Annotated in this window: 58 protein-coding genes and 1 pseudogene (1 of these 59 cut by a window edge); 26 read left to right on the plus strand and 33 right to left on the minus strand. The window is 40.8% G+C overall.

Features of this window, described 5'->3' with window-relative positions; translation table 11 throughout:
- Window positions 1-467: 467 nt before the first annotated feature.
- Window positions 468-815 (minus strand): hypothetical protein, encoded by a 348-nt coding sequence (locus V7K15_RS25820; RefSeq protein WP_292802484.1) that lies wholly within the window; start codon window positions 813-815, stop codon window positions 468-470.
- A 203-nt stretch (window positions 816-1,018) separates the two neighbouring features.
- On the opposite strand from V7K15_RS25820, the gene thyD reads away from it, so the two are divergent.
- The gene (thyD, locus tag V7K15_RS25825) at window positions 1,019-1,987 is read left to right on the plus strand and encodes a thylakoid membrane protein ThyD (RefSeq protein WP_334910180.1); all 969 of its coding nucleotides are present in this window, start codon (window positions 1,019-1,021) and stop codon (window positions 1,985-1,987) included.
- A 76-nt stretch (window positions 1,988-2,063) separates the two neighbouring features.
- On the opposite strand, the gene V7K15_RS25830 is transcribed toward thyD, so the two are convergent.
- From V7K15_RS25830 to V7K15_RS25840, 3 genes are all read right to left on the minus strand, one after another.
- Window positions 2,064-2,309, minus strand: coding sequence for a hypothetical protein (locus tag V7K15_RS25830; RefSeq protein ID WP_334910182.1), 246 nt, complete (start codon window positions 2,307-2,309; stop codon window positions 2,064-2,066).
- A 120-nt stretch (window positions 2,310-2,429) separates the two neighbouring features.
- The gene (locus V7K15_RS25835) at window positions 2,430-2,852 is read right to left on the minus strand and encodes a tetratricopeptide repeat protein (protein WP_334791304.1); all 423 of its coding nucleotides are present in this window, start codon (window positions 2,850-2,852) and stop codon (window positions 2,430-2,432) included.
- 79 nt (window positions 2,853-2,931) lie between these two features.
- Window positions 2,932-3,288 carry an iron-sulfur cluster assembly accessory protein gene (locus V7K15_RS25840; protein WP_292802497.1) on the minus strand — a complete coding sequence of 119 codons (357 nt, stop codon included), beginning with the start codon at window positions 3,286-3,288 and terminating at the stop codon, window positions 2,932-2,934.
- A gap of 330 nt (window positions 3,289-3,618) precedes the next feature.
- Here V7K15_RS25840 and V7K15_RS25845 point away from each other — a divergent pair.
- From V7K15_RS25845 to V7K15_RS25860, 4 genes and pseudogenes are all read left to right on the plus strand, one after another.
- Window positions 3,619-5,304, plus strand: a pseudogene (locus V7K15_RS25845) (DUF6930 domain-containing protein).
- Between the two features lie 1,589 nt (window positions 5,305-6,893).
- Window positions 6,894-7,070, plus strand: a complete 177-nt coding sequence (locus V7K15_RS25850) for a CopG family transcriptional regulator (RefSeq protein ID WP_292802505.1) — start codon at window positions 6,894-6,896, stop codon at window positions 7,068-7,070.
- 276 nt (window positions 7,071-7,346) lie between these two features.
- A complete protein-coding gene (gene zds / locus V7K15_RS25855; protein WP_334910184.1) occupies window positions 7,347-8,786 on the plus strand; it encodes a 9,9'-di-cis-zeta-carotene desaturase in 1,440 nt (479 codons plus the stop codon).
- A 70-nt stretch (window positions 8,787-8,856) separates the two neighbouring features.
- Entirely contained in the window at window positions 8,857-9,300 is a 444-nt protein-coding gene (locus tag V7K15_RS25860) for an SRPBCC family protein (protein ID WP_334910186.1), read from the plus strand.
- Window positions 9,301-9,431: 131 nt separating this feature from the next.
- On the opposite strand, the gene V7K15_RS25865 is transcribed toward V7K15_RS25860, so the two are convergent.
- From V7K15_RS25865 to V7K15_RS25885, 5 genes are all read right to left on the minus strand, one after another.
- The gene (locus tag V7K15_RS25865; RefSeq protein WP_334910188.1) at window positions 9,432-10,352 is read right to left on the minus strand and encodes a hypothetical protein; all 921 of its coding nucleotides are present in this window, start codon (window positions 10,350-10,352) and stop codon (window positions 9,432-9,434) included.
- A gap of 192 nt (window positions 10,353-10,544) precedes the next feature.
- Window positions 10,545-10,763, minus strand: coding sequence for a type II toxin-antitoxin system HicB family antitoxin (locus tag V7K15_RS25870; protein ID WP_334910190.1), 219 nt, complete (start codon window positions 10,761-10,763; stop codon window positions 10,545-10,547).
- Window positions 10,764-10,818: 55 nt separating this feature from the next.
- Window positions 10,819-11,055, minus strand: coding sequence for a 2Fe-2S iron-sulfur cluster-binding protein (locus V7K15_RS25875; protein WP_334910192.1), 237 nt, complete (start codon window positions 11,053-11,055; stop codon window positions 10,819-10,821).
- Between the two features lie 116 nt (window positions 11,056-11,171).
- The gene (gene cobQ, locus V7K15_RS25880) at window positions 11,172-12,656 is read right to left on the minus strand and encodes a cobyric acid synthase CobQ (RefSeq protein ID WP_334910194.1); all 1,485 of its coding nucleotides are present in this window, start codon (window positions 12,654-12,656) and stop codon (window positions 11,172-11,174) included.
- Between the two features lie 243 nt (window positions 12,657-12,899).
- Window positions 12,900-13,304, minus strand: a complete 405-nt coding sequence (locus tag V7K15_RS25885; protein WP_334910196.1) for an Npun_F0494 family protein — start codon at window positions 13,302-13,304, stop codon at window positions 12,900-12,902.
- A gap of 187 nt (window positions 13,305-13,491) precedes the next feature.
- On the opposite strand from V7K15_RS25885, the gene V7K15_RS25890 reads away from it, so the two are divergent.
- Entirely contained in the window at window positions 13,492-13,914 is a 423-nt protein-coding gene (locus tag V7K15_RS25890; protein WP_334910198.1) for a peroxiredoxin, read from the plus strand.
- Between the two features lie 78 nt (window positions 13,915-13,992).
- On the opposite strand, the gene V7K15_RS25895 is transcribed toward V7K15_RS25890, so the two are convergent.
- From V7K15_RS25895 to V7K15_RS25910, 4 genes are all read right to left on the minus strand, one after another.
- The gene (locus V7K15_RS25895) at window positions 13,993-14,391 is read right to left on the minus strand and encodes a hypothetical protein (RefSeq protein WP_334910200.1); all 399 of its coding nucleotides are present in this window, start codon (window positions 14,389-14,391) and stop codon (window positions 13,993-13,995) included.
- 33 nt (window positions 14,392-14,424) lie between these two features.
- Window positions 14,425-15,312: an ABC transporter permease gene (locus V7K15_RS25900; protein ID WP_334910202.1), complete on the minus strand. Its 888-nt coding sequence runs from the start codon at window positions 15,310-15,312 to the stop codon at window positions 14,425-14,427.
- A 98-nt stretch (window positions 15,313-15,410) separates the two neighbouring features.
- Window positions 15,411-16,430: an ABC transporter ATP-binding protein gene (locus V7K15_RS25905; protein ID WP_334910204.1), complete on the minus strand. Its 1,020-nt coding sequence runs from the start codon at window positions 16,428-16,430 to the stop codon at window positions 15,411-15,413.
- A 153-nt stretch (window positions 16,431-16,583) separates the two neighbouring features.
- Window positions 16,584-18,059 carry an aminotransferase class I/II-fold pyridoxal phosphate-dependent enzyme gene (locus tag V7K15_RS25910; protein ID WP_334910206.1) on the minus strand — a complete coding sequence of 492 codons (1,476 nt, stop codon included), beginning with the start codon at window positions 18,057-18,059 and terminating at the stop codon, window positions 16,584-16,586.
- A gap of 147 nt (window positions 18,060-18,206) precedes the next feature.
- Between V7K15_RS25910 and V7K15_RS25915 the strand changes: the two genes are divergently transcribed.
- On the plus strand, window positions 18,207-18,449 hold the full coding sequence (locus tag V7K15_RS25915; RefSeq protein ID WP_334910208.1) for a DUF4926 domain-containing protein: 243 nt from the start codon (window positions 18,207-18,209) through the stop codon (window positions 18,447-18,449).
- Between the two features lie 4 nt (window positions 18,450-18,453).
- Here V7K15_RS25915 and V7K15_RS25920 read toward each other — a convergent pair whose 3' ends face one another.
- From V7K15_RS25920 to V7K15_RS30100, 4 genes are all read right to left on the minus strand, one after another.
- The gene (locus V7K15_RS25920; protein WP_334910210.1) at window positions 18,454-20,898 is read right to left on the minus strand and encodes an AAA family ATPase; all 2,445 of its coding nucleotides are present in this window, start codon (window positions 20,896-20,898) and stop codon (window positions 18,454-18,456) included.
- A gap of 37 nt (window positions 20,899-20,935) precedes the next feature.
- Complete coding sequence (locus tag V7K15_RS25925) at window positions 20,936-22,516, minus strand: serine protease (RefSeq protein ID WP_334910212.1); 1,581 nt, start codon at window positions 22,514-22,516, stop codon at window positions 20,936-20,938.
- Between the two features lie 60 nt (window positions 22,517-22,576).
- Window positions 22,577-22,888, minus strand: coding sequence for a CU044_2847 family protein (locus V7K15_RS25930; RefSeq protein ID WP_334910214.1), 312 nt, complete (start codon window positions 22,886-22,888; stop codon window positions 22,577-22,579).
- Between the two features lie 339 nt (window positions 22,889-23,227).
- Window positions 23,228-23,509, minus strand: a complete 282-nt coding sequence (locus tag V7K15_RS30100; RefSeq protein WP_442949718.1) for a hypothetical protein — start codon at window positions 23,507-23,509, stop codon at window positions 23,228-23,230.
- A 433-nt stretch (window positions 23,510-23,942) separates the two neighbouring features.
- Here V7K15_RS30100 and V7K15_RS25935 point away from each other — a divergent pair, with 433 nt between their 5' ends.
- Entirely contained in the window at window positions 23,943-24,650 is a 708-nt protein-coding gene (locus V7K15_RS25935; RefSeq protein WP_334910216.1) for a M15 family metallopeptidase, read from the plus strand.
- Between the two features lie 5 nt (window positions 24,651-24,655).
- On the opposite strand, the gene V7K15_RS25940 is transcribed toward V7K15_RS25935, so the two are convergent.
- Window positions 24,656-25,129, minus strand: coding sequence for a TspO/MBR family protein (locus V7K15_RS25940; protein WP_334910290.1), 474 nt, complete (start codon window positions 25,127-25,129; stop codon window positions 24,656-24,658).
- A gap of 218 nt (window positions 25,130-25,347) precedes the next feature.
- A complete protein-coding gene (locus V7K15_RS25945; RefSeq protein WP_334910218.1) occupies window positions 25,348-25,821 on the minus strand; it encodes a TspO/MBR family protein in 474 nt (157 codons plus the stop codon).
- Window positions 25,822-26,314: 493 nt separating this feature from the next.
- Here V7K15_RS25945 and V7K15_RS25950 point away from each other — a divergent pair, with 493 nt between their 5' ends.
- Window positions 26,315-26,509: a hypothetical protein gene (locus V7K15_RS25950; RefSeq protein WP_334910220.1), complete on the plus strand. Its 195-nt coding sequence runs from the start codon at window positions 26,315-26,317 to the stop codon at window positions 26,507-26,509.
- Here V7K15_RS25950 and V7K15_RS25955 read toward each other — a convergent pair.
- From V7K15_RS25955 to era, 4 genes are all read right to left on the minus strand, one after another.
- Complete coding sequence (locus tag V7K15_RS25955) at window positions 26,493-26,933, minus strand: hypothetical protein (protein WP_334910222.1); 441 nt, start codon at window positions 26,931-26,933, stop codon at window positions 26,493-26,495. The two genes, V7K15_RS25950 and V7K15_RS25955, sit on opposite strands and share 17 nt — an antisense overlap.
- A 758-nt stretch (window positions 26,934-27,691) precedes the next feature.
- A complete protein-coding gene (locus V7K15_RS25960; RefSeq protein WP_334910224.1) occupies window positions 27,692-28,321 on the minus strand; it encodes a YdeI/OmpD-associated family protein in 630 nt (209 codons plus the stop codon).
- Between the two features lie 7 nt (window positions 28,322-28,328).
- Window positions 28,329-29,006, minus strand: coding sequence for a response regulator transcription factor (locus tag V7K15_RS25965; protein WP_334747285.1), 678 nt, complete (start codon window positions 29,004-29,006; stop codon window positions 28,329-28,331).
- 79 nt (window positions 29,007-29,085) lie between these two features.
- Window positions 29,086-30,060, minus strand: a complete 975-nt coding sequence (era, locus tag V7K15_RS25970) for a GTPase Era (protein WP_334910226.1) — start codon at window positions 30,058-30,060, stop codon at window positions 29,086-29,088.
- Window positions 30,061-30,367: 307 nt separating this feature from the next.
- Between era and hsdR the strand changes: the two genes are divergently transcribed.
- The 3 genes from hsdR (at window position 30,368) to V7K15_RS25985 (ending at window position 35,967) form a co-directional block, all read left to right on the plus strand.
- Window positions 30,368-32,776, plus strand: a complete 2,409-nt coding sequence (hsdR, locus tag V7K15_RS25975) for an EcoAI/FtnUII family type I restriction enzme subunit R (protein ID WP_334910228.1) — start codon at window positions 30,368-30,370, stop codon at window positions 32,774-32,776.
- Between the two features lie 338 nt (window positions 32,777-33,114).
- A complete protein-coding gene (locus V7K15_RS25980) occupies window positions 33,115-34,566 on the plus strand; it encodes a class I SAM-dependent DNA methyltransferase (RefSeq protein ID WP_334910230.1) in 1,452 nt (483 codons plus the stop codon).
- Between the two features lie 54 nt (window positions 34,567-34,620).
- Window positions 34,621-35,967 (plus strand): restriction endonuclease subunit S, encoded by a 1,347-nt coding sequence (locus V7K15_RS25985; protein ID WP_334910232.1) that lies wholly within the window; start codon window positions 34,621-34,623, stop codon window positions 35,965-35,967.
- Between the two features lie 67 nt (window positions 35,968-36,034).
- Here the strand turns inward: V7K15_RS25985 and V7K15_RS25990 are convergent, their stop codons facing one another.
- The 3 genes from V7K15_RS25990 to V7K15_RS26000 all read right to left on the minus strand — a co-directional run bounded on the left by V7K15_RS25990 (window position 36,035) and on the right by V7K15_RS26000 (window position 37,927).
- The gene (locus tag V7K15_RS25990; RefSeq protein ID WP_334910292.1) at window positions 36,035-36,298 is read right to left on the minus strand and encodes a type II toxin-antitoxin system PemK/MazF family toxin; all 264 of its coding nucleotides are present in this window, start codon (window positions 36,296-36,298) and stop codon (window positions 36,035-36,037) included.
- Between the two features lie 172 nt (window positions 36,299-36,470).
- Window positions 36,471-36,734, minus strand: coding sequence for a ribbon-helix-helix domain-containing protein (locus tag V7K15_RS25995; RefSeq protein ID WP_334910234.1), 264 nt, complete (start codon window positions 36,732-36,734; stop codon window positions 36,471-36,473).
- Window positions 36,735-36,799: 65 nt separating this feature from the next.
- The gene (locus V7K15_RS26000; RefSeq protein WP_334910236.1) at window positions 36,800-37,927 is read right to left on the minus strand and encodes a succinylglutamate desuccinylase/aspartoacylase domain-containing protein; all 1,128 of its coding nucleotides are present in this window, start codon (window positions 37,925-37,927) and stop codon (window positions 36,800-36,802) included.
- A 138-nt stretch (window positions 37,928-38,065) separates the two neighbouring features.
- Between V7K15_RS26000 and V7K15_RS26005 the strand changes: the two genes are divergently transcribed.
- From V7K15_RS26005 to V7K15_RS26015, 3 genes are read left to right on the plus strand one after another with little or no spacing between them, the layout of a single operon-like run.
- Window positions 38,066-38,257 (plus strand): hypothetical protein, encoded by a 192-nt coding sequence (locus tag V7K15_RS26005; RefSeq protein ID WP_334910238.1) that lies wholly within the window; start codon window positions 38,066-38,068, stop codon window positions 38,255-38,257.
- Between the two features lie 19 nt (window positions 38,258-38,276).
- Window positions 38,277-38,561, plus strand: a complete 285-nt coding sequence (locus tag V7K15_RS26010) for a hypothetical protein (protein ID WP_334910240.1) — start codon at window positions 38,277-38,279, stop codon at window positions 38,559-38,561.
- Window positions 38,558-38,977 (plus strand): type II toxin-antitoxin system VapC family toxin, encoded by a 420-nt coding sequence (locus V7K15_RS26015; protein WP_334910242.1) that lies wholly within the window; start codon window positions 38,558-38,560, stop codon window positions 38,975-38,977. Before V7K15_RS26010 ends, V7K15_RS26015 begins: the two co-directional genes overlap by 4 nt.
- 217 nt (window positions 38,978-39,194) lie before the next feature.
- On the opposite strand, the gene V7K15_RS26020 is transcribed toward V7K15_RS26015, so the two are convergent.
- From V7K15_RS26020 to V7K15_RS26030, 3 genes are all read right to left on the minus strand, one after another.
- Window positions 39,195-39,833, minus strand: coding sequence for a histidine phosphatase family protein (locus V7K15_RS26020; RefSeq protein ID WP_334910244.1), 639 nt, complete (start codon window positions 39,831-39,833; stop codon window positions 39,195-39,197).
- A gap of 533 nt (window positions 39,834-40,366) precedes the next feature.
- Window positions 40,367-40,549 carry a CsbD family protein gene (locus V7K15_RS26025; RefSeq protein WP_334910246.1) on the minus strand — a complete coding sequence of 61 codons (183 nt, stop codon included), beginning with the start codon at window positions 40,547-40,549 and terminating at the stop codon, window positions 40,367-40,369.
- A 351-nt stretch (window positions 40,550-40,900) separates the two neighbouring features.
- Entirely contained in the window at window positions 40,901-41,368 is a 468-nt protein-coding gene (locus V7K15_RS26030) for a hypothetical protein (RefSeq protein WP_334910248.1), read from the minus strand.
- 253 nt (window positions 41,369-41,621) lie between these two features.
- On the opposite strand from V7K15_RS26030, the gene uvrB reads away from it, so the two are divergent.
- Complete coding sequence (gene uvrB / locus V7K15_RS26035) at window positions 41,622-43,619, plus strand: excinuclease ABC subunit UvrB (RefSeq protein ID WP_334910250.1); 1,998 nt, start codon at window positions 41,622-41,624, stop codon at window positions 43,617-43,619.
- A gap of 58 nt (window positions 43,620-43,677) precedes the next feature.
- Here the strand turns inward: uvrB and V7K15_RS26040 are convergent, their stop codons facing one another.
- On the minus strand, window positions 43,678-43,938 hold the full coding sequence (locus tag V7K15_RS26040) for a type II toxin-antitoxin system RelE family toxin (RefSeq protein WP_334910252.1): 261 nt from the start codon (window positions 43,936-43,938) through the stop codon (window positions 43,678-43,680).
- Window positions 43,938-44,138, minus strand: coding sequence for a hypothetical protein (locus V7K15_RS26045; protein ID WP_334910254.1), 201 nt, complete (start codon window positions 44,136-44,138; stop codon window positions 43,938-43,940). The genes V7K15_RS26040 and V7K15_RS26045 overlap by 1 nt, the downstream gene beginning before the upstream one ends.
- Before the next feature lie 185 nt (window positions 44,139-44,323).
- Between V7K15_RS26045 and V7K15_RS26050 the strand changes: the two genes are divergently transcribed.
- The 7 genes from V7K15_RS26050 (at window position 44,324) to V7K15_RS26080 (ending at window position 52,469) form a co-directional block, all read left to right on the plus strand.
- Window positions 44,324-44,671 carry a hypothetical protein gene (locus tag V7K15_RS26050; protein ID WP_334910256.1) on the plus strand — a complete coding sequence of 116 codons (348 nt, stop codon included), beginning with the start codon at window positions 44,324-44,326 and terminating at the stop codon, window positions 44,669-44,671.
- A 133-nt stretch (window positions 44,672-44,804) separates the two neighbouring features.
- The gene (gene vapB / locus V7K15_RS26055) at window positions 44,805-45,035 is read left to right on the plus strand and encodes a type II toxin-antitoxin system VapB family antitoxin (protein ID WP_334910258.1); all 231 of its coding nucleotides are present in this window, start codon (window positions 44,805-44,807) and stop codon (window positions 45,033-45,035) included.
- Window positions 45,032-45,154, plus strand: coding sequence for a hypothetical protein (locus V7K15_RS26060; RefSeq protein WP_334910260.1), 123 nt, complete (start codon window positions 45,032-45,034; stop codon window positions 45,152-45,154). Before vapB ends, V7K15_RS26060 begins: the two co-directional genes overlap by 4 nt.
- Window positions 45,155-45,275: 121 nt before the next feature.
- Window positions 45,276-45,857 (plus strand): Uma2 family endonuclease, encoded by a 582-nt coding sequence (locus V7K15_RS26065; RefSeq protein ID WP_334910262.1) that lies wholly within the window; start codon window positions 45,276-45,278, stop codon window positions 45,855-45,857.
- Between the two features lie 265 nt (window positions 45,858-46,122).
- Window positions 46,123-46,449 (plus strand): DUF1330 domain-containing protein, encoded by a 327-nt coding sequence (locus V7K15_RS26070; protein WP_334910264.1) that lies wholly within the window; start codon window positions 46,123-46,125, stop codon window positions 46,447-46,449.
- Between the two features lie 167 nt (window positions 46,450-46,616).
- Window positions 46,617-47,783: an 8-amino-7-oxononanoate synthase gene (bioF, locus tag V7K15_RS26075; protein ID WP_334910266.1), complete on the plus strand. Its 1,167-nt coding sequence runs from the start codon at window positions 46,617-46,619 to the stop codon at window positions 47,781-47,783.
- A gap of 441 nt (window positions 47,784-48,224) precedes the next feature.
- Window positions 48,225-52,469 carry a PAS domain S-box protein gene (locus V7K15_RS26080; protein WP_334910268.1) on the plus strand — a complete coding sequence of 1,415 codons (4,245 nt, stop codon included), beginning with the start codon at window positions 48,225-48,227 and terminating at the stop codon, window positions 52,467-52,469.
- A 350-nt stretch (window positions 52,470-52,819) separates the two neighbouring features.
- On the opposite strand, the gene V7K15_RS26085 is transcribed toward V7K15_RS26080, so the two are convergent.
- Together V7K15_RS26085 and V7K15_RS26090 are read right to left on the minus strand one after the other, a co-directional pair.
- A complete protein-coding gene (locus V7K15_RS26085; protein ID WP_334910270.1) occupies window positions 52,820-53,428 on the minus strand; it encodes a hypothetical protein in 609 nt (202 codons plus the stop codon).
- 183 nt (window positions 53,429-53,611) lie between these two features.
- On the minus strand, window positions 53,612-54,199 hold the full coding sequence (locus V7K15_RS26090; RefSeq protein WP_334910272.1) for a thylakoid membrane photosystem I accumulation factor: 588 nt from the start codon (window positions 54,197-54,199) through the stop codon (window positions 53,612-53,614).
- A 308-nt stretch (window positions 54,200-54,507) separates the two neighbouring features.
- Between V7K15_RS26090 and V7K15_RS26095 the strand changes: the two genes are divergently transcribed.
- The 3 genes from V7K15_RS26095 to V7K15_RS26105 all read left to right on the plus strand — a co-directional run.
- A complete protein-coding gene (locus V7K15_RS26095; RefSeq protein ID WP_334910274.1) occupies window positions 54,508-55,845 on the plus strand; it encodes a Mur ligase family protein in 1,338 nt (445 codons plus the stop codon).
- A 124-nt stretch (window positions 55,846-55,969) separates the two neighbouring features.
- Window positions 55,970-56,461, plus strand: coding sequence for a DinB family protein (locus V7K15_RS26100; protein ID WP_334910276.1), 492 nt, complete (start codon window positions 55,970-55,972; stop codon window positions 56,459-56,461).
- A gap of 15 nt (window positions 56,462-56,476) precedes the next feature.
- A protein-coding gene (locus V7K15_RS26105) for a type 1 glutamine amidotransferase (RefSeq protein WP_334910278.1) crosses the window boundary here: on the plus strand, window positions 56,477-57,223 show its 5' portion. The gene runs 72 nt beyond the window's last position; 747 of the gene's 819 nt are visible here — the first part of the coding sequence; its start codon is at window positions 56,477-56,479; the stop codon falls past the right edge of the window.

A 57,223-nucleotide genomic window follows, 5' to 3' on the forward strand; every position in this document is an offset into this window, starting at 1 on the left:
TACATGAATTGCCCCTACTTGAAAATAAGGGTTTCGATTATTGTTTGCGTAAGTCCTAAAATTATCCAATCTTGTGGGGTGGGCATCTTGCCCGCCCATAGTTAAAGGCGGGCAAGATGCCCACCCCACAATAAGTAGTTGAGTATTTTTTTATTTGTCAGTCTTTTAGCAGATAGCGCCACAAAGAGCGAGTCATCTCCCATGCGCTAAAGCCTCTCCAAGAGTTGGGGAGACGATGCCGCGCAACGAGCGTCTGGAGGTTTCCCTGATAGAACACCTTTTCAAGACAGAGAAGTGCTTGGCGCTCTTAAATAGCCTTGTGGCAATTTTTCTTGATTTAAACCCCGACTAGAAACTGATGCTAGGTGTAAACGTAGGGTTCTTAAACCCTTTAATTTACGACAACAGTCTGAGAATCCCACCACATGAAACTGTGGGAGTGTGAATTAAATCACTCATTAAAGCTATTATCCTGCAAGACTTTCAATCAAATGCCAATGACGGCTACTTTCAATAGCCTGCTTGATGAATTCAAACATTTGTCGGCAGTAATTATCTAGTTTAAGTGGTAGTTCTTCATTTTTAATCACAATACTCATCCGGGTTTCTGTTTCAGTAGATTTTGATTTATCAATCAGTACTTCTATTGTTACCAACTTAGGAAAAGGAACATTTCCAGGAACCTCACGAGCGATAATATACTCACCCGTATGGTATTGAATATCCAACTGAGAGTCCTGTAGAAGTTCTACAAGTAACGGCTGGAGATGGTCACTAGGAACAGAAACAATAAATGAACAGGTATAGCGAGCCATAATAGCCCCACGCCTTGCAACACTCCGTCCATCCTATAATACCGAAGTATATAAATGTAAAGTCATTAAAAAAGCAAAGTTTTGACTTTTGAGATCAAGCATTACCAAAATATACAGTCACATCTGTTCTATCCACAAGGAAATTGCCGTAAGCTGAAAGTTTGATCAAAAACTTTACAATAAAGCTTTGGCTGAGGTAGGAAATGAAAGTCGCAATTACTGGAGCAACAGGATTTGTCGGTAGTATTTTAGTACAACGACTCCACAGGGAAGGTCATAAAATAGTAGTATTAACTCGGAACACCGCCTTTGCTCAAAAGGTTTTTCCATCTGAGGCTTTCTCTAATCTAGAAATTGTTGCTTATACACCAAATACATCTGGTTCTTGGCAAAGTGTCATTGCTAGTTGTGATGGCGTAGTTAATTTGGCAGGAGAACCAATTGGTGAAGGACGCTGGACACCAGAACGCAAACAAGAAATCCTCAATAGCCGGAAGCTAGGTACACAAAAAATAGTTGAAGCAATAGCCAACGCTAACCCCAAAACGGCAGTCGCTACAACTCTTGGAACCCCCGCAACGCGCTGCCTCCCAACTGTGTTAATTAACGCTTCGGCTATTGGCTACTACGGCACCAGTGAAACGGCTAGCTTTGATGAAGCAAGTCTATCTGGTAATGATTTTCTCGCTCAAGTCTGCCAAGCCTGGGAAGCAGAAGCGAAAAAGGTAAAAGATGCTGGTGTCCGGCTGGTAATTCTGCGTTTTGGGATTGTTCTAGGTAATGGTGGTGCTTTAGGTAAAATGATTCCGGCTTTCAAACTCTTCGCTGGTGGCCCTATTGGCAGTGGCCGGCAGTGGTTCTCATGGATTCACGTAGACGATTTAGTTAACTTGATTCTGCAAGCTTTAACTAAACCGGAAATAGAAGGTGTATATAATGCCACTGCCCCTAACCCAGTCCGAATGGCAGATTTAAGCCAAACTTTGGGAGGAGTGATGAATCGCCCTTCTTGGTTGCCCGTCCCTGGTTTTGCGATCGAAGCTCTTTTAGGAGACGGGGCTATAGTAGTTTTAGAAGGTCAGCAAGTCATCCCAAAACGCACCGTCGAAACAGGCTTTGAGTACAAATATCCTAATTTAAAATCAGCGTTAACACAAATTCTTACAAGTTAAAAGGGAGTGGGGAGTGGGGAGATGAGGGAGATATAAGCAATGCCCAATGCCCCATGCCCCATGCCCAATTCTTTGACTATTGACTAGAGGGAAATTTTCTGGAAACCCAACTGATAATACCACTCAGAATGGCACCGCCCATGAGGATGCCAATTGCTGGGTTAAACAAGGGTTGCCACAGTTTATGCCATAAATCCAAACCCAGGTTTACTCCCGCAGCATCTCCGATCGCTGCGATCGCTAACCAGCCAAAGCCAAAGAAAACTAAAAAAACATCTGCGACTAAAACCATGTTTAGCCAATTCAACAATTTATCTTTCATCTATCGTTTGATCTAATCGCACAAAATTTTAGGAATAGTAACTTAGGACTATTAACTAAGTGATGGGTAAGTGAGAAGTCAGGATTGCAGGCTTGAATTTAACTTCTAACTCCTCACTCCTCATTCTTCAAACAGCCAATTTTTGACTTTTGTCAAACTTTGCCAATCTGGTTTTCTACTTAAACCGTCTTCAATACTATTTTTTATTTCATCACTCCATTCTTCATTCACATAAATTAACTGTTGTGCTATGTCAATGTGTTCCCGCAAACCTTTTTGACCTGTTTCCAGCATTGCTAAGGCGAGATTGACTCTCGCCTGGGGATCTTGTGGGTTTAACTTGACTGCCTTCTGTGCAGCTTTGTAAGCCAAGTTGGGTTTGTTATCGAGTAGATATAACCACGCTAAACAAACCCAAGCAGCACTAGTTTTCGGAGAGCGATCGCATACTTCTTTAAACACAGGTATTAAAGAATCTACTGCTTCTCCTGCTTTATAGCGTTCTAAACCTGTATCAAATAGGGAGTCAACTGTATTAGTCATTGGTCATTGGTCATTAGTCATTGGTCATTAGTCATTTGTCTTTCGTCCAATGACAAGGGACAAATGACAAAAGACTATATTACACCCCAAATGACTTGCCGCAACCGCAAGTTTGGTTGGCATTGGGGTTGGTGAATTGGAAGCCACCGCCAATCATGGCATCGCTATAATCGAGCATTAAACCGTAGAGATATAATAGACTCTTGCGATCGCTGACAATTTTGAAGCCATCATAGTCAAAAACTTCATCCTGCGGGGTAATCTTGCTACTGTCTTCAAAGTCCATCATGTAAGACATCCCAGAACAGCCACCCTGACGCACTCCTACCCGTAAGCAGAAGTCTGTGCCTTGCCTGTCCCGGAGAGATTTTACTTGGTGCAATGCGGCTTCGCTCAACAGAATTCCGCGTTCTTGAGCCTGAATTGCTTGTGTCATCTGCTTTTTCAACTCCTTAATTAATCTAAGTGTTACTTTATATCGGCTTATTAATGCCTCTAGGTTGTCGTTGAGTGTTTTTATATTCATTCTAGCGGCTTAGATATCGCTAGATGCCATAATTCTAAACACTCCCTCAAAAGCAGCCAAAGATTTTTATTCTAGAATTGAGAGACTTAGTGTGTTTATACATTCGGTATTTTTTGAAGTTTAAGCCTTGCGGCAGCCTGAGAAGCAACTACCCTTCAGGTGCAGCCATCAAAACTTAATCCGAGGCTAGCTATCTCCCAAAGTTTACTTCCAAATTGCTTCTTTTGATTAACTTACTCTATGACAAGTTTTAATCGCTCTACCAGTCGTCGGTTGAAGAAATTAACTCAAATTCCTTCTGTATGGGAGGGCGATCGCCGTCCGTTGTCATCACCAAACCAGCACTCAGACTCAGAGGCAAAGGGAGAATGCATTCTTTGGGTAGATTACTCTCAAGGTGTTGTCCGAGGAATGGATGTCGTAGCTTCAGATATCGGGCCAGAAGCAATAGTTCGCACCTTAATGCAAGCAATGGAGCATCCCCAGAGTCCGGCAAGACCCGCTAGGCCGCAAAGAATTGTAGTCAAAGACCGCGAGATCCAATTTTACCTGCGGGGAGTGCTGCAAGATTTGGATATTGCCATTGACTACGCACCAGAACTACCTTTGATTGACGAACTCTTTCGGGGATTTGCCGACCTCCTCGATAGTGAAACCCCCGACTTACCCCCACAATATGCCCAAATCTTGCCAGAGAAAGCATTTGCAATTTGGCAAGCAGCACCTTGGGAATTTTTGGAAGAACAGCAAATTTTGTCAATTGAGATTAATCAGTGGGATGTTGGCACACTCTACGCCTCAGTTATGGGAATGCTGGGAATGGAGTATGGGATTTTGTTTTATCGCTCAGAAGAGTCTTTAAAACAGTTTCGCGCCGCAGTTTTAACAGATGAAGAATCAACGGAGCATTTAGAAGAAGCGTTCCTCAAGCAAGATTGCCTATTTCTCACTTTTGAGAGTGCTGATCAAACCGATGAAGATGAGGATGAAGCAGATGATTTGGCGGATCTGCCATTATCAGAAATTGACCCCACCTTCGGCAATATCCACCCCTTAGAAGGACTACGGTCTGTTTTGTATGAGGAAGAAGCACTGGTAATGTTCGTTGCGATCGAAAGCTTGAGCCGCTTTATTCGCGATCACCGTCGCCAGTTTCATGAAGACATCCTCCCTACCCTCAGCCGTCGCTATCGCATTTCTCTGCCGCAGTCGGAAGAATCAACTAAATCTTTGGCTGTGACAGTCTCTACCATGCCGCAGTTAGCAGCAGAATTAGAGGAAATGGCAGGCTTTGATGTCGATGATCAGGAGATTGAGAACGCTGATTCACCGTCTTTCCAAGCATTGCAAGATGACTTGATACCAGAAGATTCCTTCCTCAGCTTAGGTGTGGTGTCCTGGGAAATGTTGGAATACCTGCCGAAGGGGGCCAGTAACCATCAGGCTGGTGAAATCAAGCAAGTGGGTGACGGTTTGCCGGTGATTTTAATTCAAACTTCCCGGCCCAAGGCTAAGATTGTAATTGAAAGAATTGAAGCAGCAGGCGGACTTAGAGCAATTTGCTTTAATCCAGGTGCCGACCCCTTGGATGGCGATCGCTACGACCTGGGTTTCTTACAAACTCAAAATGGCGAATTGTTCCTATTCGGTGAATTTTTAGATGAAGATCCGATTCATGTAGAAGCCCGAAAAAAATGGAATCAGCGATGTAAAAATACTAAGGGCTACTGTGGCTTAATCATTGCCAAAGGACTAACGGGAGCCTCCCGTGGCAATCCTCAGTTACGAGATATGATGGCTTTGTTTGAAGGGCGTAGGCAAAGTCCGCACTTCGACAAAGCTCAGTGACCACCCTAGGCATTGCTTTCACCTAAAGATTTAGGTATTGGCACTCTCCAACTGATGCCCCAACTTAAATTGGAATAGTTACACGAATTCTGGCGATCGCTTATTTGATTCGCATATTGACTGGATTCATTACTGTTAGCGGATAGCGAGGGTTTAGCCCGTGCTGAGTGAAGTAAAAAGTACTCAGGATTTTTATTTATTGCATTTGTATATGCCCCACCCCTTCTAGGCGGTCTTTCAACTCAGGACTCTTCATCTGCGTACCTTTCAGGGCGTGGTACTTTGTAATGCATATTCATGTATCAATACGCTTGGCTTTGTGAAAAATAGCTTTGTTGGGTAGAGCAATAGCGAAACCCAACAAATGGTTGATAATGTTGGGTTAGCCTGCGGGAGGAAAGCTACGTTTCTCAAACGCAACAGCTTACTAATAGGCGAAGACTGATTAGAAGTTAACTTTACCTCAATTTCATGAAGTACCTGTAATCTTATATTTTTCCAGCTATTTCCTTTGGATATTTATCAGTATAAATAATTACAATTCGCTAAAAATTTATCTGCAAGGTTCGGTTTAATCAAACCTAGCTGATCAATTAGATATTGGAATCTTTTTTTTAACAAGTTTTTGAGTTCAGCATCTTGTTATGTATCGATATCATTAAGCAAAAGCTTAGGTGATATCTTTTTCTCTGTAATTTTTTTATAAAGAATCAAAATGAGCTTATTTAGTGTCTAAATGAAGATTATTTAAAGTCCGTAAATAATGGCTATAATGAACAGACTACCGAAAAAGATTGAAACCTACAATTATTTTTAGGGGTATATTTAACAAATAATAAATAGTTGTAACTCAGAAGTTTATTGCCAGTAATTTATCTCTGAGTTTAAATCTGACCATCAGGTTTGCTGTCCAATTTTTAGCACCATAAATGGCTAAAAATGATTTATATAGCCTCAAAATAGATGAATACGAACAAAGGCGAAAAAACCCTGAGTTAAAAGCAAACTATATCGCTAGAGTGAGGATCAAAAAACATGTAAAATTTCGTCGTATCTTTACGGAAAGTTCATGTAAAAGCATCAAAAAAAATTAAGATATGATCATCGGCAACAGCCAACTAACATCATATCTCTAATGGATGCAGATGAGTGTTTGTTCTAGAGCGATCGCTTATTTACCTACTTTTTAAGTGATTATTCACGAGCTATACACACCACTCTAACCCGCCTGTAAGTCAGCATTTCAGCATGATCATGATTCGGAAGCTTTCTTCTCTGGTATTGTCCCAGATGTTGTCTCCAAGAGGGTTTGGCGAACTTCGTTAAGAGAGAAGGTCAAATGCTTTCAATGGAGAATAATTTTAGAAATCTTGATTGAGTCAACAGTAGGTGTCTAAAATTAATTTATCAAATTTCATTGTCAGCCTTGACTCATGCTGTTAGCGGGGTTGTTAGCTTCATTAGCAAGTATGTACTATTTTGGCTGTCACAATAGCAACAAATAAAGTATAATCTTTTGATTTTTTTAGAAAATGATGAATCCTTAGACCAAACGAACATTTTTAATATTAATAATATTACTTGTTTCCTGAGACAAACTCTGATAATCTTATCGGTCTCCTCTTTAATTAGATTCTTTCAATGATCTAAAATATACAGCAAATAGCATGACAATGACCAATAAAAAATGGGCGGTTAAACGTATAACAGTGAATCTTGCAACACAGGAAGCGGAAAAACTAGAAAAATATTGCGAACTAACAGGTAGACCTGCAACCGACGTGATTCGTGAATTGATAAGAAGTTTGCCTGTCTCCGACGACAGCAAAGATGTAAATAGGTAAGAAGATGCTTTTAGAACTTATCCAGATAACTGCTTTACGACCAAAAAAATAGCTATGAGACTTTTTTCAGTCCGCCGCAATGGACAAGAGTTTGTCTAGCTGATACAGACGCGTTTTTCTCGCGTCTGATCATTTGCCGGGACTAAAAAAGTGATCAAAGAAGTTTTAGTATCGATATTGCCTGGACTGAATATGCAGGTGGAGTTGATATTTAAGTAGCAAATTCCGACACCAACCCAGTTACAATCTGTAAAGAAGCTGAAAAGGAACGACGGAATGCGCGTTGCAATCGTAGGTGCGGGACTAGCTGGGCTAGCAACGGCAGTATATCTAGCTGATGCTGGTTGTGAAGTAGAGATTTTTGAGTCTCGTCCATTTGTGGGTGGTAAAGTTAGTAGTTGGGTTGATGGCGATGGCAACCATCTAGAAATGGGGTTGCATGTATTTTTCGGGTGCTACTACGAACTATTTGACTTGATGAAGAAAGTGGGGGTGTTAGGAAACTTACGCCTCAAGGAACATACCCACACTTTTATTAACAAAGGAGGGCGCACTGGTGCTTTAGATTTTCGCTTCCTTACAGGTGCGCCTTTCAATGGCTTAAAGGCATTTTTCACTACTTCCCAACTATCGTTGCAGGATAAATTGCAAAATGCGATCGCTTTGGGTACTAGTCCCATAGTTCGCGGATTGGTAGACTTTAAGGGGGCGATGAAAACCATCCGCAAATTAGATAAAATTAGCTTTGCCGACTGGTTCCGCAGTCACGGTGGGAGTAATGGCAGCATCAAGCGCCTGTGGAACCCCATCGCCTACGCATTAGGATTTATTGATTGCGAAAATATGTCTGCCCGTTGTATGTTAACAATATTCCAGTTATTTGCAGTCAGAACTGAAGCTTCAGTTTTGCGAATGCTGGAAGGTTCTCCCTCTGAGTATTTACACAAGCCCATTCTGGAATATCTGGAAGTTAGAGGCACAAAAGTTTACACGCGTCGGCAAGTGCGAGAAATTCAGTTTACTGAGTCAGAGGAACAAACCCACGTCACTGGTATAGTAGTTGCCCAAGGTGATAGCGTAGAAACTATTACTGCTGATGCTTACGTCTTTGCCTGTGATGTTCCAGGAATTCAACGCATCCTCCCCCATGAGTGGCGTAAGTGGTCAGAATTTGACAATATTTACAAACTGGATACAGTGCCAGTGGCTACAGTGCAGTTACGCTTCGATGGTTGGGTAACGGAACTGAATGATGAAGATCAACGTAAACAGCTAAATCATGCGGCTGGAATCGATAATTTACTTTACACAGCCGATGCTGACTTTTCTTGTTTTGCCGATTTGGCGTTGACTAGCCCTGCTGATTATTATCGCCCAGGACAGGGATCTTTGTTACAGCTAGTGCTGACACCGGGAGATCCGTTTATTGCCCAAACTAATGAAGCGATCGCCCAGCATGTCCTCAAGCAAGTCCATGAACTGTTTCCCTCGTCGCGGGAGCTAAATATGACTTGGTACAGTGTGGTAAAACTTGCTCAGTCTCTCTACCGAGAAGCGCCAGGAATGGATGCCTACCGTCCCAACCAAAAAACACCAGTAGATAATTTCTTCCTTGCAGGGAGTTATACTCAGCAAGATTACATCGACAGCATGGAAGGTGCTACTATTTCTGGACGGCTTGCGGCTAAAGTGATTTTGGAGAGTTTGAAGAATTGAGGTAGATACGCAGTGGCTTGCCGCAGGCTACCGCCAAGGGCGCAAAGAAAGCGATGAGAAGGAAGAGAGAATGTCAGATTGGTTAGAGCATACTGTGCAGGTAGAAGTAGACGCTCCCATAGATTTAGTATGGAGCCTCTGGTCGGATTTGGAGCAAATGCCCCGGTGGATGAAGTGGATTGATTCGGTGAAAGTTCCGCCAGATAATCCAGATATATCTATTTGGAAACTGAAGACGGGCAGTTTAGAATTTACTTGGAAATCCCGAATTCTCAAAGTTATTCCCAACCAAATTATCCAATGGGAATCGATTGATGGTTTGCCGAATCAGGGAGCGATTCGCTTTTACGATCGCAACGGTAGTAGCATTGTTAAAATGACCATTTCCTACGCTATTCCCGGCATTATTGGCAAAATTATGGATAACTTATTTTTGGGACGGGTAGTTAAATCAACGATTCAAGCTGATTTGGAAAGGTTTAAAGAATATGCGCTGAGTGTTAAAGCTAATTGATATAGATATCAAAAATAGGCAGTAGGAAACAATGTGTATAAGTTTCTTGCTGTCTGATGGGAAAATATGGATTTTTTTAAGGGTTGGAGAAGGTGCGATCGGGCACTATTATTTTGCTAGCAAGACTAAATTTATTTTCTTATTTTTATAAGATGTTCTCCATCTGCTTTCAGAGTTATTTCATGACATCTAACTTTAGGAACTGTCATTAACCTTTGGATAAATCCTAGAGTATCTAATCCTGTTGCTCGTCTAAGTAAAAATAACAATCCTCCTATTCCTGTACGAACATAATTTAAACTATTTGCAACTTCATAAATTTGATGCCCATAATAAGGCTCTACAGCATGTGTGAGCATATTTCTCTCTTGTTTTAAAAGTACGAAATGATTCCACTCCTTTGTTTGATTGATAGCTGATATGTTCTTCCTAGTCATAGTATAAGTTTTTAACCATAAATCAATTTTGTTCTCAATTTTAAATTCTTTTTCTAAATCTTGGAATTCTGGAGAACTGCATCCCTGATGTCTAAGTAATAATATATGACGATTTATAAATGCATCAATTAGTGAAATACAAGCTAATATATAAGCCCTATAGTATCTGCAAGTTAAACAAAAATCATTAGAATTGCTATTAGTACATACTTGTTGCCTATAAAAAATAATATCTTCTGTCAGTTCATCTTCACAAGGAGCTACACGACAAGGTCCTCTAAATTCTTTTGAATTACCTGCGTATAAAGTATTAATACTTAATTCATGATTTGGAGTTGCAAGACTAAAGTATTTTCCAAATGTCTCATCTCTAAGGTCTTTATCTTTTTGTAAACTCTCAATAGCAATACCAGTTAATCTTGCTTGCTTTACTAGTTGGTAAAATTTAAACTTACTAGAATAACCGTTATGATTAATAGTGATGTCCATATCACCCCAATTATTATTTGGTAGTTTGTGACAATGAAGTTCTTTTAAGGCATCTGTCACTAATTCTTCAGCTTCTTTTTTAGATAAGTGGTATTCATCCATTGTTAAAAAATGTGGTACGGTCATAAAATAATCTTATAGTACTTAATGTAGTATAAGATAATTTTGTCTAAGTTGATTATTTATGAAGTAACTTTGCTACAAAGTTTTTTTAAGTACTTAAAATTATTAGGAACTTGAAGTTAAGCCCCGAATTGTACCAAAATAAGCTGCGATCGCGCAAATTGTGCAGTATTAGTTACCACCTAGTAAATTGCGTTAACACACCCTACTTACTGTTGGTTCTGGAAGTGGATCACCGACAGCTTCGTAAGCAATAATTAGAGACTCTAAGGCTTCAATTGCATTTGCTACAGCCAACTCGTAAGTATCCCCATGAGTCCGCCAGCATTGTCCTGGAAAATCAGGGAATCCTACTAAGAAGCAATCATCTTCCTCAGACCATTGAATTACCATTTGGTATTTAAGCTTACTCATCTTGTTCTTTTCCTCTACTTCTTTATCTGACCTTCTGAACTTAGAGGGTTAAAAATTACCAAGTAGGATCGCTAAACAAATTAATCGTCAATTCCTCGCGTGGCGGTACTGGGGTGATACAAGCGCGGATGATTTCTCCATCCTCTAATTCGACGGTGCAAGCGTGACAAGACCCCATGAGACAACCGGTGGGAATAAATACCCCAGCCCGGTCTGCTACATCTAAGAGGGCTTCTCCCACTTCGGCATTTACTGTGACATCATCTGGTAAAAAGCGGACACGAACAATCATCAGAAAATAATTCGTAATTCGTAATACTTCTCTACGAGAGGCTGCGCCAACGGCTGCGCTCAGTACAAGTTCGTAATTCGTAATTAAGACAGACTCAAAGTGGTTTTGAGCCTAGCTTAAGATAAAAACAGACTTAAGTCTAAATGGCTTTCAACTTCAGTGGCTAGAGAGTCCAAAATCTGCTCTCGCTGTTCCCGGTAGTTAGCAACACCAGTAGGCAAAGATTTTAAACCGCGCTGTTGACGGAGGCGATTTAACCAAGCCCGTCGCCAAGGGCCATTGTCAAAAAGTCCGTGCAGGTAACTACCCCAGACTGATTGACAACTATCCACTAAGCCTAAATTAATATCGTCAAATAGGGCATGGTAGGATTGGGGATCTATGCCTTGCTGTTCGATGCGCGATCGCCCTTGGTGGATTTCAAAGCCATTGACTGGCAAGCCCTGTTGCGGATAATTTGAGCTAACTTGACGCTGACGGGCGATTTTTTGTCCTGTAATTACAGTTCTGATTGGTAAAAGATTTAACGCCTGAAATCTGCCAGCTTGTCCCTCTATCCCTTCTGGATCAGCGATCATTTGACCGAGCATTTGATACCCACCACAGATACCTAAAACTGTTCCCCCAGAAGCAGCATAGTTTTGGATAGCTTCTGCCATACCACTTTTTTGCAGCAGTAGCAAATCAGCAATTGTGGTCTTTGTACCTGGGATAATCACGGCATCAGGATGTCCTAAATCTTGTTTAGGACTGAGGTATTTTACTGAAACTGTGCTTTCTGATTCGAGTGGGTCAAAGTCAGTGAAGTTGGCAATTCTGGGTAAGCGGATGACGGCAATATTGAGGTCAGCTTGGGCTTTATTCGACGACGATTGACGTTCTAGCAGATCAAGGGAGTCTTCGGCTGGAAAGACATCTTGTAAGTAAGGTATAACACCGATAACGGGGATACCTGTACGTTCTTCTAACCATTTTATTCCCGAATCTAGGAGCGATCGCTGTCCTCGAAACTTATTAATCACTACACCCTTAATTAAGGCGCGTTCATCTGGTTCTAATAACTCTAAGGTTCCAACCACATGGGCAAAAGCACCACCTCGGTCAATATCGACTACTAACATCGTTGGCGCATTCAAATATTTTGCCACCCGCATATTAGTTAAGTCGCGGTGCTTAAGGTTAATTTCGGCTGGACTACCGGCACCTTCACAAACCACCATGTCAAATTCTGTTCCTAAATGCTGTAGCGATTCTTCAATTGTCCGCCACCCTAGTTCAAAATATTGCTCGTAGTAATCTGAGGCATTGACTTTGCCTACAGACCGGCCTTTGATAATTACTTGGGAGGTCATATCCCCTTGGGGTTTGAGTAAAATTGGATTCATTTCTACCCAAGGCACGACTCCCGCCGCCCAAGCTTGTACTGCTTGGGCATAGCCAATTTCTCCACCACTGGCAGTGACATAAGCATTTAAAGACATATTTTGACCTTTAAAGGGAGCCACTCGCCAGCCACGCCGCGACAGAATGCGACAAATAGCTGTAGTTAAAAGTGATTTCCCTGCATGGGATGTTGTCCCCACTACCATAATTGATTTCATAGTCGCTATTAGTTAGTTTTTCCAGATACAGGGTGAATTTTTAGGAGCAAACAACAGGGGAGATGAGGGAGATGGGGCAGATAAGGGAGATGAACTATGCCCAATGCCCAATGCCCAATGCCCAATGCCCAGCATCACAAATTTCAGTCAAATAGTTATGGTAAAGACTTCATGAATAGATGTGATGTTTCCGTATATATTGTTCCCTTTGATTCCCTAATCCTAACTCTTTGCTTTTTTATTCTAAAACGGTATCCGCAACCAACGAATCACAGCATCGTTTATCCGATCGCGCCATGAAGGAGTCCGCCAATTTTTTCCCTGGTATTGTTCCACTAACTGGCGTCCCAAGGGAGTGAGGCGATAACTATCTGTAATCCCCTGACCATCGACTTCTCGGCGCAATACACCCACTTGGATTAGCCAGCCCAAGATGTTGTCACACGCTAATTCTGATAAAGGGCGTTTAGTATACCCCTGCTTGAGTCCATTTTCCAGGGCGATCGCACCCAATGACACGCTCTGGTGTCCCATGACTTCAAATAAAGATAGATTAAAGGGTGAACACACTAGCGATCGCTCCGCTCTTTCTACTGTGGTTCGAGGATAGACAAAAATATTTGGGTTTTGGGAATCAACAGCAGCCATTGTGTATGAGTAGAATTTTTTTCTGATAAATATTTATTTAAGGATATATTTTTTCTTGTCCCAGCTACCTGATTTAACCAAAATTAGTTACCTCAAGTATAGTTATCCTATTTTTATAAATTAATAAATTAATGTAATAATGTAAAATTTCAAGTGCATCAACAATCTGAAACAGGAAAGGTTAATTATGTCTCTAGCAGTTGGTACGAATGCACCTGCATTTACCGCCAAAGATACAAACGGCAACACAGTCTCGTTATCTGATTTTGCCGGAAAGACGGTCGTTTTATATTTTTACCCCAAAGATGACACGCCAGGTTGCACCAAACAAGCCTGTAGTTTTCGGGATGCCCAGTCTCAATATCAAGGTAAAAATGTTGTAATCTTGGGAGTCAGTGCAGATGATGAAGTCTCCCATCAGGCATTCACCCAAAAATATAATTTGAATTTTCCCCTACTGGCTGACAGCGACAAATCCCTGATCAAAGCTTTTGATGTGGACAAGCGCATCACCTACGTAATTGATCCTACCGGGAAAATTATCCATGTTGACGCTAATGTAAATACCAGCACCCATGCTAACGATGTTTTAGCTGCAATTGGGCTGTAGTTTTTTAGCTGATAACTAAAGATTTTTTAAATAGTCTCAACCCCAAACCCTAACGGGTTTGGGGTTCTTTGTTTGAATTCAGTTACCTGATGGTGGTGTAACTGATCGTGGCGTAAGTGATGGCAGTGTAACCGATGGCAAACCGGGAGTTGCTTGGTGTTGTTGACCTGGAATTAATTTTTGTTGCCTTGCTTTAAAGGCTGCTGCTGCTGAGTCTAATTCTTGGTTCTGTTGGTCAGAATTCCAGTTGAGAGTTCCGAAATTCGCCCGATGAACCAAGTCAAGCATATTGAAATTGTCTGAGTTTGAACGGGAGAACGGATCGGTATTTTGGTCTGTTGTACTAGTACTGGGAAAAGCATCCGCCGGGCTGCTGACTTGAGCCGAACTTGGTTGAGCCATGAGCAAGGAAGCAAAGCTAATTCCTGCCAGGGTAGCCACAAAGAGTCTAGGAATTTGTAAAAATGGTTTTTTCATGGGGTTTTGACCCTAAAATTGCTCTATTTTATCTTAAGCAAGAGTTCGACGCAGTTGGGGTTGAATACTCAGTAAGGCGACAAGGGCAAAGCCAAACAACACCAGCAACGCTCCCCCAAAGGTAACATTACCCCAAGGAGCCTGCATTACTACACTACCTAATCCCCAATTGTTGTGGAGATAAAGATAGCGAATTGGTTCGATCGCATAGCTGAGAGGATTCAGGGTAGCCACAACCTGCAACCACTGAGGCATGAAGGATAAAGGTGCCAAAGCAGTACTAGCAAACAATAATGGTAGGTTAGTGACAAAAATCACTGCAATCAATTCAATGTGTCCGGGTAGGGCAAAAGCTAAACCGAGGGAGATCGCTGTTACACCCAAAGCTAAGAGAAAGACAATTAAAGCGATCGCACTTAAACCAGCTGCATCTGGTAGTCCAGCACCCAAGAACGCCCCCGCCGCTACAATTACTGCTGCTTGCAACAAACTTTGGCTGATGATGAAGATTGCCGAAGCAAAGACAATAGAAAACCGCGATGCTAAGGGTGCTACGAGTAAACGATTCAAAAAGCCGAACTCGCGGTCAAACATGACGGGCAAACCCGCATTCAGCGCCCCAGCAAAGGCTGTAAACACAATTATGCCGGCAGCCAAAAATTGTCCATAATTTGTTGTATTGCCAAATATACCCTTGGGAGCATTTTGGAACAAAGCACCAAATAGCACTAACCACATTACTGGCTGAATAATTCCGGCAACGAAAGATGAGGGACGGCGTTGCAACTGAATAAACAAGCGACGAGTTAAAGCCAACGTCTCTTGTAGCAATTCACCGAAAAAGTTAGGTGCAGCATTAGCATCTGCTTGCGGCGATGCTAACGGCTGCCAATTGATATCAGATTTAGGAGTAACGCTCATAAGAATTTTGGATTTTGGACTTCGGCTACGCTCAGTCGAACGATTTTGGATTTTGGATTGAGAATTGGGAATTGGTAATTATCTCCATGCCCCATTCCCTATCTCATATTCTGCTTTTTCTCAGCTTTGGGATCGCGAGTAGCAACGGCTGCGAGTTCTGCATCTATCAAGGTGCGTCCTGTAGCGGCGAGATAAACGTCATCGAGGCTGGGGCGAGATTGGGCGATGCCAAATATGGGCAAGCCAGCAGCATTTAACGCTTGCTGTATGTTAATCAGAGCATCATTCTGAGGTGTCACCACCAAGTTGAGGGAATTTCCTTGAGCGCTGTTAATGATTACTTCTTGGACAAAGGGCAAAGGTTGCAAGAGGTTTTTGGCAATTTCTGCTTCCTCAATTGGGGAAAACTCGCGGATTCGCAAGGTGATGCGATCGCCCCCTACTTGATCTTTTAATTGTGATGGTGTACCCTGAGCAATCACAACACCGCGATCTATAATTGCCACGCGATCGGCTAGAGCGTCAATTTCTTCTAAGTAATGGCTGGTAATTACTACCGTCGTCCCAGAAGCGCGTAATTTTCGTAAGAAATCCCATACCACAAAACGGGTTTCTATGTCAAGTCCTACACTTGGCTCATCCAACACCAAAACATCCGGTGAATGGAGCAACCCAGCAGCTAAGTCTAGGCGCTTGCGTAAACCGCCAGAGTAAGTTCCTGTTTTTTTATTAGCGTATTCTTGCAAACCGAGTAAATCTAATACCGTCTCAATACGCTGTTTGGCGATCGCGCCTGGGAGGTGATAAAGTGCTGCTTGTAATTGCAGCAGTTCTCTTCCAGTCAGCACCTTATCGATAGCGACTTCCTGAGCTACATAGCCTAGTCGTTGTCTGGCAACTCTCGGATTATCTAACACAGAAATGCCAGATATTTCGATTTTACCAGCATCCGGTGTGGTAAGTGTACATAAGGCACGCAAGGTAGTAGTTTTACCAGCACCGTTGGGTCCCAATAAACCAAAGATTTCTCCTGATTCTACCTGAAAGGAAACATCCTGGACGGCGACTACTGTGCCGTAGCGTTTTTGCAGATTTTGAATGAAAACGGCGGGAGCCATGACAGCTAATCCCTTACTATACAAATCTCAATAAAGTCTATCTTTATTGTAGAAGGTAGAAAGCAAGGAAAGAGTGCATCAGATCAATTTTGGATTTTAGATTTTAGATTTTAGATTACACACTCAATGCGCCACGTCGCTTGGAGGAAAAAATCAAATTTTCAGCACTTTCAAAGTTTTGAAGCTTGGATCATTGCAACCACTGATAAATCCTCCCATCGCTTGAATGTGTTGCAGATAGTCAAGGATGGGTTTGGTGATCACTTCTCCCGGCATTAACACGGGAATTCCTGGGGGATAGGGACAGACGATTTCGGCACAGATGCGATCGCTTGTTTGTGCTAGAGGCAATGTTTCACTAACAGCAAAAAAGGCTTCACGGGGAGAAAAATGTAAAGGATGACTCAGTTTTCTTACAATATTTTGCCAGATATTGTTGTTGAGAGTCAAGTTGGTTCGGCGATATTCTTTGGCGAGGGTGGTAAAACCTTGCACTAATTGCTCAATATCGGCTGGGGTGTTGCCTAAACTAATGATCAAGGTGAGATGTTGCAGTGAGGCGAATTCAGCAGTGACAGCAAATTTTTCATCGAGAATTTCCTCTGCCTCAAATCCGGTTAAACCTAAACCAGAAACAGTTATAGTTAGTCGTGTTTTATCTAAAGCCACAAAGCCGAGAGATTCCCCCAACGAAGGCATTTCCAAAACTGATAATCCCGGAATTTGGCTGATTCGCGTTCTCGCTTCGTCAGCAAGTTGCAAAGTGCGAGACATCAGCATTTTTCCGTGGAGTGCCATTTGCTGACGCGCTGCATCTAAAGAAGCTAAAAGTAAATAACTAGGACTGGTAGATTGTACAAGTTGCAAAGCTTTACTGATGCGATCGCCATCTATCCGATTACCTTGGACGTGCAGCATCGATGCTTGTGTCATTGCACCGAGTACTTTGTGAATGGATTGTACAGTTAAATCGGCACCTGCGGCTAAGGCTGGAGTGGGTAATAATTGTGGATGAAAAGCAAAGTGTGCGCCGTGTGCTTCATCTACGAGTAGAGGGATATTATATTGATGTGTAATGCTGGCGATCGCACTCAAATCTCCACAAACGCCGTAATATGTGGGGTAAACTGTCAACACTGCTTTGGCGTCAGGATGCTGTTGGAGTGCAGATTCTACAGCATTGGGCGTGATGCTGTGGGCAATATCTAAAACTGGATCATATTCAGGATTGAGAAAAATGGGTATTGCACCGGAGAGAATTAAACCAGCGATCTCAGAAGAATGCACATTGCGAGGCAGAATGATTTTATCGCCTGTGCCACAGGTAGCGAGAATTGCCGCTTCAATCCCACAGGTAGAACCATTGACAAGGAACCATGTTTGCGAAGCACCAAATGCCTCAGCCGCCAGTTGTTGTGCTTCTTCAATAACGCCTTGGGGTGCAAAGAGATTATCTAAATCTGCTAATTCGGTTAAATCAGCGCGAAAAACTGCTTTGCCAAGTAAATCAGCCAAGGGTTGAGAAATTCCCTTACCTTGTTTATGTCCTGGGGTGTAAAAAGGGGCATGGGGTCTTGCTGCATTGGCTTTTAAGGCATCTAATAGAGGTGTTTTATTTTGATTGAGCATTTTTAGAGAAACAAACCGTTAATATGGTCAACAGTTTAAGGTAGATTGAATAATACTTGATATAGACGGAATCAGGCTGCGGACAATTCGGGAAACTACCGCTAATAATCTTTATCCACGGTTTGATTACTGCATTTTTGAAGTTAAATGAAAAAACTTAAACTTTTGGATACTATTGCTTCACTCAAGCCTATTTCCATTGAGAGATTACAACTAGTGGAAAAAGATTATAGTTCTATCGCAAGCTTACCCAGTGTGCAAGTTGGAACAATTGTAGAAGTGTATGAGCAAGATGAAGAATATTATTATTTAGTAGAGTTTGCTGATACTCAAGGCTGTGAATATGCAATGGCGACTTTGAGAGCAGATGAAATCTTAGTTTTACATTAAATAATTAGCTTCTTACTGCACGGTCTCTCACCCATTCTTTTAACAGAGGGATTTCAAAATCATATCCTCCATTGATTTTGTGTAAAATATGATAACGCAACAAGCGGGTTAATACCTTTTCAGCAATTTCAGCAGTTCTAGGTAATAAAATATCTGTTCTGGCAACTTGTAATAGTAATTCTTGACCAATTACCATTTCTTCTGGTGTAGTTCCTGTAAATTCTGTCCAAATATTTGTAAAATAAGGTTGACCGGAAATAAATGCGTCATTAATAGAAGCTTGCAAGAGTTCAAAAGTAATAAAATCAGTATGGTTAAAGTTAGCTTGATTAACCATTGATGCGCCTAATAATTGTAGGCAGTAAGGGTGACAATTGGTAAGTTTTAATACTTCCTTTACAATGCCTGGAGCGTAACGCAGTGTAAAAGCTGGATCTGGATTAAGCAGTAATTCCTCGGCTTCGTTAGGTTCAAGATAAAGCATTTCTATCGGGACAACGCTGATAAAATAGCTACTCCAATTCGGGCCTAATTCCTCTAAAGTTTGCACCCCAGAAAAGAGAAAACCGAGTTTTTCATAATGTTGAATTAAGTGGCGCAGTTCGTCAAATAAACGTAAAGTTATCTGTCCCTTTTGGATGGCGGTACCGGTTTTTTCAAATTCATCAAGGTTGAGAAGAATACGCCGTTCTCCGATTTGGGCAAGTGCTTCATCTAACCAATCTTCTAAGGTAGGATAGGGACTATCTTTAAAATCGGTGCGTTTAGGAATGTTTGGTAATTGAACGTTTTGACTTTTGCAGTCTTTATGAATTGCACGGACTAAGCCAAAGCAAAAATCAGATTCGCTGGTGGTAATGGCGGAACTTTGCATATCCACAAATACGGGGAGGATATCACTGGGAAGCAGGCGGGGAAAGTTATACAAAAACGAAGTTTTACCACAGCGACGGGGGCCATGCAGCACAAGGGTAGGTCGGTCGCGGTCTAAAACTCGACGGACAACTTCATTGGCAAATCTCTGACGACCTTTAAACAAGTTTTTTTGGTCAAGTCGCACCGGATTTCCATATTGGAACGGGTTGATTAGTCCGCCTTGAGAGAGTTTGCTTTGTTCATTTTGTTCCAGTTCCAGTTCAATAACGCTTTGCCAATGTTCCAGTACAGGTGTCCAGCGTTTGATGGCTTCGTGTTTAAGTCCGAGAGAGGGTAATTGCGATTTTAATCCCTTAAGTTTTTTATTAATTTCTTTTAATCCTCGTTCTTGTAGGGGTATATTTTTATTTTCAAGTGCAGATTGAATACCTCGAATAATAGTTTGCAAATGAGGAAGAAGGATAGAAAGTTCAGGTTTAACCTTTGGTAAAGGTGTTTCTGGAGTGGGGGTATCACTGTCAGAATCGAGGTGATAGAAGGGGGAAATCAGGAAGGGTAATATGGGATGGTCTGAGTTGGCAGTAAAGATTAGTTCTGGAATACTTTGAATTTGCTTGAGTTGGTCGGCAACAATTTGTGGTAAGGCATTTTGCAGGGTTATTTGAAATCCTGGCAAGGAAAAAGTTTGGGTATATTGAAAGATTGTTAAGGCTTGTTGAGGTCTTTCACGAAATTCAGAAACAAGAAGTTGAGCATGATTAGGTAAAGGTATCCACAGGAGTTCGCTAGTGTAAGGAGGTAATTGAAAAAGTATTTTTGCTGTTTGGGGACGTAACCACCTAATTGTTGAATCTGAAAATCTGAAAAGTTTTAGTAAATAATGAATAAATAATGTGTAATAACTACCTAAAGAGATAAAGCTATAATCAGGAAATATTCTGTAATAGCTGACTAAGGTTACAGGGGTAATTAATGCTGAATGCCATTTTAAATTTTGGACAGAAAGAGCTATTAAAATCACTGGAGTGATGATAAAAACTGTATTGCCTTTTACTGGTGCAAGAGCAAAAGCGATTAAACTTGCAACAATCGAAAACCAAGTAAGCGGTAAAGTAGCAACTCCCGTCACGACTCCCGTCGCTCCGACCTGCATTTGAAATAAAAGAGGTAAAACTTTCACTTTCCTAGCTTCTATTAAGCCCTTTAACCACCTATCAGGCTGATTTAATACAACTATCAACCACAACAAAGGGATAACTAGTCCTAAAGGTAAAAATAAAACTCCTGTCATATAAGCAATTAACATTACACAAGGTAACTGTAACCAATCCAACAATTGATTACGCTCAATTAGCTTTAAAATCAGAGGGATATTAGAAATAAATAATAGTAATAGATACTGACTAATAAATCGGAAGTTTCGGAAAAGTAAAATATCAAAAAAACTTGTGTCTGGTCTGCGTCCATCTTTTTCTTCTTGAGGCGACCATTCATTCATTCGTTGCTGAAGCCTTGAAGGACAAAACATTGCCCACCAAAATAGTTCCCAAGTTTCTCGCAAAAACAGCAACATTTTTTATATTTAATATTTGAATCTTTGGCTTATTGCTTTATCTTTGACCTTTCACAAACTCTGCAAACACACTGCTAAATAAACCCCCATTCTTCCGTAATAACCCATGACGCTGAAGCGTATCTACAACTGGATCAGCACGTGAATTCCTCTCTCCCAACTTAGAACGCAATGCTAAACGTTCAACTTTTGTTAAATCTTTCCAAAGTTCTTCAAAACGATACTTTGCTTGAGAATTAAACTCATCTTTAGCTATTTCTTGATTCCCATATTGCCACAACTTCGCCCCCGCCATCTGCACATAATAGGGCAACCCTCCTGCTAACTCATCCACCCATTGTAATACCACAGAATTAGGCAGCAGAAATTCTTTCCGTCCTTTCTGGATGATGCTTTGCCAAGCTTCCTGCTCTAATGCCCCTAAAATAGTGGTACTGAAAATATTGTCAAAGGGAGAACCCAGACTCAAAGCTTTGTAAACTTCATTAAGAGGGCGTTTGCTACCAATTACCATTGTTAATAAACCCGCACAAGCCTTAGAACGCCAATCTTCTCCCCAATCCTGAAACAATTCCAATCTATCTTTTTTACTAGCAATGGCTTCAAACTCATCCAATAAAATAATTAAACGATACCCTTGATCTACTAACACCTGTAAGCCATCTTCTACTTCAAAGCCATCTTCATTATCTTCCTTTGACCAAGGAAAATTCCCTGTTATTTTGTGAATCTCTCGCCTTAAGCCTTCAATAATCCCCTCTGGAGTATGAAATTTTTGACTCGTTAAATCTAATGAAACAACTAAAGGCTTTTGTTCTGGTGAACAAAATTCGCTGATTCTTTCTTTTATATATCGCAATAGAGAGGTTTTTCCATTGCGCCGCAATCCAACCAAATTGATACATTGAGGACTAATCGCACCAATGCGGTTTTTAATCTCTAAAATCTCTCTTCTCCGTCCGTAAAAACGTTGTGGAAGAACAAGAGAACCATATTCAAATGGATTTTCACCTTTGGGCTTTGGCTGATGAAATTGTTGATTACGTAAGGCAATTTCGGAAAACTGTTGCACAATAACTTGAGCCGAAATTGCCCGCCCTCCTAAATCGTTACCCTCATCACGGGAAAGATGCACAATTCCACAAACTTTACCTGTTAGTAAATTTAACAAAGGCGAACCACTAAAGCCTGAGATAACTTGCCCTTGCTTTAACTTATAGTGGATAATATCCTGTTTAAAACTTATTCCTTCATATTTAAAGCTTGCCGAATCTCCCTGTGAATAATCAACTTCGCTATTCTTGGGATAACCGAAAATATATAAATCATCGTTGGTTTTTGGTTCTGTGACATCCAATTGAACACAGGGATGATCCAAACAATCCTCGTCCAGTTGTAAAAGCGCTAAATCAAGAGGATATTTGTATAATTGCGTAACTCTAGCTGTGTAATTCTGGTTTCCTGCTTTCCAGAATACTTGCACAGGGTTATCTTTTGCAGATTCGACCACATGGGCGCAGGTGAGAATCCAATTTGGTGCAACAAAAAAACCTGTTCCCTGACTACTGGCAACATTTAAACGCACTGTACAGCGTTGTAAATCGTCTTCGTTACCCATTAATTGCTCTCACCTAGCATCTTTGTAAAAAGATTACCACAACTGTAAAGTAATCAACTGTTATTTACCCCATTCCATCGTAATTTCTAGGTTAGCCGTGCCTGTTCCTTTCACAATTAAAGCGGTTAGTTGTCCTGACTCAACTCCAATTTGTAAACCTAGTTTGACACTAAATTTATCTGGTTTGACTGTTTGGCTAATATCTTTTAATGTCCCTGCGACATCTTCAGCAATGGATTTAATAATTTCTGTTGCTTGTTTAAAGACTCTGGTTTCAGCAGAAACAGGTTGTTCTCCTATAGGCGTAACCTCTACTTTAATTATTCTGCCGTCAGAAAGTTCAAAGGAAATTATCTTGGTTTTATCTGCCATACTTCTTTTTTTTTGTTAATTTTTTGTGCAAGACTGTTCCTGAATAATGGGAAGAAGGTATATGGTATTATTACATTTATCGGGCGCAACTAATTTGAGTCTGGCAACGATTCATACATAATATGCTACACGTTACTTTCATGATTGAAAGGTTTCAGAACGTTATAAGCACTAATCATAGCCTAAGTAATTTATATAGCAGTTCTCAATTGCATCGAATACAGACCTAACCCCCAGCCCCTTCCCTTGTAGGGAAGGGGAGTAAGATTCAAAGCCTCTCTCTTTTTAAGAGCTACGGTGTCATAGGTTTTAACTCTTCTAGTAGTTTCGTAGGGTGCGTTATGGACACGCCGAAATAACAAATGAGTATCCTGAAATAACAAATGAGTACCCCGAAATAACAAATGAGTACCCCGAAATAACAAATGAGTACCCCGAAATAACAAATGAGTATCCCGAAATAACAAATGAGTACCCCGAAATAACAAATGAGTACCCCGAAATAACAAATGAGTACCCCGAAATAACAAATGAGTACCCCGAAATAACAAATGTGTTGGCGTAGCCCGCACTTCTCTGCGAGACGCTCTTGCTAGCAAGATCCCCGTAGGGGTACGACAAAGCTACAACTCTTAGAGAGGCTGCGCCCTAAGCGTAGCTATGCCGCAGGCTTTACGGCTACGCTCAGGACAAGTTCAGTACAAGTCAGTCGCTATGATTGCAACAATTTAGCTTTGTCACGCCAGCGTTACACACCGCAATTCTTTGGTGGATGAAGTTTTTTCAACTTGTGTGTACACCGTAGCCTTTTAGGAGAGAGAAATGGAAGTGAGGTCTGAGTGTATTGCATCCAAATCAGAAACGCTATATTACTTTGTATAAATAGCAGATTATTAACGTTCGCCCTTTAGAAAAAAAGTTTTTGGTTTACTGTTCAGGGTTGAGAAAAATTGGTATTGCACGCAGAAGCGCAAAAGACACAGAGGAAGAAGAGACTCCTTACACAGAATGCTGTGCTTGCGTTAAAATCCGTAAGTCCTGTGTGGCTGACTAGATGAGACCTTATCATCAAATCCCGATTTTCGAGTGTGGTGAACCGCTAATGGCGATTCCTTTAGAACTGTTTGCGGTGGAATCTCCCCATCCTTATGAAAAATTAGGTGCTACTTATGGCGATCGCTCTCCTTATTATCTCCGTCAAAGTGTGATTGAAAATTTGATCCAAGCCCAAAATTACCTTTATCTCTTGCATCCTAACTGGCTTATCCAAATTTTCGATGCCTATCGCCCGATCGCAGTCCAACAGTTTATGGTAAATTACAGCTTCGCCCAAGCAGTGCAGGAGAGGGGACTGACTGAGGTGGAGTTATCACCAAAGCAACGCCAAGAGATTTGGGAAGCCGTTTATGCAATTTGGGCTGTACCAAGTTTGGATGAAAAAACTCCGCCTCCTCACAGTACAGGTGCGGCGGTGGATGTGACGCTGGTAGATGATGCCGGGCAAATAATAAATATGGGTTCGCCAATTGATGAAATGTCCGAGCGATCGCATCCCGATTATTATGCCAATAGCAACTACCCAGAAGCACAAAAGTATCATACTCACCGTCAGCTATTGCGAGATGTAATGTTAAAAGCCGGCTTTCAACGCAATCCTAGAGAGTGGTGGCATTTTTCTGTTGGCGATCAAATGTGGGCTTGGCTGAATAATCAATCTAATCCAGCCAATCCTTTCACGGCACGTTATGGGCGTCTTACATAGATGCATTATGCATCTTGAGGATTTAGTTCCCTTAACTCGTCGGTGGTATAAGTACCAATAGGAGTCCAAACTAGATAGGGAAGGAGTAACAGCACCGCCATTAGAGAAATTGGCAAAACGCAGATTGCCAGTACAACAGCTAAAATCAAACCCATTAGTCCCAGAACTTCCCCAGCTTTGAGACTGCGAAACCTCAGCATTATAGGTATGTAGGCGACGGTGATAATTTCCACCAGGAGGTATAAAGCCATTAGTAGCCAAGTAATTAGACTTCCGGGATTTTTTTCCCAGACAACATAAGCTGAAGCTGCACCGCCAATAAAAACCACAGTCCAGATGAGCGGAATTAGCGGCTCAAAAACTAGCCAACGAGGGCGACTTAACCGTGCGAACCATTTCACATCACGCGGCGTAATCAAGAAACTACCAAGGGCGATAAAGAAAGTTACAGCCCCAATTATTATCCAAGATGGAATCATCATGTACTCAAGCTTTGTGTATTTTATTAAGTCATATACTGCAAGTTTGACAATTTCCGCCATAGTTTGAATCATTCGCTGGTGCGAATCTTATGGAATAAGAATTAAATAAAATACAATTTATGTCCCTGGCTTACCTCACCCTCAATCCCTCTCCTTATAAAGGAGAGAGAAGCTGGAGACAGGATGAAGTTTTGCATTTTATTTAATCCACGTTCCTAAGCATCTTGAGGATTGAGAGCGATCATCTGCCAAGTGGTATAAGTACCAATGGGACTCCAAAGGAAATAAGGAACTAGTAACAATGCTGCCCAACCAGAAAAACCTAAGATTGCAAGTATTAACAAAACACAAATGATAAAACCTGTGCCACCAAGAATTGTACCCACTTTCAGACTGCGAAGCTTAAACATTACAGGCGTATAGGCAATGGTAATAATTTCTAAGAGCAAGTATAAACCCATGATTAACCAGGTTGAGGTGCTTCCTGGGTCTTTTTCCCAGACAATATAAGCTGACCAAGCACCGCAAATAAATATTACAGTCCAGATAATTGGAATCGCACCCTCAAAAGTTAGCCATCTCGGTCGTTGTAAGCGCTTGAACCATTGGCGATCGCTAGGCGTAATCACGTTAGCCGCCAACGCAACTAAGAAAGCCACACCCCCAATCACCATCCAAGATTTAATCATGCCCGTTATTCCTTTACAAGCGCTATCTATCGCTTAATATCACTCTTTATAGTGTAATTTTGTCAATTTAGTTGCTAATTACTCATCATCCCTGAGTTTGAAACCTTCAGATCATTTGGCAGGATTTTAAATTATGGGAACTGGGGAGGCAGAAAGGAATAAAGCTTATACTGAGTAAATTATAACGAGTGCTTGAACTCCATTAATGAGTCTTTGAACTCCGTTAATGAGTCTTTTAGCTCCGTTAATGAGTCTTTGAACTCCGTTAATGAGTCTTTGAACTCCGTTAATGAGTCTTTTAGCTCCGTTAATGAGTCTTTGAACTCCGTTAACGAGTCTTTGAACTCCGTTAATGAGTCTTTGAACTCCGTTAATGAGTCTTTGAACCTCGTGAACAATAATCAGAATCTCAAGAACAGAGGCGAGACAACAGCATTCAAACTTTTACAGGCGGTTCTCAAAGACAGAAGAGATTTATTGATAAAACTAGGTTATGCGATCGCTACCATTAGACAAAGGAAAAGAAAATGAATGTAGAGACGTAGCACTGCTACGTCTCTACAAGGGTTCTGGATTAATTTCTGGAGATGTCTATTTTAGAGGCGATCGCACTGCAATTTCTCAACTCTGCGGGATCTTGCTACAGCATCAGATTTTACACACTTCAGCTTTTATGAGCCAACTGTGACGTTGTAAGACAACTCAAAGGGCTTGAAACTAGCTCCAGATTTGGGAGTACCGCTTAACTCCAATTCATAAGCTCCTACTTTGGGAAATATGATCTCCGCTCCGGGAATGCTTTTATATTGCCTGGTTGATACATTATGTAAACTTGGCTTCAGCAATGGGGTATCGGTTTCACTGTGAGGTTCGGGGTAGACAGCCAACTGACAGTTACATTGTGTCAGGGGGATTAGTCGCCCGCCTTTATGGGTGAGGACAATCCAAACATGAGCGGTTTTACCAGCTTGAGGATTGTCATAAGGTTCAATATGCAGCATCCCGCCCACGTCTTTTGATACCTTTTCGGTGTGGGCATTAACTGGTGTGGCAATCAGAACCGAAATTAATAATAGCCATCCCAAATTCTTCTCAAGGGTAAAGTGGAACATAAAGTTTCTAAAAAGTAAGCGAAATAGTCCGGGCTGACTGGGTAAAGGCAATTAAAGGAAAATTTAAATATTTTTGATGCTATTTTTCCACCAGTATTTAAGAACGATAATTTTAAAATAATAGTTGTGTCAAAAGACAACCTGTCAAACTTTGCACGATAATTCGTTACCAACCTCTAAGGCTTAATCCCAACTAAAAACTCGTTGACTCCTGAACTTCTACCTAAATATCTAACTTAAGGCCACATTAGCTTATTACTTATGATAGTTATTAGAACTCACTTGGATGAGTGAAAGTAGTCAGAGTGATGAGTCAAACTAAATATACTTAGTAACTGAGGTTTAAAGCATGGACTCAACAGGTAAGGTTCAAATTGTGGACTCGTCCTGGTACGTTCCAGTGCCGTTGAAAGAGTATGCAATGAGCCGAGTCACTGTCTACTTTTATAGCGACGGATGGGTTCCAATTAAATATTGCTCTTTGCAAAAGGCAATTTTGCTTCACCAGAAGGCAAATTTAGAAGGCAAGGAAATTTTATTATTTCCTGTTAATTTAGACCCTAATCAATTCGGTAACTTTTTTAAGTAAAGTAGATTGAGGTAGACTATTATTCAACAATCTTGGCAACAAATTAGTCAGCTATAGAGGCGTACATATATATGTACGCCTCTACTTATAAATGGGATTAAAAATATGGCGATTGCTAACAATAGCGCTTAAAAAGATAGTTTGTCAAATAATTATATAGGCTTTGTTATCATACTAATGGGTTTTTGTTACTCGCTGCTGAGTTTACGGTTTGTTCAATTCTTTTTAATCTGGTTTCTGGACGTTTTGCACTGTCAATCCAAAAAAGGATATTCTTTTTGGATGAGTTATTAAATGCCTCAAAATACCCTTTGGCTGTTGTGTTTGCTTCTAAAGCCTGCTTTAAATCTAAGGGAATAATTAATGCTTCGATCGCATCTAAAGAGTTCCATGAACCATTTTCTTTTGCAGCTTCTATTTTTTCCAGACCAACTGTAGTCATCAATCCTTGTTCTATGAGTTCTTCAATATATTGTTTGTTTAATTTTGACCACACGCTTTTTAATTTTCGAGGTGTAAAGATTTGCATATAACGTTCTTCATCTAAGGATTTGACTTTACTATCAATCCAACCAAAGCATAAGGCTTCTTTTACCGCTTCGCTATATCGAACACTTGGTTTACCACTTTTTACTTTGTAGTAGATGAGCCATATACCGAAACAGGTGTGATGATTGTTCTCTAACCATCTTCGCCATTCTTGACGACTTGTTGGGCAAAAAGTGGGGAATTCATTATTAAGTTTGGATACACCAGAAATCTGACTTTTGCTGAGATTTGCCTCTGTATTTTGCTGCATTTGTTTTCTAAACCAATCCAGAACGCAGTGCTACAACTGCTGCTTGCACGCGATCGTCTACTGCTAATTTATTCATAATCCCCCGAACGTGAGTTTTGATGGTGTTGGGACTGAGATAAAGTTTTTCGGCAATCTCTGGGTTACTCAACCCATCTACCATGAGTTTCAACACTTCTAACTCGCGCCCAGATAAGTTGGCGTTATTGCTGGTGGGTGAGGGCGGTTTGAGATTATCAATTACTCGCCGCGCAATTTGGGGATCGAGATAAGCTGCACCATCAACTGCGGCTGCGATCGCACTTAACAATCGTTCCACACTTGCACCTTTGATGCAATATGCATCTGCACCGCTAGATAGTGCCGCAATAATTTCTGTCTCCGTTTGATGAGATGTCAGCATTACCACATGAGTTGCTGGTAGCGCCGCTTTAATTTGCTGTGTTGCGGCAATACCATCCAATCGCGGCAACCCAATATCCATAACCACCAAATCAGGTTTCAGTTGCAGTGCGGCTTGAACTCCCAAATAACCATCTTCTGCTTGTCCAACAATCTCCAATTGAGGATGAGCCATTAACGATTGCTCTAATCCCAGTTGCATCATCGGATCATCTTCGACAATTAACACGCGCAATGGTAGAGCATTGGCGGGTAAATTTAAGGGATAGCGAGTATCTAAAGACATTTTTATTAGTTAGGACGCAGGAGGAAGCAAGCTAGAGTAATTAGTTTTTACTAATGACAAATGACCAATGACTAATTTTTTATTCTTCCACCCGATAGCCTAACTCTGCTAAACTCACCCGCGACTGTCGCCATTTTGGTTGGACTTTGACAAACAATTCTAGGTAAACTTTACCAGCGATTAACTTTTGTATTTGTTCGCGGGCTTCACTACCAACTGCTTTGAGCATCGCTCCGCCTTTGCCGATGAGTATGCCTTTTTGGGAATCGCGCTCGACGTTGATGGTAGCAAGTATACGGGTAATGCTAGGAGTTTCTTCTACTAGGTCAATGGCGATCGCAACTGAATGGGGTACTTCTTCACGAGTCAATAATAAAATTTGTTCTCGGATCAATTCACCCATAATAAAGCGCTCTGGCTGGTCAGTTACCAAGTCTGGGGGATAGTATAATGGCCCAATTTCTAAATGTTCAATTAATAATTCTTGAAGTTGTGGTAATCCGGCACTAGTCTTGGCAGAAAATTTCACGATTTTCCATTCATGGGACTTGGCTATCTGGGCGTAACTCTCATCTATAAACTGGGAATCGGGCGGTTGTTGGTCAGTTTTATTCATACCCAGAATTACCGGTGTTTTGCTGCGACTGAGCAAATCGACAATATAGCGATCGCCTGCTCCACAAGCCACGGCTCCATCTACCACAAACAGCAATACATCTACCGATTCAATCGCAATTTTGGCATTTCGCACCAACACTTCACCCAATTGATGATGGGGCTTATGAATTCCTGGTGTATCTACAAAAATTAACTGCGCCTCTTGTGTAGTTAATATACCGCGCAAACGGTTACGTGTTGTTTGTGCGATCGGTGATGTAATGGCAATTTTTTCTCCTACCAATTGATTCATCAAAGTAGATTTACCGACATTAGGACGACCAACAATGCCGATAAACCCTGATTTAAACTCAGGAGGAGCCTGTGGGATTGTGGCTTCTCCTGAAAAAGAGAAGTTGTAATTATCAATACTAGTCACCTTTGGCTCCACCCTCATATTTTATAGCTGGGATAACTCGATTTTTTCTTAAACGCAAAACAAGCATAAAATTACCTTGGCATTTTTAAGGATTACTTTTGCCGAGGTTTAATCTACTACTGCCTCTACACTTATATTTTACAGCTGAGATAACTTTGTTTTGTTTTTAGATCCAAAACAAACAGTTCCATGACGAAGTTTCTATTAGCCTCAAGGTCATCTGTGTATAATTGAGCAATCAGTTCCTCCGTAGGGGCAATTCATGTAGCTTTAGCTTCCCGCAGGGTATTGCCCCTACTATTCATAAAAGTAAGTGAATTTACAGATGACCGATAAACGAGAGCTTTCAGAACAGGATATTTGTACACAGTATGTTTTACCTGCTTTGCTTAAATCAGGGTGGGATGTCAGCAAGCAAGTCCGAGAACAGGTCTATTTTACTGATGGTCGGATTTATGTCAAAGGGAATCAAACGCGACGTGGGAAGGGGAAAAAAGCTGATTATATTCTTTATTACAAGCCTAATATTGCGATCGCTGTGATTGAGGCTAAGAAAAATATTTATCCTGTTGGTCACGGTATGCAACAGGCTTTAAACTATGCAGATATTTTAGATTTACCTGTGGCTTTTAGTTCTAATGGTGATGGTTTTTTAGAACATGATAAATCTGGTTTTTCTAGTTTAATTGAGCGAGAATTAAGTCTTGATAATTTTCCCACTCCTGATGAACTTTGGCAGAAATATAAGAAGTTTAAGCAGATTGAAACCCCAGAAGCGGAAGAGATAGCAACTTTTGATTACTTTTTTGATCCTAAAGGTCGCCAACCGCGCTATTATCAACAAATTGCCATTAATCGGACAGTGGAAGCGATCGCTAAAGGTCAAGATCGTTTATTATTAGTGATGGCAACGGGTTCTGGTAAGACTTACACCGCCTTTCAGATTATTTATCGGCTGTGGAAAAATGGCATCAAAAAACGAGTTTTATTTTTAGCTGATCGCCAATCCTTAATTAGTCAAACAAAACGCGGTGATTTTAAGCATTTTAAAAACAAAATGACGGTGATTAAAAATAAGAAAGTTGACACCGCTTTTGAAATATATTTAGTATTATATCAGGGTTTAGTTAATTATGATGAAACTGCTGATGCTTACCGAGAATTTAGCCCAGAGTTTTTTGATTTAATTATAGTTGACGAGTGTCATCGTGGTAGCGCCGCAGAGGATAGTAAATGGCGGGAAATTTTAGAATATTTTAGTTCAGCAACCCAAATTGGTTTAACAGCAACGCCAAAGGAAACAAAGGAAGTTTCTAATATTGAATATTTTGCTTATCCAATTTATACTTATTCTCTCAAACAAGGGATTGATGACGGTTTTCTTGCTCCCTACAAGGTGATTCGAGTCGGTTTAAATGTTGATTTAGAAGGATATTGCCCGGAAGCGGGTAAGCAAGATAAATCAGGGTATTTGGTCGAAGATCGGGTTTATAATCTCAAAGATTTTGACAGGAATTTAGTAATTGATGAGCGGACAAAAGCTGTTGCAAAACGAGTGATGGAGTTTTTACGGGAAACTGATGTTTATGCAAAAACAATTATTTTTTGTGTGGATACAGAACACGCAGAACGAATGCGACAAGCTATTGCTAATGAAGCCGGAGATTTAGTCAGGGAAAATTATAAATATGTAATGCGAATTACAGGAGAAGATAAGGAAGGTAAATTGGAATTGGATAATTTTATTAATCCAGAAGAACGTTATCCTGTGATTGCGACGACTTCTAAGTTAATGACGACGGGGGTTGATGCTCAAACCTGTAAATTAATTGTACTAGATTCTAATATTCGTTCGATGACGGAGTTTAAACAAATTATTGGCCGAGGAACAAGAATTAATGAACAGTTTGATAAGCAATTTTTCACGATTATGGATTTTCGGAATGTGACGGATCTGTTTTTGGATCGCGCTTTTGATGGTGATCCGGTGATGATTAAGGAAGTAGGGGAAGATGAGCCATTTACACCAGAAAATATTACCGGGGATATAACAGAAGAAATTATCGATCATGAGACGGGAGAAATAGTTGATTTTGAGCAAAACAACGAGATTCGAGAAAGTACAAAACCGACAATTATTGATGGTGGTGAAATTACTACAGAAAAGCAGGTTAAGGTTTATATTGCTGGGGTAAATGTGGCAATTTTAAACGAGCGGATTCAATATCTCAATGATGATGGGGAGTTGGTGACAACAAGTTTACGAGATTATACCAAACAAAACTTGCTGCGAGAATTTAGCAGTTTAGATGAGTTTTTGACACGCTGGAATCAGGCGGATAAAAAGAGTGCTTTGATTGCAGAACTTCGGGAACAGAATATTATTCTTGAGGATTTGCAGAAAGATATTAAAAAAGATTTGGATTTATTTGATTTGATTTGTTATATTGCTTGGGATCGTCCACCCTTAACTCGTAAGGAACGGGCGCAAAATGTCAGAAAACGAGATTATTTTACTAAGTATGGCTCACAAATGCGGGCGGTTTTAGATGCTCTTTTAGAAAAATATACTACCGATGGCATCGAGAATATAGAGGAACTTTCGGTGCTAAAATTAGAACCCCTGAAGCAACTTGGATCTCCAGGTGAGATTGTACAATTATTTGGCGGTAAATCTCAATATGTTTCAGCTTTGCAAGAATTAAAATCTGAATTGTATCACGTAGCAGCGTAATTCGTAATTCGTAACTATGTTTTATGACGGGGATTTCAACCTCGGCTAAGAGGATGTTTGAAAAGTATTTGGCTGTGATTTTAGGCACTTTGATCCCCCCTAACCCCCCTTAAAAAGGGGGGAACCGGAATCAAAGTCCCCCTTTTTAAGGGGGATTTAGGGGGATCTAAAATGTTTTGATACCGACAATAGGACTTTTCAAACAACCCCGGCTAAGATACAAGCCGTTTGTAGAAATGGGGGTATCAATCCCTATTTAATTACAAATTACAAATTGGTTAATAATTCTCTATACCACAAATTTTGATCAACGCATAATTAAATTCGGTCAATGTCTAATGAAAAATCTTGGCGGTAATATTAAAAGTCTGCGTAATTTTATGCGGAAAGATCCGGGTGTGTCTGGTGATGGACAACGGATTGAGCAGTTGGGGTGGTTGCTGTTTCTGAAAATTTTGGATGCTAGCGATCGCGAGTTAGAATTACTCAAGGATAATTTCGTTTCGGTGATTCCAGAACGGTTGCGCTGGTGCAATTGGGCAATTTCAGAGAAGGGAATGACTAATGGTGAAAAGTCATTAACGGGGGATGACTTACGGATTTTTATTGATCAAGAATTGTTCCCCACGTTGCGAAGTTTAGACACTAGCACGGGTAATCAACGCGCGGTGATTGTGCGGGAGATTTTTGAGGGTACGAATAATTATATGAAGAATGGGACGATTATTCGTCAAGTTTTGGATAGTCTCAATGAAATTGATTTTGAAAGTTCCGAAGATCGTCATTTATTCGGGGATATTTACGAAACGATTTTGCGCGAACTCCAGACGGCGGGCGCTTATGGGGAGTTTTACACACCCCGCGCTTTGACGGAGTTTATGACGGAAATGGTTAATCCAATGTTGGGGGAAACGGTACTTGATCCGGCTTGTGGAACTGGTGGTTTTTTAACTTGTGCGATTAATCATCTGCGTCAGCAAGGTTTGGATGAGGTGCGCGATCTGGAGACATTGGAAAAGACGATTAAGGGGATGGAGTTTAAACCCTTACCGTTTATGTTGGCGGTGACGAATTTATTTCTCCATGACATCGAGGTTCCGAATATTGAATATATAGATAGTCTGAATCGAGAATATACTTCTATCGGTACGGCGGATCGGGTAGATGTGATTTTGGCAAATCCACCTTTTGGGGCTTCGGTGACGGATGGGGTGCAGGATAATTTCCCGATGAGTTATCGCACTACCGAAAGTGCAGATTTGTTTCTGTTGTTGATGGTGCGATATCTGCAAGATGGGGGACGGGCTGCGATCGTTTTACCAGATGGTTCGTTAACTGGCGATGGGGTAAAGGCGCGGATTCGTCAGCATTTATTAGAGTCTTGTAATCTGCATACGATTGTGCGTTTACCTAATTCGGTGTTTCAACCTTATGCGTCTGTGGCGACTAATCTTTTGTTTTTTACGAAGGGTAAACCGACAAAGGAAATCTGGTATTGGGAACATCAATTAATGGAAGGGGTAAAGGCGTATTCTAAGACGAAACCGATTAATAAAAGTGAGTTTAAGTCTCTGAAGGCATGGTGGAATAATCGAGAAGAAAATGAGCAAGCATGGCGGGTGAGTTTTAAGGATTTAGAGAAAAACGGATTTAATTTGGATGTGAAAAATTCTCATGTTTTGGAGCAAGAAAGGGGTTATAGTTCGGTGGAGTTGTTGGGGATGTTACATGATTCTTTTCGTAAAAGTGATGAATTATTAGATATGTTAAAAAATCAATTGTCCCCGTAGGGGCAATTCATGAATTGCCCCTACAATGAGATTGTTTAAAGGAAGGTATTGCTAATGAATCAATGGGAAAATGTCAAACTGAAGGAAATTTTACGGCATCAAAAAGGAAATGCTCGATTTTTGCAAATTGATGAATCTACTGAGTACAAATTGTGCAGAGTACAAGTACATCGTAAAGGAGTCGTACTACGAAAAAAACAATTTGGACATGAGATTAAAACAAAAAAACAGCAATTATGTTATGCAGGTGATTTAATCGTTGCTGAAATGGATGCTAAATTTGGGGGATATGGTTTTATCACTCATGATTTAGAAGGTTCTATAGTAAGCAGCCATTATTATTTATATGAACTAGATTATTCTAAAGTAACGCAAGAATATCTCGAAGTTTTGATTAATACGGATTATATTCAAAACCAAATAGAAGCAAAGGGTAGTACAAATTATTCTTCTATTAGGGCTTGGGAATTTCTTGAATATACAATCCCTTTACCAAGCATAGAATTACAAAAGAGTATATCGAAAAAATTTAGAAGTTTTTCTGATTTCAAAAATGAATTAATTGTTGAACTTCAAAAACAAGAAAAATATATTTCTCAACTGAAACAGGCGATTTTACAAGAAGCGATCGCAGGACAACTCACAGCAGAATGGCGCGATCGCAATCCAATGCAAAAAGTCAACCCAGACACCGATGCAGCCGCACTCCTAGCCAAAATTAAAGCCGAAAAACAACAGGCGATCGCTGATGGAAAACTCAAAAAAGAAAAACCCATCCCCGAAATCTCACCTGATGAAATCCCATTTTATTTACCTGATAGTTGGGTTTGGTGTCGATTTGGAGCATTTGCAACTTTTGAAAGAGGTCGCTTTTCAATCAGACCTAGAAATGATAAATCTTGTTATGGTGGTCAGTATCCGTTTATTCAGATTAATTCATTAAGTAGAAATGGAGATGTCATCACAGAATACAAGCAAACTTTAAATGAAAAAGGCCGTTCTGTATCTAAAGAATTTCCTAAAGGTACACTTATTATCGCAATTGTTGGTGGAACAATTGGTAATTTAGGTGTTTTGGGAATTGATATGTGTTTCCCTGATAGTATGGTTGGAGTTAAGCCTTCAAGTATAAGAAATCAAGATTTTACCCTTTTACTTTTGAGATTCAAACAGCCTGAAATCAAAAAGGCTGCTTATCAAATGGCTGGTCAACCAAATATAAAAATTCCTACTCTCACCGATTTAATCATTCCCCTTCCTCCCCTTGCGGAACAAAAAGTGATCGTTGAAAAAGTCGATTATCTGATGAAAATAATTGACCAACTGGAAGAACAAATCAAACACCGGAAACAACTCGCCGAAGACCTCATGCAAACCGTCCTCCGCGAAGCCTTTGAATAACCTTCCACCTGTAAGGGCAATACCCTGCGGGAAGCTAAAGCTACATGAATTACCCTTACATTAATCATCAGAGGTACAGAACTGTTGGCAAACCTTCATCCACTTCTTCCTGCAAGTTCACTGGCAATGAACCAATACGGTCAGTCAAAAATACTTTGTCCACAGTGAATATCTGAGAGACATTTACAACTGAATCTGTGGGCAAACCCGTCGCGTCACGTGGTAATAAAACATTGCCCGGTGCCTTTGCAAGTTCGATATTAGAAGTGATAATGACAACAATTACTGTCCTGATGCGACTTTGTGTAAGAGGTTGTTTGAAAAGTGATATGTTGTGATTTTAATCGAATTGTTACCCCCCTTAATCCCCCCTTGTAAAGGGGGGAAACAAGAAAAATTCGGTTCCCTCCCCTTTATAAGGGGAGGGTTAGGGTGGGGTAAAAAATATTTGATACATCAATCATGACTTTTCAAACATCCTCTAAATATATCATCCTGAATAATTAGCACAGGTCTACGATAACCTGGTTCTGATCATTCTCCTGTGGCAGAGAGATAAATTGCATTGTTGCCATAACTGAGTCTAAATCTGAAGATTCTTGAGAGTAGACTTCGTTTAGTTTTGATAAAATCCGCTCTCGGTTATATCGTCGCAAATATACTTTCAATGCTTCGGTATATAGTTCACTGCGAGATATCCCCAACTGTTGAGCAAGTGCCTCAGCTTCTTCAAAAATTGGGTCTGGAAGAGAAATAGCAGTTTTCATAACTAGATTCCTCAAGTAGTGGTTACATTTTAGTTATACCAAATTCATACCTTTAAATTTCTTTCCTAACTAATAACTCCCAATACAAACTCACCTTCATTCACAGCTTGATTGGTTGCGACATCATAAACTAATCCATCCTTTTGAGCGCAGACATCAATTACACTTGGTAACTTACCTTCCTTATTAAAACTGAGAATTTGATACAGCTTTTCTCCAGCTTTGACTGAACTACCTAATTCTATTCTGGATTGAATCATGCCACCTGCGATCGCATAATATTTTTTCCGGTTGCTGCTAGATGTGAAAGTCATTTCATGGGTTTTTCTGTCATCCAATAAATCAGGAATTTGCAGTACACCTTTTTGCGCTAAATAGTTTTTCACACCGCGTACACCTTTGGCAACTGAATCAGGGTTCATTTGCATTCCTGTTCCTAATTCTAGTGTCCAAGCTTCCACATCAAACTTGATTTCTCTACCAAACTCTTTAAAACAAGCTTCCAGTGCTAACCAAGGTTTGATAAAAGCTTCATCAAAAGCATCACCATCATATTTATCAAGTAAGATTCCAAAATCAAGCCCGAAGTATTTTGCACTTTCTTCTCTATTTCGGAAGTAATAAAGGTAGCCTAACGCTTGATCTGTAGAAGTATGTAAGTCAATTAAATAGTCTGCATCTAAACTCAAATTTTGGAGTTTATAGCTAAAAAGCTCAGTGTAGGGCACACTACTAGGAGAATTAATTTTTTCTAAAAGTTTAGCAAATTGTTGTTTAATTATAGTTAGATAATTTTGTCGAACCACCTCTAAATCAAGATGAAGTTGAGATTTAGTAAAGGCGACTAAATCATCAGCTTGTTTCTCGTAATCCCAAAATATGCGATTCCAATCTTTGGCTTCGTAAAGGCAGTAACGTCCAGGCGAAAAATGGTGCGATCGCTCATTCGTCCCCATTGGATTACAAACGGGAATTAGCCAAATCTCTCCAGCTAAATTTGAATCATTTATTGTTAATAAAAACTCAATTAACTGATGAATAACGGCATTACCAGCAATTTCTGCACCGTGCAGATTAGATTGAATATAAACCTTTTTACCAGGTTTAGCGCCGACAAATTTGTAAACTTGTAGAAACAAGCGATCGCCCGAAGCCATTTGACGTAAAGCAATAATTTCAATAATTGGCAACATAAAATAACTCGGTGATAATTTAAGTAAATTATCGCTGTATCTGTACTCAATTAAAAGCCCTAGCGAATAAAATTAGGACTAGGGTGTGTTGCTGATTCATAAGTTTTGTTTAAGTATTGCTAGCGATCGCATAAGCATTTGCCCAAATATTGTGATATTAAGGATAAATGTCGTGATGTTAATGATGAACATGGTGATGTTAATGATGAACATGGTGATGTTAATGATGAACATTGCGATATAGACCGTTATATGCTATTGATTCGGAACTGCGATGTCTACGACGGGCTACGCCAGAGCAACATTTACAGCAACAGTGTTATATCGTAGAAAGAAAAAGAGCAGAAGTATGCAAGCCTACAAGCTGAACGCCACAATTGATGAATCAGGTCATTTGATTATTGACGAACCTCTAAATATTGCTCCAGGCAAGGTAGAAGTCATTATTTTGCAGCCAGTTCCATCCTTAAAAAGTTTTACAGAAAGCGCCACTGAGCCACAGCCAGAGAAGCCGAAGAGGAAGTCTAAAGTAAAAGCATTTGAAGGTTTATTTGAAAATGCTCCTCCTGTTCCACCAGACTTTGACCCAGACGAAGCTCGATGGGAAGCTTTGAAGGAGAAACATAATCTGTGAAAATCTTATTAGACACCAACATCATTGTAGATGATGCCCTTGAACGTGAACCTTTCTTAAACTCAAGCGAACAAGTGTTAGTGCTTGTTGAGCAAGGACAGGTAGAAGGTTATATTTCCGCCTCAACTTTTAGCGATTTGTATTACATCATCCGCAGGGCAAGAGGTCGAGAGTGGACACTTACTTATTTAAGGCAGTTGCTCAACTTTTGCAGTGTTGCTACCGTAGACAGTACCACAATCAACATGGCGCTAACTACTAATTTTAGAGATTTTGAAGACGCTATTCAATACACCACTGCGGTACTCAATCACTTAGATGCTATTATTACTCGCAACCCTGGAGACTTTCCAGTTGCTACTCCCAGAATTTTGACACCTGAAGAGTTGATTCAGGAACTAACAAATACTCAATAAATAATTAAGTCAAATATATCAATACCTTCGCCAAAAATAGAGGTAGTCTAGCTTTTAGCGAAATAGACCAACCTAATGTTATATATTTTAAAAATTGTGATAAACCTTTACTGCAAATATACTGAACCAGCGATTCAGGAGGAAGCAAGAGAAAAATAATAATTCCTAACTCCCAACTCCTGTACAGACGCGATTAATCGCGTCTCTCCTAACTCCTTCACGTTCCTGGTAAATTTCGCAACCGCTCATCCAAATGAGTCCGGTCTGCCAAAACCTTTAACAGCGGCCCATGTGAGCTAAATTCTACAATACTAACCGAAGCAACAGGGCATCCCAAACGAAAACGGAAGCGTCCGACATCAATCCCCAGTAAACTAGACAGAATAATTCTGATAGTTGCCTTGTGGGAAACCACTAACACATTGCCACTAGTGTAATTTTGCTTGATTTCTTCAATTACCTGCAAGGCACGAGAAGCAATTCTAACAGCCATTTCTCCACCAGATGGAGCATTCCAAGCCGGGTCTGCTGACCAGCGAATATAATCATCGTGATATTCACGGCTAATTACTTCTGGAGTTTTTCCTTCCCACTCGCCATAATTGATTTCCTTCAAACCATCTCTGAGTTGTGGTTCTATCCCTAGAGATGCACATAAAGGTTTTGCTGTCAATACAGTTCGCCGCATTGGACTACAAAATATTGCTGTCCAAGGAATAGAACTATATGCGTCAGCAAAAGCCTTTGCCATCTCCAATCCTTCTGGGGTAAGTTCTGAGTCTATGGAACCGCAAAAGGCATTGTTGCGACTATATTCTGTCTGTCCGTGACGGAGGAAATAAATAGTTAGGTTCACGGTATACTCTCATCGATTTTGAATTTAAAAGCGCTAACAATCAGATATAGTTGAAGATAGTTAATGCCCGTGCCATACTACTACAATTTGATGATATTTTAAAGAATTTTCAGATCCAACAAAATTGCCTCACCGCCCCCTCCTCGCTTGCGGGGAGGGGGTTGGGGATGGGGTTCTTGTAACTTACTCAACTGAGAACCGCTATAAACCAATTTTCAGTGCGATCGCCTTTTCTAATTCTCCCTCTATTTGGCTGGAAGGAATCCGATCTGGATTTAAGCTTTTAAATTGTCAATTTAATAATAGAGTTTAATTATCTAAATAACTTTTTTAAAATTTTTGAAAAGTGTAGAGACGTAATTACCTACGTCTCTACATAAATCCTGATAAATCAAGCGATATTCTATTCTCTACTTCTTAATCAGAGAATCTGAAAAGAGTCTAGCTTGAGTCTCGAACAACTCATATTTTTTTGCAAAGCTGAGATATATCCCATTTATATCCCTAGACTTTCTGCAAAAAAGCAGAAATTATTAGTCAAGCTTTTTCTTGACATTATCTTTTACGTCTTCAATCCCGTGACGTACTTCGCTTTCAGCTTGCTTTGCTTTACCTTCAGCTTTATCTTCTGGATCTCCAGTAATATTTCCTAATGCTTCTTGGGCTTTACCTTCAACATTTTTAGCAGTTGCTTTGGCGCGATCTTCTATACTCATTTTAGTACTCCTGATTTTCTGGTAAATTAATTTCAAAGCTCTAAACTAACTTTGAAATCCTTTGTTATTACCTTTACACAGTAGCTTAAGGTTTTTGCTAAAGCCTTCCACCACAAGGCATAATTCATAGTTCGTAATTCGTAATTCGTAATTCGTAATTAAGAAAGGTAGTTGTAGTAGGCATCCTGACTGTTAGCATCATGTAAATTAAAGCCAGGACAGCTTAGTTTTCTATGCTAAAAGACATAGAATAATTGCAAATATCGTCATCTCTAGTTTTGACTCTTTAGCTAAAAAAAACCAGCTCCGTATAGAAACTGGGTTAATAAAGTTATGGGGATATTGTTTTGTCTAATCTAGAAAACCCATCAGGGTTTCTGAATTGTCAACCTCATTTGCTGCTATTGGACGATTACCGAATGATGAATAGTTTTCAGAAATTGCCAATGAACTTGAGCCAATTGGACGAATCCCAGAGAGATTTATACTTTCAACGACCTCAAATGTATTAGCACCAATTGGACGAATACCCATTGCGTTATAAGTTTCAACTACTTCTAACGTGCTGGTGCTAACCGGACGCACCCCAGCAATTGAGAGGTGTTCAGCAACTTCTAAGTCGCTAGCGCCTATGGGACGAACTCCAGCAATGACGAGTGGCCCAGAAGATCCCGACACTGGCTGTTCAGTAACTTCCTCGACTTTATCTGTATTCAAGCTCTGGTCTTTTTGATTTTCAACTTCCTCTGTAGTTTCCCCTTGAGACTTGGCAGACTTTTGCCGAGAACTGGTTTCTTTGCCAGTGCTGCTAATAGTCATAAACGAATACCTCTGATTTGTTAATTGAATTTTACAATAATTAAGGAAAGATGAAATTTTTTCCCATATACCTTAGAGTTTAACCTTAAAAAACCTCATATAGATATAAGAATCTTTAAAAGTGATACATAAGTAAATTTAAATTAATAATTTTTGTAAAAAGTTATTACTATTTATTTGGTCTGAGAAGCCAGCTAGAATGGATACAGGGTGAAATCGTCACCATGAGATCGGGTATTTCCAGCAAAACTGTATGACAGAATTTTGTCTTCAAGCTCCCTTTAGTCCCACAGGCGATCAACCACAAGCGATCGCCCAACTAACCGCTAGTATCCAATCAGGCAACCGTTACCAAACTTTACTAGGTGCCACTGGAACTGGCAAGACATTTTCAGTAGCAGCAGTTATTGAGAAAATTGGCAAGCCTACTTTAGTACTGGCGCATAACAAAACCCTGGCTGCACAGCTTTGTAACGAGTTGCGGGAATTCTTTCCCAACAACGCAGTTGAGTATTTTGTCAGCTACTACGATTATTATCAGCCAGAAGCGTATATTCCCGTTACCGATACTTATATTGAAAAAACAGCAGCGATTAATGATGAAATAGATATGTTGCGGCATTCAGCGACGCGATCGCTTTTTGAACGCCGTGATGTCATTGTCGTTGCTTCCATCAGTTGCATCTACGGTTTGGGAATGCCAGCAGAATATCTGAAAGCTGCCATCCCTCTACAGATAGGTATGGAAGTAAATCAACGCCAAATTTTACGGGATTTAGCAAATGTTCAATATAGCCGCAACGACATAGAAATGGGTCGGGGGAAATTTCGTGTCCGGGGTGATGTCTTAGAAATTGGCCCGGCTTATGAAGACCGGATTATTCGTGTCGAATTCTTTGGTGATGAAATTGACGCGATTCGCTATATAGATCCGGTGACAGGTGAAATTCTCAAGAGTTTGGAAGCGGTGAATATCTACCCCGCACGTCACTTTGTCACCCCAGAAGAACGATTAGAAGTAGCTTGTAACGACATTGCCGCCGAATTAAAACAGCAAAAACTAGACTTAGAACAAGCTGGGAAATTATTAGAAGCGCAACGCATAGATCAACGTACACGTTATGACTTAGAAATGTTGCGCGAAGTAGGTTATTGCAACGGCGTGGAGAATTATTCTCGTCATTTAGCAGGAAGGCAAGCTGGAGAATCGCCAGAATGTTTAATTGATTATTTTCCTAAAGATTGGCTATTAGTTATCGATGAATCTCACGTTAGTGTCCCCCAAATTCGCGGGATGTATAACGGCGATCAAGCTAGAAAAAAAGTTTTAATTGAACATGGATTTCGTCTTCCTAGTGCTGCTGATAATCGTCCTTTGAAAGCAGAAGAATTCTGGCAAAAGATGAATCAGTGTATCTTTGTTTCCGCAACTCCAGGAAATTGGGAATTAGAAGTTTCTGAAGATCATGTAGTTGAGCAAGTAATTCGACCAACTGGCGTAATTGATCCAGAAATTTCTGTACGTCCCACAGAAGGACAAATTGATGATTTGTTGGGAGAAATTAAAGATAGAGCCGACCTCCATGAACGAGTGTTAATTACCACATTAACTAAGCGGATGGCGGAAGATTTAACCGAGTATCTGCAAGACCACAGTATTCGAGTGCGGTATTTACATTCGGAGATTAATTCAATAGAGCGCATTGAGATTTTGCAGAACTTGCGCGAAGGTACATTTGATGTATTGGTTGGTGTGAATTTGCTGCGGGAAGGGTTAGATTTACCGGAAGTTTCCCTAGTAGCAATCATGGACGCGGATAAAGAAGGTTTTTTGCGAACTGAACGTTCCTTAATTCAAACTATTGGTAGAGCCGCGCGTCACATCCGGGGACAAGCGATTATGTATGCTGATAATTTGACAGGTAGCATGATTAAAGCCATTGATGAAACAGATAGACGGCGTGGGATTCAAATGGCACATAATCGACTGCATGGAATTACACCGCAATCGATTATAAAAAAATCAAGTAATGCGATTTTGTCTTTTTTAGATGTGTCTCGGCGGTTGAATGCAACTGACTTGAAAGTAGTAGATGAACATATTGATGAACTGCCATTAGAACAGATTCCCCAATTGATTACTGTGTTAGAAGCGCAGATGAAAGAAGCGGCGAAGAAGCTGGAATTTGAAGAGGCGGCAAAATTGCGCGATCGCATTAAGCATTTGCGAGATAAAATGCTAGGACGTTAATGTGAATATACTGAGTCTTGAATTGGAGTATGATTGAAGGGACACTGATGACCGATTGTTAATTGTAAATATCACGGCGATGCCCAACTTGATGAATTGTGATGAGTTGTGCTTCAGTATTAAAGGAATAAATAACCCGGTAGTCCCCAATTCTGAGTTTGAACAAACCGCTTAAATCAGCACTCAAAGGTTGAGGGGTTAAGTCCTCAAAGTTCTCAGACAACCAGCGAATTTTACGCAGAATGCGCTCTTGAATAGTTGAGGTGAGAGCTTCAAACCCGATAATCGCCTCTGATTTAAATTCGATGTCGTAGCTCATTACCAGGTCAATCCCAGGTTTTTTGCTACTTCCTCAGCAGGGATTCCACGTTCTCCAGACTGAGTACTTTGTAGGGAGTCGAGTAGTTGCTGTTTCACTTCTGGCTTTATTTGTTTGCCTTCATCAGGATCAAGCAATAGAGATTGAATCGTTTCGGCAACAGTTTCTTGAATCAGAAGCTTGAGTTCTTCGATGGTCATATCTTTGACTTGCATAGGGGATGATGGTTCGTGAGAACTACTTTTACTGTTTTACCTGCTATTGTGGCATATTGCGGCGATCGCGGCGGCATAACAAACCGCTTGCACATCGCATTAAGCATTTGCGAGATAAAATGCTAGGACGTTAACGTGAATCTTCTGCTGACCAATATTCGCCTAATAATATGAATGTAGTAGATATAGGCGAAGTAGAAGAGGGCGATTTATTCATAGATGATAATTCGAGTTTTGTTGGCTCTAACTGCAACTTGTTCAAGCTAAAAACACAAGACTTCATACTTTTTAAGGTGGTAGAGCAACTTGAGCGTATTATTAACGTAGAGTATGTATTTTTAGTGGCAGACGATGTTGGTTACAATCCTTATCTTCAAGACTTAAAGGATAGAGGAGCGGAAATAATTGTTTTTCAGAACTCAGAAAATTCTGGCTCAAGAATGTTCCACAACTTTAACTGGGCTGATATATCATATCCTCTGGCTTTGGCTATGGGTTTAAACCAACATGAACTATAGTATGAAGAAGCAAGCTAACAACCCAATTGGAGTGGACTGACAAGTGCAGTTTGAAAGCGAAGCCATCGAAAAATAAAATCCCTTCCAGAAATTCCCCTAAAATTACAAGCAGGAGAACCTCTCAGGAGAAATCATGGCTATTGATGCAGAAATTTTACAAACACTAGATCAAATGCCAGAGACACTTAAACAAGAACTCTTGCATTATGCTAAATATTTAGTTGAGAATTATTCTAAGGCTATTTCTCAGGAAAGTTTACTACAACAAAAGCGTCGATCTGGCATCTTAAAAGGAACTTTTGTTTTACCTTTGCCTGATGACTTTGATGAACCTCTCGAAGTTTTTAAGGAATATATGGAATGAGTAGTTTCCTTTTAGATACTCATGCCTTTATCTGGCTAACTGAAAATGACTCCAGCCTTCCAGATAATCTGAGGATGATGATCACATACGGCAGATACCGTTTATCTGAGCATCGCTAGTCTTTGGGAAATTTCCATCAAGTTGAACCTTGGCAAATTATCGCTTCAACAGAGCTAATACTAAAAGAGAATGCCCTTTTTTCGCTATCCTATAAAAGTTAATCATTAACAGATCGCGCCGATGGTTGCTTTACCCGACAACATTTTGATGAGTGCAGAAGAATATCTGGTTTGGGAACCCACCCAAGAGGAACGCTACGAGTATTGGGATGGCGAAGTTGTGATGATGAGTGGTGCTACGCGCAACCATAATCGGATTTCTGCAAATTTCTTTAAGCTTCTAGATGATGCTTTAGTAGATCGCTCCTGTGAAGTATACATTGTAGATGTGAAGGTGCAGATAGAACCGGGGCAAAAGTATTTTTACCCAGATGTGGTGGTGACTTGCGACGAGCGCGATGACGATCCACAATTGATACAATATCCCTGCTTAATTATCGAAGTGCTATCACCTTCAACGGAAGCAGTCGATAGGGGAAAAAAGTTTGCCAAATATCGTCAATCTCCAACCTTGCAAGAATATGTCTTAGTACAAGTAGCTCAACCGGGTGTTGAAGTGTTTCGACGCAACGAACAGGGAAAATGGGTGCTGTCGGAGTATAATTTGGACGAGATATTGCGACTGGAATCGGTGGATGTAGAAATAGCGCTCGCCCATTTGTACCGTCAAGTCCAGTTTGAAACCGAAGCAACCGAAAATTGAATAGATGATCACCAATATTCGCCTAAATTGAAATAGCTGATTCCAATCTCAAGTATGATCGAAAAGTAAAAGCGATGGCTTCTCTTCTCTACGAGAGGCTGCGCCAACGCCAACGCCTGCCGTAGGATGCCCGTTCGGGTAGCGTCTCCTTTAGGAGAAGGGCTGTAGGGTGAACGCCGATGCTAAATACTTTTGTTCCTAGAGTTCTTGTCTTGAAAGAATTCTCAGCAAATATAGTCATCTAACTAACTAAAGGAGAACCATCATGCCTGTATATTTAATCGCAGACATTAAAGTTACCGATGATGCCTGGATTTCGGACTACGCAGCAAATGTTCACGAGATTGTACGTAATCATGGGGGGAAATACCTTTCCCGCAGTGGCAATATTACAACTATTGAAGGCGAGGAACTAGAAACAACGCTGATTGCCTTGGTGGAGTTTCCTTCTATCGAGGCAGTACAAGCGTTTACTAACGATCCAGCCTATGCAAAATATCGTCAAGCTCGCCAGGCTGGTAGTATCAGCAGCTTGAATGTAATCGACGACACTGATGTTGTAGGAACCATACCCTATTTACCAAAAGGTTAATATTGTCGATTGTCCGATTTGATCCAAAGTATGCATCCTGATACAGCAGATTTTAAGGAAACAGTGTGCGATCGCCAGAAAGCATCTGCATGGCTTGTTGCAGGATGATCAGATTTACGGCTAATTACAAGTCATTTTAAATACTACCCATCAAAAACCACTCCCGAATGCCCACAGACCCTTATGCTTGGCTAGAACAATCCTTAGCAACTATTCATCGGGCAGACTGGTATCGTTCAGTACAAACAATCCAGGGTCGTCCGGGTGCAACGGTGGTTTTAGCTGGGCAAAAGGTAATTAATTTTGCCAGCAATGACTATTTAGGACTTGCGGGAGATCAGAGGTTGAAGGCAGCCGCAACTGCTGCGATCGCTGAATTTGGCACTGGTAGTACTGGTTCTAGATTACTCAGTGGGCATAGAGAATTACACAGAGATTTAGAACAGGCGATCGCATCTACCAAACAAACAGAAGATGCCTTGGTATTTAGTTCTGGGTATCTAGCAAATTTGGGTGCAATTACTGCGATCGTTGGCAAGCGTGATTTAATTTTATCTGACCAATACAATCATTCCAGTCTGAAAAATGGGGCGATTCTTAGCGGTGCAGCAGTTGTGGAATATCCGCACTGTGATCTTGCAGTACTAAAAACTCACTTGAGTCAACAACGGCAAAACTACCGACGCTGTTTGATTCTGACTGATAGCGTCTTCAGCATGGATGGCGATTTATGTCCGTTGCCCGCATTGTTGGATCTCGCTGATGAATTTAGCTGTATGCTGCTAGTTGATGAAGCTCATGCCACTGGGGTATTAGGAAAAACTGGCGCTGGGTGTGTGGAACATTTTGAGTGTACGGGAAAGCAGTTAATTCAAGTTGGCACTTTGAGTAAAGCTTTGGGTAGTTTAGGCGGGTATGTAGCCGCAAGTAGCGCCCTAATTGACTTTTTGCGAAACCGCGCATCCACTTGGATTTACACCACTGGGCTTTCACCTGCTGATACGGCGGCGGCTTTAGCAGCAATCAAGATAGTGCAACAAGAACCGCAGCGCCGTGCCCAATTGTGGGAAAATGTAGATTACTTGAAAAGTTTACTGCAACAACAGTTACCAAATCTAAAATTACTGCCTTCGGAATCACCTATATTATGTTTTCAATTGCCGAGTGCGATAGATGCACTCATTGCTGGAAAACAGCTAAGAGATGCTGGCATTTTTGCCCCAGCAATTCGTCCCCCCACAGTGCCCACAAGTCGAATCAGAATATCTTTAATGGCAACTCATGAAGCAGCACATATTGAAAAATTGGTAGCAGTGCTGAAGGATATCTGTTAACTCCTGAGATTCTAAGTAGGTAGGCGTAAATAATTAAAGGTTTATAGTGTACAGCCTTTGGGGAAGCAAGCTACACGTAGCGTCTGGAAGAAAGGGCTGAAGACCTATTTACAAGCAAATTTTAATATTTTTATATTACTTAACATAGTTTGATTTATCCTCGCCCACTTACTTCTAGCAATCCTAAACAACATCCCCGACTTCTTTGATAATTCGGGGATCTGTGGCTTTCAATTTTTACAAATCAAACAGGATTGCTATATATAAAATTAACGATAATTTTTTATTTTTCATACTATATTCTTGAGGAAATAGCTTCTAGCAAAAGAGGTTTTTAAAACCAAATAAAAATCTATCTAGGGATAAGTTACTAAAATTTGCAAAGTAGCTTAGTGTATGTAGAGCCTCTGCAATAAGTATTGGTTGTTCCTAGACATTTTCATGCCCCATATTCATTCTTCCCAATTACTGCGTTATAGCATTGTTGTCTTAATTGTTGCAGTTGCATTAGTGATAATGTTGATGCTAGACCCCTGGTTAAGCATGAGTGCAACTCCTTTCCTGGTGTTTTTAAGCGCTGTAATGGTGAGTGCTTGGTATGGTGGTTTGAAGTCAGGGCTGTTAGCAACTTCCTTGTCTGCGTTACTGAGCGATTACTTCTTTCTCCCCCCAGTTGATCAACTGAGTTTTGACATATCCAATTTTGTCCCAATTGGGTTGTTTGCATTCCAAGGATTGCTCTTTAGTATCCTATGTGATGCCTTAAAGACTGCTAAAAGACAAGCTGATGAAAATCTCCAAAAGCTGAGAGTTAGTGAGGAGCGATTTCGATTAGCGTTAAGTAGTTCAGATATCGTCGTCTTTCAGCAAGATAGGGATTTGCGATATCAGTGGATTCACCATCCTCAAGGTCTGGATACTACTGAGGAAATCTTAGGTAAGTCTGATGATGAATTATTTCCAGCTTTAGTAACCGAGCAATTGAGGGTAATTAAGCTGAAAGCACTAGAGACTGGTCTTGCAACCCGTGAAGAGGTTTATCTCACAATTTCTGGAAAAGACCGTTACTATGATTTGCTAGTTGAACCGCTAAATGATGCAGACAATAGCATTCAGGGTATTACGTGTATAGGTGTGAATATTACTGAGCGCAAGCAGACTGAGGAAAGACTCCGCTATATCGCCGAATTTAGTAGTCTACTCTCTACTTCGCTAGATTATGAACAAACTTTAGAACAGATCGCTAAAATCTCAGTTCCCCAGCTTGCTGATTGGTGTAGCGTTGATATTTTAAATGAAGATGGTTCTATTCGCCGCCTACCCATTACCCATATAGACCCAGCTAAAGCAGAGTTGGCGCGTAAACTTGAGGAGTATATCCCCGATCGCAACGGTGCAAATCTCATCGCTAAGGTGCTGCAAACCCGGCAAGCAGAATTAATTTCAGAAGTATCTGACTCGCTATTGGTGGGGACTACTCAGAATCAGAAACACTTAGAACTGATTCGAGAATTGGGGATCAAGTCTTTGATGATTGTACCTTTAATCGCACACCAACGAGTACTCGGCTGCATCTCCTTTGCTACCACAGAATCAGACCGTCGCTACGATCGCTCTGACTTAACTTTAGCAACAGATATTACCCATCGTGCTGCCTTAGCAGTGGAAAATACCCGACTTTATCGAGATATGCAGCAGGCTTTAGTCCATTATGGCGAATCTCTATCTCTTCTAGATGCGCTACTCGGAGCTGCTCCGGTTGCTGTATGCTTTTTGGATCGCGAACTGCGATATATCCGAATTAATCAAGTTTTCGCTAACATTAACGGTTTGACCATAGAAGAGCATCTAGGACGCCAATTTGGGGAAGTACCGTTATCTTTACCGGCTGAGTTTAAGCTACAGTTACAGCGCGTGTTGGATACTGGAGAACCCCTGCTGAATATGGAAATCAGTAGTGAAACAAGGGGACAACCAGGATCTTACAGCTATTGGCTGGGCAACTATTACCCCGTCAACAACGCAATGAGTGAAACCATAGGAATTGGGATTATTTTGGCAGATGTGACAGCAGCAAAGCAAACTTCACTTGCATTGCAGGAAAGTGAAGAAAGGTTCCGGGCAATGTTCAACCAAGCAGCCGTTGGCATTTCTCTAGTAGCATTGGATGGACAATTTCTGCAAATTAATCCGGCTCTGTGTGAAATTACTGGATACAGCTATGAAGAGTTAATCCAGATGAACTTTCAGGAAATTACCCACCCTGACGACTTAGAACTTGATTGGGAGAATGCTGGGCGGGTTTTTGCAAAAGAAATTAGTGGTTATTCTTTGGAGAAGCGCTACATCCGCAAAGATGGTTCGATTGTTTGGGTAAACTTAACTATATCAGGAGTTTGGGATGCTAACGGACTTCCAAAGTATGCATTAGGGATTATTGAGGATATTAGCGAACGCAAACGAGTTGAAACGACTCAAAACTTTTTAGTCGAAGCCAGCACCTTACTAGCTGCCTCATTGGATTATGAAATCACTTTGGAAAGTGTGGCGAAGATAGCAGTTCCTACCTTAGCTGACTGGTGTATTGTAGATGTTTTTCGGGAAGATTGGTCAAGTAAACAAATTGCGATCGCAATTGCCGATCCCACAAAACTAAATACTTTAGAGGAAATCCGACGGCGTTATCCACCCAAAACCAGAGCCAAAAAGCTTGTACAGCAGCTACAGCTAGGAATATCGATCTTTTATCCGGAATTATCTGACTCTCATCTTGTGCAGATGGCTAAAAACGAAGAACATCTGCAATTGCTGCGAAGCCTGGGTATTCGTTCTCTAATGGTGATTCCAGTTCGTTCTCGTGGGCAATTATTTGGAGCAATCTCTTTTTTTACAGCCGAGTCAGCTCGCCACTACAAACAGACAGACTTAGCTTTAGCAGAAGATATTGCTCGGCGGGCGGCGACTGCCATCGACAACGCCAGACTCTACCAGGAAACTGAAATATCTGTCAATCGCACAGTACTTTTACAAAGAATAACTGCTGCTCTTTCAGAAGCGCTAACTCCCGAACAGGTGGCTGATGTGGTGGTGAATCAAGGGATTGCCGCCTTGTCAGCCACTGCTGGTTCCGTTGTCTTACTGACTGAGGGAGGTACTACCCTAAAAGTTGTGCAAGCAATTGGCTATCCGCAATCATTCATTGATGCCTGGGCAAATTTTCCGATCACTGCACCTAACCAGATAGCGGAAACAGTCAGAACAAGAGCGCCGATTTTTTTAGAAAATTTAGCAGCGATGACTGCTAAATATCCGAAATTAGCAGATCGAATGGCTCTTACAGGAAATAATGCCTGGGCTTCCATTCCCTTGATTGCAGAAGGCAAAGTAATTGGGGCGCTGGGATTAAGCTTTGCCACTGTCCAAATATTTAACGAAGAATACCGGGGATTTATATTGACACTGGGACAACAATGTGGTCAAGCGATCGCTCGCGCTCAACTTTACGAAGCCGAAAAGACTGCAAGGGCACAAGCCGAGACAGCCAACCGGATTAAAGATGAATTCCTCGCCGTCCTTTCCCATGAACTCAGAACTCCCCTAAATCCGATTTTAGGGTGGGCAAAGTTACTCAGAACCCGCAAGTTCGACGAAGCCACTAGAATCAGGGCATTGGAAACAATCGAGCGCAATGCCAAGTTACAAACCCAACTGATTGGAGATTTACTTGATGTTTCGCGGATTTTGCAAGGGAAAGTCAGGTTAAATCTCTATGCAGTAGATTTGAAAGTAGCGATCGCAGCTGCACTAGAAACGGTGCGTTTAGCAGCAGAAGCCAAGTCAATTGAAATAAAAACGGTGCTAAGTCATGATATCGGCAAAGTTCTGGGTGATGGCGATCGCTTGCAACAAGTGATGTGGAATCTCCTCTCCAATGCCGTTAAATTCACACCCACAGATGGACTTGTAGAAGTGCGTTTAGAGCAACTTGGCTTAGATGCCCAAATCCAGGTGATTGATACAGGTAAAGGAATCAACCCGGAATTTTTGCCCTACGTATTTGATTACTTCCGGCAAGCAGATGCCAAGACAACCAGAGTCTTTGGGGGACTAGGATTAGGACTAGCAATTGTGCGTCATCTAGTAGAACTTCACGGTGGTACAGTTCAGGCAGAGAGTCTGGGAGAAGGACAGGGGGCTACCTTTACAGTCAGACTACCTTTGCTGAAAAATTCTGAGTTGCGAGTCAGCAGTAGTGAACCTTCTCAACCAGAACTCACCACTGAGGACACATTACTGGCTGGAGTGCAAATCCTATTTGTGGACGATCAAGCAGATGTGCGAGAGTTTTTTAGCTTTGCGCTAGAACAATATGGTGCGACTGTAACAGCAGTTGAATCAGCCGCCCAAGCGCTGGAAACATTAGCCCAATCAAAACCACATATCCTGTTAAGCGATATTGGAATGCCCTTAATGGATGGCTATATGCTGCTGGGTGAGGTGAGAAAATTATCACCAGAGCAAGGCGGACAAATTCCAGCGATCGCTTTGACTGCTTATGCTGGAGAAATTAATTATAACCAAGCAATGGCCGCAGGGTTTCAAAAACACTTACCTAAACCCGTCGATCCTGTGGAATTAGCTACAGCGATCGTCAATCTGATCGCGCCCAATCAACCTGGAGTTTAGTAGAGAACACCAGAAAAAGAGTATAGAATTTAATCATTCGTAGGTTGGGTAGAACGGAGTGAAACCCAACATCAAATCTGAATATTCCCGAACCCTTTGACGGTGAGGTTCACTACATAATTTCACAAGTTTGTAGCGAAAAACTGAATTAAAATAGGACTTACGCAAACAATAGCTAAAAAGAGTGATTTTCTTCTTAGGGGCAATACCCTGCGGGTTGGCGTAGCGTTCCGTAGGAAAGCTAAAGCTACATGAATTGCCCCTACAGCGTGTAGTTTTGCGTAAGTCCTATAAAAATTTACTGGGAGGCTCTGTAGAATCTCTTTAATTATGAATTATGAATTATTTTGTCAACCAATAGGGCGATTACCAGGATTGACAGCATGAATATATTCACTACCCGATCGCGGTCTTCCTCGTTTATAATAAGCTTCTTCTGGTTTACCCCATCCTAGCTGCAAAATCATTTCCAAAAAGCTAGGATTTTCCCACTTACACAAACTTGCCCATTCTGTTCTTTGAACAATTCTTTCAACATCAGATGCAACAATTTGTTGATATTGTTTGCTATTATTGAAACTCAAGTATAAATCCATTTCCATAGAGACTTCATACCAAAATTCTACAATAGAATTTTTAGCAGCTTTTAATATCTCTAAGTCACTGGTGAGGGCGATTAACTCAGTGTCTACTTCGGGATAGTTCAAGTTTTTCCCTTTGACTCTTACCTCCCGCCAGATAATACCTGAAACTTGATTTTCCCTCTGATAGTCATGAATTGCAGTTTTGAAATCTTGATAGGCAGTGAACCGTTGTAGCCCATCATTTCTAAGAAACTGGTCAATTAGAGGATTGCCAGAGACAGTTATTTCTAATTTTAGACGTTTTCCATTCAGGCAAGCTTGGCGTTCAGCTGCCAAAATTTGAATTAGCTCCTGGGTGGTGTAAACCTTTGACATCAGAATACACTCTAGTTAGTCATTGGTCATTGGTTGTTAGTCATTAGTTACGGACTATAGACTATCGATTAACTTTCTAATCTGTTAACACAGACATTTAAATATTATGCTTTGGCATCGGCCGAAATGTAGTAACAGATAGCACTAAAAATTAGAGCAGACCAATTTGGTCTACCCCAGAAGTTACTTCGCTAACTCACTACTGAACTCATTGAAGGCTCGCCGCTTTAGCTTTGTTGTTTCCGTGCGTGGTGCCAAATCAAATATTTTGCGAAATTCATCGTCTATATCTTCAAAAGCTACTTGACCCTTCTTATTCAAAACTACTTCACCTGATTTATTAAACACCACGACTTGAGGAACACCTCCAGAATAGTAATATCCTACTTCTGTAGGGTCATAGGTCTGTTTAAGTGGGATAGTATCTACATTAATCGGCATAATTTCTGCTACCCGACCATAGAATTCTTGTACGCGTGAAATGGAAATGGCATATCTTTTGGAATCGCTACTGTCATCCAAATAAAATGCCAAAAATATGGGTTTATGTTCCGCTAAAGACTGTGCTAGTGTCTGTCTGGGAGGAACCAAAGAACCATTGCCAGCATAAATGACAAAGATGTTGCCATCATATAAATCATTATTGAGACTGGCATACGCAGGTTGCATACTTATAATGAAAATACTTGCAAGCAATAATAGGCTTTTGGATAACAACCTTCGCCAGCCAGTAATTTGTTTATGTAAAAAAAGAAACTTTGTGCTATTCATCAAAAGGAACCTTGCAAGCTACTAGTTGTTGTGAGTTTGTGCTGAATTCGGCAAACTGGGCTGGATATGTAATTACGCCCACACACTATTTTTTAAGATAACGCCTACTGAGATTATCTCTCGCAAGTGGCTGGTATCGCTACGCAAAAATCAAAACAGAGGTAAAGTAGCGCAACCGTAAGGCTCAACCATCCAAAATCCAAAATTGGTATGGCTGGCTTTTTCAGCCAGGATTCGGTAAACTCACAAGATTAAATTTGCAATTAAATACTTGCAATTAGCAACCGCCAGAAGACTAGGGTACAGATGTGGGAAACAAAATACAATTCATAGATAGGCTGCGATTGCGTTTCGCGGTGTCAGTGGCAAAAAGTGTAACGTTTATTGTACAATTTTTGCGTCTGGGTGCTGCTAGTGTATTACCAGGCGCGATCGCTCGTCGCATTCAGCCCCGCCTTTTAGAATTATTGAGTCAGCAAGTTAAAAACGGGGTGATTTTAATTGCTGGTACTAACGGTAAAACTACTACAGCGCTACTTTTATGCACGATACTAGAACGCAAGGGTTATCGCATCGCTCATAATTCTACAGGTGCAAATCTGGAAAATGGCTTGATGAGTGCGCTATTAGAAAGCACCAACTTCCTAGGTACACTAGATGTTGATTACGCGATTTTAGAAGTTGATGAAAATATTGTACCAAGAGTATTAACCCCACTCCAACCGCGAATTATTCTCTGTTTAAACTTGTTCCGTGACCAACTCGATAGGTACGGGGAAGTAGACACAATTAGTAAGCGTTGGACAAAAGTTATTTCTACGTTACCAGCAGAAACGGTAGTAATTCCCAATGCTGATGACCCAACTTTATCTAACCTCGGTCAGCAGTTACCCCAACGAGTGTTATTCTTTGGCTTGAATGAACCAGAACATTATTTAGAAGCAATTCCTCATGCGGTTGATTCTATCTATTGTCCCAGATGTGGACATTCTTTAGATTACAAAGGTGTTTATTTGTCTCATTTGGGAGATTTTACTTGTCCTCAGTGTGGTTTTAGTAAAAGTAAACCGACTCTCGAAAGTAGTGAATGGTCGCAAATTCTGGTTGGTTTGTACAACAAATATAATACTTTAGCGGCTGCTACTGCGGCTATTGACTTGGGAGTTGATGAAGCAACAATCAGAGATGCGATTAATAATTTCCAAGCGGCGTTTGGTCGGGCTGAAGATTTAGTAATTAACGGTAAACGCGTGCGGATATTGTTATCAAAAAATCCTGTGGGAACGAATGAAACCATTCGCGTAGTTACTGAAAGCACAGATAAAACCACACTGCTGGTATTGAACGATCGCACGCCCGATGGCACTGATGTATCCTGGATTTGGGACGTAGATACGGAGAAATTAGTCGAACGTGGAGGGACTTTAGTAGTGAGTGGCGATCGCGTCTACGATTTAGCTCTACGTCTACGTTACAGCGAAAAGTCTCCTCAGAGTAAGTTAAATTTAATTGTCGAAGAAGATTTGCGACAAGCGATCGCTACTGCATTAGAGCATACACCAGAGAATGAAACTTTGCATATTCTGCCTACCTATTCAGCCATGTTAGAAGTGCGAGAAATTTTGACTGGTCGGAAAATTCTTTAAATTGGGGAGTAGGGAGTGGGGAGAGACGCGATGAATCGCGTCTGTACAGGAGTTAGGTATTGGGAAGAATTCGTGCCCAATGCCCAATACCCAAAGAAATAGATAAATCACTTAAATTGGCAATATGCTTATTCAACACTTCCAGATGCTTTCACGCTACAATTATTTAGCAAATCATCGCTTGTATGAGGTTTGTTCACTACTTTCAGATGTAGAACTCAAGCAGACTCGACCAGCATTTTTCAAAAGTATTTATGTGACATTGAATCATATAATGATCGGCGATCGCATTTGGATGGGGCGCTTTACAGGTGAAGAGATGTCATCTCAAGGACTTGATGCTATCCTCTATGATAAATTCCAGGAATTGCGTGAAGCCCGTTTTTTAGAAGATGAGCGGATTACAGCATTTATTGATAATCTAGATGATGAAATCTTGAAGGTAATAATTACTTATAAAAATAATCAAGGTAAAATTTATAGCGATCCAGTGAATCTGTTGATAGCACATTTTTTCAACCACCAGACACATCACCGAGGACAAATTCACGATATGCTAACCCAAACGGAAATTACTCCTCCAAGTCTGGATATGCACAGAGTAATTTCACCCTAAGATGAAGAGTTATTTATGAGTTCTCAACAATTGGAAATCACAATAGGTTGGCTTTATCCGACGCTGATGAGTACCTATGGCGATCGCGGTAATGTAATTACTATAGAACGTCGCGCTCAGTGGCGAGGATACGATGTTAAAGTGTTACCCCTGGATCAAAATGCCACAGCCGCAGATATTAAAGTTGTAGATATCATAGTTGGTGGTGGCGCACAAGACCGTCAGCAAGAAATTGTCATGCGTGATTTGCAAGGTGCCAAAGCCGACGCTATGCGCGAGAAAATCGAAAATGGAACACCGGGAGTTTTTACCTGTGGTTCACCCCAATTGCTAGGACATTATTATGAACCAGGATTAGGACAACGAATTGAAGGTTTGGGAATCCTCGATTTAGTTTCCGTCCATCCTGGTGAAAATACTAAGCGCTGTATTGGCAACTTGGTAATTGAAGTGACAGCTTCACGTTTGGCGCGAGATTTGCAAGAGATGACGGGTAGTACACCATATTTGGTAGGCTTTGAAAATCACGGCGGACGTACAAAACTGGGAAAAGTGGAAGCATTGGGGCGCGTAGTGTATGGTTTGGGAAATAATGGTGAAGATGGGACAGAAGGAGCATTTTATCAGAATGCGATCGCTACTTATTCTCACGGGCCATTGTTACCCAAAAATCCTTTTGTCGGCGATTGGTTAATTCAAACAGCATTGCGGCTAAAGTATCAGCAGGAAATTACCTTGCAATCTTTGGATGATAATCTTGCT

This window comes from Nostoc sp., from assembly GCF_036919815.1.
In the GTDB taxonomy this organism is placed as follows: domain Bacteria; phylum Cyanobacteriota; class Cyanobacteriia; order Cyanobacteriales; family Nostocaceae; genus Nostoc.

What these genes read in the sequence shown, in the direction of transcription:
- V7K15_RS25830 (WP_334910182.1), bottom strand. Translation starts at nt 2,309, where the DNA reads ATGAAAGATAAATTGTTGAATTGGCTAAACATGGTTTTAGTCGCAGAT.
- V7K15_RS25865 (WP_334910188.1), bottom strand. Translation starts at nt 10,352, where the DNA reads ATGACCGTACCACATTTTTTAACAATGGATGAATACCACTTATCTAAA.
- cobQ (WP_334910194.1), bottom strand. Translation starts at nt 12,656, where the DNA reads ATGAAATCAATTATGGTAGTGGGGACAACATCCCATGCAGGGAAATCA.
- V7K15_RS25920 (WP_334910210.1), bottom strand. Translation starts at nt 20,898, where the DNA reads ATGTTGCTGTTTTTGCGAGAAACTTGGGAACTATTTTGGTGGGCAATG.
- V7K15_RS25995 (WP_334910234.1), bottom strand. Translation starts at nt 36,734, where the DNA reads ATGAAAACTGCTATTTCTCTTCCAGACCCAATTTTTGAAGAAGCTGAG.
- V7K15_RS25875 (WP_334910192.1), bottom strand. Translation starts at nt 11,055, where the DNA reads ATGATTGTTCGTGTCCGCTTTTTACCAGATGATGTCACAGTAAATGCC.
- thyD (WP_334910180.1), top strand. Translation starts at nt 1,019, where the DNA reads ATGAAAGTCGCAATTACTGGAGCAACAGGATTTGTCGGTAGTATTTTA.
- V7K15_RS25960 (WP_334910224.1), bottom strand. Translation starts at nt 28,321, where the DNA reads ATGCAGCAAAATACAGAGGCAAATCTCAGCAAAAGTCAGATTTCTGGT.
- V7K15_RS25940 (WP_334910290.1), bottom strand. Translation starts at nt 25,129, where the DNA reads ATGATTCCATCTTGGATAATAATTGGGGCTGTAACTTTCTTTATCGCC.
- era (WP_334910226.1), bottom strand. Translation starts at nt 30,060, where the DNA reads ATGAGGGTGGAGCCAAAGGTGACTAGTATTGATAATTACAACTTCTCT.
- V7K15_RS26080 (WP_334910268.1), top strand. Translation starts at nt 48,225, where the DNA reads ATGCCCCATATTCATTCTTCCCAATTACTGCGTTATAGCATTGTTGTC.
- V7K15_RS25900 (WP_334910202.1), bottom strand. Translation starts at nt 15,312, where the DNA reads ATGAGCGTTACTCCTAAATCTGATATCAATTGGCAGCCGTTAGCATCG.
- V7K15_RS25985 (WP_334910232.1), top strand. Translation starts at nt 34,621, where the DNA reads ATGAATCAATGGGAAAATGTCAAACTGAAGGAAATTTTACGGCATCAA.
- V7K15_RS25930 (WP_334910214.1), bottom strand. Translation starts at nt 22,888, where the DNA reads ATGGCAGATAAAACCAAGATAATTTCCTTTGAACTTTCTGACGGCAGA.
- vapB (WP_334910258.1), top strand. Translation starts at nt 44,805, where the DNA reads ATGGCTATTGATGCAGAAATTTTACAAACACTAGATCAAATGCCAGAG.
- V7K15_RS25840 (WP_292802497.1), bottom strand. Translation starts at nt 3,288, where the DNA reads ATGACACAAGCAATTCAGGCTCAAGAACGCGGAATTCTGTTGAGCGAA.
- V7K15_RS25980 (WP_334910230.1), top strand. Translation starts at nt 33,115, where the DNA reads ATGAAAAATCTTGGCGGTAATATTAAAAGTCTGCGTAATTTTATGCGG.
- V7K15_RS25925 (WP_334910212.1), bottom strand. Translation starts at nt 22,516, where the DNA reads ATGGGTAACGAAGACGATTTACAACGCTGTACAGTGCGTTTAAATGTT.
- V7K15_RS26100 (WP_334910276.1), top strand. Translation starts at nt 55,970, where the DNA reads ATGCTTATTCAACACTTCCAGATGCTTTCACGCTACAATTATTTAGCA.
- V7K15_RS26090 (WP_334910272.1), bottom strand. Translation starts at nt 54,199, where the DNA reads ATGAATAGCACAAAGTTTCTTTTTTTACATAAACAAATTACTGGCTGG.
- V7K15_RS26050 (WP_334910256.1), top strand. Translation starts at nt 44,324, where the DNA reads ATGAATGTAGTAGATATAGGCGAAGTAGAAGAGGGCGATTTATTCATA.
- V7K15_RS26000 (WP_334910236.1), bottom strand. Translation starts at nt 37,927, where the DNA reads ATGTTGCCAATTATTGAAATTATTGCTTTACGTCAAATGGCTTCGGGC.
- V7K15_RS25860 (WP_334910186.1), top strand. Translation starts at nt 8,857, where the DNA reads ATGTCAGATTGGTTAGAGCATACTGTGCAGGTAGAAGTAGACGCTCCC.
- V7K15_RS25905 (WP_334910204.1), bottom strand. Translation starts at nt 16,430, where the DNA reads ATGGCTCCCGCCGTTTTCATTCAAAATCTGCAAAAACGCTACGGCACA.
- V7K15_RS25910 (WP_334910206.1), bottom strand. Translation starts at nt 18,059, where the DNA reads ATGCTCAATCAAAATAAAACACCTCTATTAGATGCCTTAAAAGCCAAT.
- V7K15_RS25895 (WP_334910200.1), bottom strand. Translation starts at nt 14,391, where the DNA reads ATGAAAAAACCATTTTTACAAATTCCTAGACTCTTTGTGGCTACCCTG.
- V7K15_RS26010 (WP_334910240.1), top strand. Translation starts at nt 38,277, where the DNA reads ATGCAAGCCTACAAGCTGAACGCCACAATTGATGAATCAGGTCATTTG.
- hsdR (WP_334910228.1), top strand. Translation starts at nt 30,368, where the DNA reads ATGACCGATAAACGAGAGCTTTCAGAACAGGATATTTGTACACAGTAT.
- V7K15_RS26065 (WP_334910262.1), top strand. Translation starts at nt 45,276, where the DNA reads ATGGTTGCTTTACCCGACAACATTTTGATGAGTGCAGAAGAATATCTG.
- V7K15_RS25950 (WP_334910220.1), top strand. Translation starts at nt 26,315, where the DNA reads ATGCGATCGCTACCATTAGACAAAGGAAAAGAAAATGAATGTAGAGAC.
- V7K15_RS25850 (WP_292802505.1), top strand. Translation starts at nt 6,894, where the DNA reads ATGACAATGACCAATAAAAAATGGGCGGTTAAACGTATAACAGTGAAT.
- V7K15_RS26045 (WP_334910254.1), bottom strand. Translation starts at nt 44,138, where the DNA reads ATGACCATCGAAGAACTCAAGCTTCTGATTCAAGAAACTGTTGCCGAA.
- V7K15_RS25885 (WP_334910196.1), bottom strand. Translation starts at nt 13,304, where the DNA reads ATGGCTGCTGTTGATTCCCAAAACCCAAATATTTTTGTCTATCCTCGA.
- bioF (WP_334910266.1), top strand. Translation starts at nt 46,617, where the DNA reads ATGCCCACAGACCCTTATGCTTGGCTAGAACAATCCTTAGCAACTATT.
- V7K15_RS25870 (WP_334910190.1), bottom strand. Translation starts at nt 10,763, where the DNA reads ATGAGTAAGCTTAAATACCAAATGGTAATTCAATGGTCTGAGGAAGAT.
- V7K15_RS26085 (WP_334910270.1), bottom strand. Translation starts at nt 53,428, where the DNA reads ATGTCAAAGGTTTACACCACCCAGGAGCTAATTCAAATTTTGGCAGCT.
- V7K15_RS25945 (WP_334910218.1), bottom strand. Translation starts at nt 25,821, where the DNA reads ATGATTAAATCTTGGATGGTGATTGGGGGTGTGGCTTTCTTAGTTGCG.
- V7K15_RS25835 (WP_334791304.1), bottom strand. Translation starts at nt 2,852, where the DNA reads ATGACTAATACAGTTGACTCCCTATTTGATACAGGTTTAGAACGCTAT.
- V7K15_RS26030 (WP_334910248.1), bottom strand. Translation starts at nt 41,368, where the DNA reads ATGACTATTAGCAGCACTGGCAAAGAAACCAGTTCTCGGCAAAAGTCT.
- V7K15_RS26025 (WP_334910246.1), bottom strand. Translation starts at nt 40,549, where the DNA reads ATGAGTATAGAAGATCGCGCCAAAGCAACTGCTAAAAATGTTGAAGGT.
- V7K15_RS25890 (WP_334910198.1), top strand. Translation starts at nt 13,492, where the DNA reads ATGTCTCTAGCAGTTGGTACGAATGCACCTGCATTTACCGCCAAAGAT.
- V7K15_RS25935 (WP_334910216.1), top strand. Translation starts at nt 23,943, where the DNA reads ATGAGACCTTATCATCAAATCCCGATTTTCGAGTGTGGTGAACCGCTA.
- V7K15_RS25820 (WP_292802484.1), bottom strand. Translation starts at nt 815, where the DNA reads ATGGCTCGCTATACCTGTTCATTTATTGTTTCTGTTCCTAGTGACCAT.
- zds (WP_334910184.1), top strand. Translation starts at nt 7,347, where the DNA reads ATGCGCGTTGCAATCGTAGGTGCGGGACTAGCTGGGCTAGCAACGGCA.
- V7K15_RS25915 (WP_334910208.1), top strand. Translation starts at nt 18,207, where the DNA reads ATGAAAAAACTTAAACTTTTGGATACTATTGCTTCACTCAAGCCTATT.
- uvrB (WP_334910250.1), top strand. Translation starts at nt 41,622, where the DNA reads ATGACAGAATTTTGTCTTCAAGCTCCCTTTAGTCCCACAGGCGATCAA.
- V7K15_RS26060 (WP_334910260.1), top strand. Translation starts at nt 45,032, where the DNA reads ATGAGTAGTTTCCTTTTAGATACTCATGCCTTTATCTGGCTAACTGAA.
- V7K15_RS26070 (WP_334910264.1), top strand. Translation starts at nt 46,123, where the DNA reads ATGCCTGTATATTTAATCGCAGACATTAAAGTTACCGATGATGCCTGG.
- V7K15_RS25955 (WP_334910222.1), bottom strand. Translation starts at nt 26,933, where the DNA reads ATGTTCCACTTTACCCTTGAGAAGAATTTGGGATGGCTATTATTAATT.
- V7K15_RS26040 (WP_334910252.1), bottom strand. Translation starts at nt 43,938, where the DNA reads ATGAGCTACGACATCGAATTTAAATCAGAGGCGATTATCGGGTTTGAA.
- V7K15_RS25965 (WP_334747285.1), bottom strand. Translation starts at nt 29,006, where the DNA reads ATGTCTTTAGATACTCGCTATCCCTTAAATTTACCCGCCAATGCTCTA.